At 40.3% G+C, this 43,964-nt stretch carries 44 protein-coding genes; 7 read left to right on the top strand and 37 right to left on the bottom strand.

Translation table 11 applies throughout. The features are described from left to right. Window positions 1-395: 395 nt before the first annotated feature. The 14 genes from ACFFK0_RS06630 to ACFFK0_RS06565 all read right to left on the bottom strand — a co-directional run bounded on the left by ACFFK0_RS06630 (window position 396) and on the right by ACFFK0_RS06565 (window position 16,303). The gene (locus tag ACFFK0_RS06630; protein ID WP_377469224.1) at window positions 396-971 is read right to left on the bottom strand and encodes a type II toxin-antitoxin system PemK/MazF family toxin; all 576 of its coding nucleotides are present in this window, start codon (window positions 969-971) and stop codon (window positions 396-398) included. A 530-nt stretch (window positions 972-1,501) separates the two neighbouring features. After that, entirely contained in the window at window positions 1,502-2,341 is an 840-nt protein-coding gene (locus ACFFK0_RS06625) for a hypothetical protein (protein WP_377469227.1), read from the bottom strand. Window positions 2,342-2,566: 225 nt separating this feature from the next. Continuing rightward, window positions 2,567-3,040, bottom strand: a complete 474-nt coding sequence (locus ACFFK0_RS06620) for a hypothetical protein (RefSeq protein WP_377469222.1) — start codon at window positions 3,038-3,040, stop codon at window positions 2,567-2,569. A gap of 291 nt (window positions 3,041-3,331) precedes the next feature. Next, a complete protein-coding gene (locus ACFFK0_RS06615; RefSeq protein ID WP_377469221.1) occupies window positions 3,332-4,537 on the bottom strand; it encodes a helix-turn-helix domain-containing protein in 1,206 nt (401 codons plus the stop codon). 23 nt (window positions 4,538-4,560) lie between these two features. Then, the gene (locus tag ACFFK0_RS06610) at window positions 4,561-5,304 is read right to left on the bottom strand and encodes a DUF5986 family protein (protein WP_377469219.1); all 744 of its coding nucleotides are present in this window, start codon (window positions 5,302-5,304) and stop codon (window positions 4,561-4,563) included. Window positions 5,305-5,541: 237 nt separating this feature from the next. Then, complete coding sequence (locus ACFFK0_RS06605) at window positions 5,542-7,392, bottom strand: TnsD family Tn7-like transposition protein (protein WP_377469218.1); 1,851 nt, start codon at window positions 7,390-7,392, stop codon at window positions 5,542-5,544. After that, window positions 7,389-9,008, bottom strand: a complete 1,620-nt coding sequence (locus ACFFK0_RS06600) for an ATP-binding protein (RefSeq protein WP_377469225.1) — start codon at window positions 9,006-9,008, stop codon at window positions 7,389-7,391. Before ACFFK0_RS06600 ends, ACFFK0_RS06605 begins: the two co-directional genes overlap by 4 nt. Then, window positions 9,001-11,154, bottom strand: coding sequence for a TnsB C-terminal domain-containing protein (locus ACFFK0_RS06595; RefSeq protein ID WP_377469217.1), 2,154 nt, complete (start codon window positions 11,152-11,154; stop codon window positions 9,001-9,003). Before ACFFK0_RS06595 ends, ACFFK0_RS06600 begins: the two co-directional genes overlap by 8 nt. Beyond that, on the bottom strand, window positions 11,138-11,983 hold the full coding sequence (locus ACFFK0_RS06590) for a TnsA endonuclease C-terminal domain-containing protein (RefSeq protein ID WP_377469216.1): 846 nt from the start codon (window positions 11,981-11,983) through the stop codon (window positions 11,138-11,140). Before ACFFK0_RS06590 ends, ACFFK0_RS06595 begins: the two co-directional genes overlap by 17 nt. A gap of 37 nt (window positions 11,984-12,020) precedes the next feature. Beyond that, on the bottom strand, window positions 12,021-12,902 hold the full coding sequence (locus ACFFK0_RS06585; RefSeq protein ID WP_377469215.1) for a tyrosine-type recombinase/integrase: 882 nt from the start codon (window positions 12,900-12,902) through the stop codon (window positions 12,021-12,023). Between the two features lie 341 nt (window positions 12,903-13,243). Then, window positions 13,244-13,648: a four helix bundle protein gene (locus tag ACFFK0_RS06580; RefSeq protein ID WP_377469213.1), complete on the bottom strand. Its 405-nt coding sequence runs from the start codon at window positions 13,646-13,648 to the stop codon at window positions 13,244-13,246. A gap of 643 nt (window positions 13,649-14,291) precedes the next feature. Next, complete coding sequence (locus ACFFK0_RS06575) at window positions 14,292-15,404, bottom strand: hypothetical protein (protein ID WP_377469212.1); 1,113 nt, start codon at window positions 15,402-15,404, stop codon at window positions 14,292-14,294. A gap of 156 nt (window positions 15,405-15,560) precedes the next feature. Further along, complete coding sequence (locus tag ACFFK0_RS06570; protein WP_377469210.1) at window positions 15,561-16,040, bottom strand: helix-turn-helix domain-containing protein; 480 nt, start codon at window positions 16,038-16,040, stop codon at window positions 15,561-15,563. Further along, window positions 16,037-16,303 carry a hypothetical protein gene (locus ACFFK0_RS06565; protein ID WP_377469209.1) on the bottom strand — a complete coding sequence of 89 codons (267 nt, stop codon included), beginning with the start codon at window positions 16,301-16,303 and terminating at the stop codon, window positions 16,037-16,039. Before ACFFK0_RS06565 ends, ACFFK0_RS06570 begins: the two co-directional genes overlap by 4 nt. A gap of 440 nt (window positions 16,304-16,743) precedes the next feature. Between ACFFK0_RS06565 and ACFFK0_RS06560 the strand changes: the two genes are divergently transcribed. Further along, on the top strand, window positions 16,744-17,010 hold the full coding sequence (locus ACFFK0_RS06560; protein ID WP_377469208.1) for a hypothetical protein: 267 nt from the start codon (window positions 16,744-16,746) through the stop codon (window positions 17,008-17,010). 152 nt (window positions 17,011-17,162) lie between these two features. On the opposite strand, the gene ACFFK0_RS06555 is transcribed toward ACFFK0_RS06560, so the two are convergent. The 6 genes from ACFFK0_RS06555 to ACFFK0_RS06530 all read right to left on the bottom strand — a co-directional run bounded on the left by ACFFK0_RS06555 (window position 17,163) and on the right by ACFFK0_RS06530 (window position 26,390). Next, a complete protein-coding gene (locus ACFFK0_RS06555) occupies window positions 17,163-20,156 on the bottom strand; it encodes a type I restriction endonuclease subunit R (RefSeq protein ID WP_377469207.1) in 2,994 nt (997 codons plus the stop codon). 23 nt (window positions 20,157-20,179) lie between these two features. Then, on the bottom strand, window positions 20,180-21,448 hold the full coding sequence (locus ACFFK0_RS06550) for a restriction endonuclease subunit S (protein WP_377469205.1): 1,269 nt from the start codon (window positions 21,446-21,448) through the stop codon (window positions 20,180-20,182). Further along, window positions 21,448-23,457: a type I restriction-modification system subunit M gene (locus tag ACFFK0_RS06545; RefSeq protein WP_377469204.1), complete on the bottom strand. Its 2,010-nt coding sequence runs from the start codon at window positions 23,455-23,457 to the stop codon at window positions 21,448-21,450. Before ACFFK0_RS06545 ends, ACFFK0_RS06550 begins: the two co-directional genes overlap by 1 nt. 237 nt (window positions 23,458-23,694) lie before the next feature. Then, the gene (locus ACFFK0_RS06540; protein WP_377469203.1) at window positions 23,695-23,943 is read right to left on the bottom strand and encodes a hypothetical protein; all 249 of its coding nucleotides are present in this window, start codon (window positions 23,941-23,943) and stop codon (window positions 23,695-23,697) included. 11 nt (window positions 23,944-23,954) lie between these two features. Then, window positions 23,955-24,368, bottom strand: a complete 414-nt coding sequence (locus ACFFK0_RS06535; protein WP_377469201.1) for a DUF6075 family protein — start codon at window positions 24,366-24,368, stop codon at window positions 23,955-23,957. A 240-nt stretch (window positions 24,369-24,608) separates the two neighbouring features. Next, window positions 24,609-26,390, bottom strand: a complete 1,782-nt coding sequence (locus ACFFK0_RS06530; RefSeq protein WP_377469200.1) for a helix-turn-helix domain-containing protein — start codon at window positions 26,388-26,390, stop codon at window positions 24,609-24,611. 355 nt (window positions 26,391-26,745) lie between these two features. On the opposite strand from ACFFK0_RS06530, the gene ACFFK0_RS06525 reads away from it, so the two are divergent. The 4 genes from ACFFK0_RS06525 to ACFFK0_RS06510 all read left to right on the top strand — a co-directional run bounded on the left by ACFFK0_RS06525 (window position 26,746) and on the right by ACFFK0_RS06510 (window position 29,153). Continuing rightward, complete coding sequence (locus tag ACFFK0_RS06525; protein WP_377469199.1) at window positions 26,746-27,060, top strand: hypothetical protein; 315 nt, start codon at window positions 26,746-26,748, stop codon at window positions 27,058-27,060. A gap of 303 nt (window positions 27,061-27,363) precedes the next feature. After that, the gene (locus ACFFK0_RS06520; RefSeq protein ID WP_377469198.1) at window positions 27,364-27,489 is read left to right on the top strand and encodes a hypothetical protein; all 126 of its coding nucleotides are present in this window, start codon (window positions 27,364-27,366) and stop codon (window positions 27,487-27,489) included. A gap of 28 nt (window positions 27,490-27,517) precedes the next feature. After that, entirely contained in the window at window positions 27,518-27,901 is a 384-nt protein-coding gene (locus ACFFK0_RS06515; protein ID WP_377469197.1) for a hypothetical protein, read from the top strand. Window positions 27,902-27,935: 34 nt separating this feature from the next. Further along, a complete protein-coding gene (locus ACFFK0_RS06510; RefSeq protein ID WP_377469196.1) occupies window positions 27,936-29,153 on the top strand; it encodes an IS256 family transposase in 1,218 nt (405 codons plus the stop codon). Between the two features lie 409 nt (window positions 29,154-29,562). Here the strand turns inward: ACFFK0_RS06510 and ACFFK0_RS06505 are convergent, their stop codons facing one another. The 16 genes from ACFFK0_RS06505 to ACFFK0_RS06430 all read right to left on the bottom strand — a co-directional run bounded on the left by ACFFK0_RS06505 (window position 29,563) and on the right by ACFFK0_RS06430 (window position 41,594). Then, the gene (locus tag ACFFK0_RS06505; protein WP_377469195.1) at window positions 29,563-29,811 is read right to left on the bottom strand and encodes a hypothetical protein; all 249 of its coding nucleotides are present in this window, start codon (window positions 29,809-29,811) and stop codon (window positions 29,563-29,565) included. A gap of 96 nt (window positions 29,812-29,907) precedes the next feature. After that, complete coding sequence (locus ACFFK0_RS06500) at window positions 29,908-30,321, bottom strand: hypothetical protein (protein ID WP_377469194.1); 414 nt, start codon at window positions 30,319-30,321, stop codon at window positions 29,908-29,910. Window positions 30,322-30,571: 250 nt separating this feature from the next. Next, complete coding sequence (locus ACFFK0_RS06495) at window positions 30,572-30,757, bottom strand: YgiT-type zinc finger protein (protein ID WP_377469193.1); 186 nt, start codon at window positions 30,755-30,757, stop codon at window positions 30,572-30,574. Window positions 30,758-30,886: 129 nt separating this feature from the next. After that, a complete protein-coding gene (locus tag ACFFK0_RS06490) occupies window positions 30,887-33,862 on the bottom strand; it encodes an Athe_2463 domain-containing protein (RefSeq protein ID WP_377469192.1) in 2,976 nt (991 codons plus the stop codon). Window positions 33,863-34,039: 177 nt separating this feature from the next. Beyond that, entirely contained in the window at window positions 34,040-35,047 is a 1,008-nt protein-coding gene (locus ACFFK0_RS06485; RefSeq protein ID WP_377469191.1) for a stalk domain-containing protein, read from the bottom strand. Window positions 35,048-35,313: 266 nt separating this feature from the next. Then, entirely contained in the window at window positions 35,314-35,742 is a 429-nt protein-coding gene (locus ACFFK0_RS06480; RefSeq protein ID WP_377469190.1) for a hypothetical protein, read from the bottom strand. Beyond that, window positions 35,700-36,095 (bottom strand): hypothetical protein, encoded by a 396-nt coding sequence (locus ACFFK0_RS06475; RefSeq protein ID WP_377469189.1) that lies wholly within the window; start codon window positions 36,093-36,095, stop codon window positions 35,700-35,702. Before ACFFK0_RS06475 ends, ACFFK0_RS06480 begins: the two co-directional genes overlap by 43 nt. A gap of 13 nt (window positions 36,096-36,108) precedes the next feature. After that, a complete protein-coding gene (locus tag ACFFK0_RS06470; RefSeq protein WP_377469187.1) occupies window positions 36,109-36,849 on the bottom strand; it encodes a hypothetical protein in 741 nt (246 codons plus the stop codon). Between the two features lie 241 nt (window positions 36,850-37,090). Continuing rightward, the gene (locus tag ACFFK0_RS06465; protein WP_377469186.1) at window positions 37,091-37,621 is read right to left on the bottom strand and encodes a hypothetical protein; all 531 of its coding nucleotides are present in this window, start codon (window positions 37,619-37,621) and stop codon (window positions 37,091-37,093) included. Between the two features lie 7 nt (window positions 37,622-37,628). Beyond that, window positions 37,629-37,901 (bottom strand): hypothetical protein, encoded by a 273-nt coding sequence (locus ACFFK0_RS06460; protein ID WP_377469184.1) that lies wholly within the window; start codon window positions 37,899-37,901, stop codon window positions 37,629-37,631. Between the two features lie 15 nt (window positions 37,902-37,916). Then, entirely contained in the window at window positions 37,917-38,105 is a 189-nt protein-coding gene (locus tag ACFFK0_RS06455) for a hypothetical protein (RefSeq protein WP_377469181.1), read from the bottom strand. Between the two features lie 314 nt (window positions 38,106-38,419). Beyond that, window positions 38,420-38,611, bottom strand: coding sequence for a hypothetical protein (locus tag ACFFK0_RS06450; RefSeq protein WP_377469179.1), 192 nt, complete (start codon window positions 38,609-38,611; stop codon window positions 38,420-38,422). Window positions 38,612-39,323: 712 nt separating this feature from the next. Next, entirely contained in the window at window positions 39,324-39,746 is a 423-nt protein-coding gene (locus ACFFK0_RS06445; protein WP_377469178.1) for a hypothetical protein, read from the bottom strand. A 16-nt stretch (window positions 39,747-39,762) separates the two neighbouring features. Further along, the gene (locus ACFFK0_RS06440) at window positions 39,763-40,284 is read right to left on the bottom strand and encodes an AbrB/MazE/SpoVT family DNA-binding domain-containing protein (RefSeq protein WP_377469177.1); all 522 of its coding nucleotides are present in this window, start codon (window positions 40,282-40,284) and stop codon (window positions 39,763-39,765) included. A 192-nt stretch (window positions 40,285-40,476) separates the two neighbouring features. Continuing rightward, on the bottom strand, window positions 40,477-41,163 hold the full coding sequence (locus tag ACFFK0_RS06435; RefSeq protein WP_377469176.1) for a C40 family peptidase: 687 nt from the start codon (window positions 41,161-41,163) through the stop codon (window positions 40,477-40,479). Window positions 41,164-41,336: 173 nt separating this feature from the next. Further along, window positions 41,337-41,594 carry a helix-turn-helix domain-containing protein gene (locus ACFFK0_RS06430; RefSeq protein ID WP_377469175.1) on the bottom strand — a complete coding sequence of 86 codons (258 nt, stop codon included), beginning with the start codon at window positions 41,592-41,594 and terminating at the stop codon, window positions 41,337-41,339. A 209-nt stretch (window positions 41,595-41,803) separates the two neighbouring features. On the opposite strand from ACFFK0_RS06430, the gene ACFFK0_RS06425 reads away from it, so the two are divergent. Both ACFFK0_RS06425 and ACFFK0_RS06420 read left to right on the top strand, forming a co-directional pair. Then, window positions 41,804-42,454: a GGDEF domain-containing protein gene (locus ACFFK0_RS06425; RefSeq protein ID WP_377469174.1), complete on the top strand. Its 651-nt coding sequence runs from the start codon at window positions 41,804-41,806 to the stop codon at window positions 42,452-42,454. A gap of 172 nt (window positions 42,455-42,626) precedes the next feature. After that, window positions 42,627-42,941 (top strand): hypothetical protein, encoded by a 315-nt coding sequence (locus tag ACFFK0_RS06420; RefSeq protein ID WP_377469173.1) that lies wholly within the window; start codon window positions 42,627-42,629, stop codon window positions 42,939-42,941. 89 nt (window positions 42,942-43,030) lie between these two features. Here ACFFK0_RS06420 and ACFFK0_RS06415 read toward each other — a convergent pair whose 3' ends face one another. Next, window positions 43,031-43,672 carry a hypothetical protein gene (locus tag ACFFK0_RS06415; RefSeq protein ID WP_377469172.1) on the bottom strand — a complete coding sequence of 214 codons (642 nt, stop codon included), beginning with the start codon at window positions 43,670-43,672 and terminating at the stop codon, window positions 43,031-43,033. Between the last annotated feature and the right edge of the window lie 292 nt (window positions 43,673-43,964).

Raw genomic sequence — 43,964 nt, 5'->3', positions numbered from 1 at the left:
CTTTTAATTGCTCAATACGAGTTTAAATTGCTGGTAAACGACTTTATTTGCTTGTTACATATTAGGATTAAGTTTTTATAGGGGACTGTGAAAATCCAAATAAACAATAAAGAGCCTCCCAAATAGGGAAGCCCTTCATTTGAGGCAAATGCCTCTCGACGAAGCTCGTTTAGAGCCAGTGCCGAACTTCGGCTCGATAATGGCCATTGCCATCTATACGATATTATATGTGCGGGTTTGAAAAAACATGCAAAAAATGCATTGGAGTCACGTAGTTAACGTGACTCCTCGAAAAGCTTTTACAAGCCAGTGTCCAAATGGACTCGATAATTCTTTTATTGACTCAAGAATACATCAACTATTTACGATTGTCAACAGTTAAGAACACTGACAAACTAAAGTTCTAACTGCTCCTTTATTTTATTACATATCTCTTCAAGTTTTACAGATTTAATTTGCCCAATTCTTCTCCCAAGTCTTGCCTTATCAATTGTCATAATATCAGCAAAGATAACTCTGGATGGGTCTTTATCCAAATGCCCAAATTCAAGATCTTCATTAGTAAGCTTCAGGTGAACTGATGGTTTAATTTTGTTCCCATCCCCCTCAATAGGAACAACATTCACCTTTTCAGAGTATATATTCCCTTTTGAGTTTTGAATAATGATTACAAGATGATTTCCACTAAGTTCACTACCTATATTTTCACCAATTTCAGCATTAAATATTTGCCCTCTTATTGGTCTGACAGGATGTTTTTTGGGGGTTCGCTCTTCTTCTTTTTGAAGTTTTTTGTTCTCAAGAGAATCAAAATGTAATTTTGCCCACAATGGAATACAGCGTAAAAGGGCTATCACTTTTGAAAAAACAGGTCTCCTAAGCAATGGATAAGCATTTTTTAGTTCTTGAGCCAAGATTTCCTCATGGCGTGTTTCCAACAAATGTTCTTCATCATATTTCCTTTTATCCATGAAATGAATCCTTTCGGTGTAATAGCATCATTTTCCATTGTTTACTATTCGATGGTTCTTGACTAAATCCTCTGTAATAAGTGAATAATATACATAATTCGACAAACATTTATCATCTTGGAACATCCAAATCTGCCGTTGCCAGGAATTTTCCTAAAAGACACGTTTCCAGAAAGCATCACTTCTTAAGTAATAAAACAAAGATTTCTTGGTTTCTAATGTATTACCATGTAAGCTCCAAGGTCGATACATTTCCCTATTTGCTCCAGATGCCGCCCTACATACTGGCTTCCGTCAGTCATATCGGTGATTAGATATTACCTGCAACTGACGAAAGCATTGTATGCTATAACTGATTGGAGCCTGGTTTGTTCACAATGGCATGATGCTTCTTAAAGGTTCAAACTGGGGAATTCTATTAGCATACCAACAAGAGAATCTTGGTGACTTGCTTCGAGTTTGATTTACTTAACCAACCGATACCAACTTCTTGTTGAATTTCCCCCAGTCCATTCGGCTGAATACAGCGTTTAGTTGGTGAGCTGAATTGAGTGATCAGAAATTTTGCTCATATATTCTTGCCAGTAATTCTCCTCGTCTCCTTCTATATTATGAAGCCAAAAATACATCATAATGACTTCAAGGCATTGCTTTTTCCCTTTTATAAAGGGTTTATCCGATATCCTTCTATAAAGTGAATTTAAGTTGAACAAATTGCTTTTCTGCTTATAATCATAATCATATTTCCAATAAGGACTATCACTCTTTTTTCTATGACTTACTGGCCAACTATCTTGGTTGTCCAAAAAACGGTGTACCCAATCACTACAAAATGCCAAAATATCAACTTTATACTGCTGCCACGTTTTTTCCACCCACTGATCCACTTCATCAGAGATTAGTATACGATTATCATTTGGTTGACTTTGAATTCTTTTATAATCCTTAATAAACAAAAACAGCATTTCCGTTTGATCCTTTAGAAACGGATTCTTTTTTATGAGTTGAGCATAGCATTCATATGACAAACTTCTAAATTCGCTGTCTGAACTGTAAAGATAAAAAAGCTCGTCCTTTTTGAGAAAGTTGACAATAGTCCGATCCAGCTTTTTATTGTACTCGTCGTAAATATGAACAAGCCATTCCTGAATCTCGTCTTCATAATGTGAAATGCTATTCTTATATTTTTCGAGCCGCTCATTATTTAAAACAGTTTGTTCATCCAACTTGGAAATATCTAAGTATTGATTGAAGTATTCAAACACATAGTTAACACATGTCTTCATGTTCTCCATACGATCTGCGAGACTGAACTCATTCAGTTGATCTTCTCTTTTCCTTCGGGCGATATATTCTTCAACTGTAAGCATGGTCATCTTTTTCACCTCTTTTGAAATTTAATTAGGTACATAAGGCCAACCAAAGGCTAAAATATGTAAAAGGCTCCGTTCATGAATGAACTGGAGCTTCTCATCGGTTTAATAATATCTTAATCAACCTTTATGTAGGCCAGTTTCTTTGTAGCTTAAAGAAGCTTGAACAAGAAAGTAGAGCCATTGTTGTTTTTAGTGTTACTTATAATTTTTTCTAAGCACCTACTTGCTTCCCCTTACAGTAAGCAACAATTGATCCAATCCAAATTTTAATGCTTCGATAAAAGTTTCCAATTCGGTATCCCCACCTAATGCAATTTCAATACTCTCCACTTCTTGCCAATGGCCGCTATTCACTCTCAGACGGAGATCTGTCGAGGCTTCATCTTTTATTGCAAAATAGGTACGTCCCCCGTGACCTGTATCTCCTCCCATATAACCTGTAGAGCCTACCGCAACTGACAATATATTAGCATTAGTGATTTCAATTTGCTTTGTTGTAATCGGGATCTGATCAATATAAATTGTCGATTTGGACTGTTCGCATAAGTGATATTCGTATTGCTCTTTAAGGGGCTGATCATCTTTAAAGTAATTTAGCAAAGCTTGAACTCCATCTAAGGTCAAATTCTCCAGACCAACAAGGCTATATCCTCTTGTCTGAGCCAGCTTTTGTAATTCTGAGATAATATTCATGTAAATATCCCCCTTGATATTGTGATGTATTATTTCACACGATACGTATACGGATCAATTCCCAACTCATCTAATATCCGATGTAAATTCTCACTGACATCTGAAGGGAAGGAAGGCATGTCTCTTTCATCCGAAATCGCTTTTTCGAGAGAGGTACTATAGCCAGTTCTTCGATTGACCAGAGTCCCACATCCCTTTCCATTCTCGATCCATACTGTTAGGTAGTAAACACCATTATCCCACTTTGTTTCTCGTCTCCTCATTAAGAACTCCCCCTTCTACCGTAAGTCTTTATGCGTGGTTCTCGGAATTCCTGAAGTGGAGTAAAACATCAACATTATCCTTTTTATCTTCACTTAACGTACCTTTTTCAAGGTTTAGCAAATACTCGACAATCTCCTGCGTGAGCGTTAAACCGCCAGCACCAATAATATCTTTTGGTTTCAATACATTAGCTTTTAGCAACATTTCCACTGCTTTACTTATTAACACAGGTTGAGGAACACTTAAAACATCATCCAACGGCTCTTTTTTCCTCATATTTTTTTGATTCATTTGCTTCATTAAGTAGGTATATTGATTATAATTTATTGCTCCCAAATGAAATGCTCTAACAATCATAGCTTGAATGGAGACTTTCCACTTTTTCTTCAATTCGATATAGAAGTTTAGATTGTTTGGGTAATGAAGATCTTTAAGGAAAGCGTCTTTTGGCAATAAAAAAGCTCCAGCAAATGTATCAGCTTGTTGCTCAATTAATCGGTGCTCTTCCAGGTAGATATCATTATAATCAGTATTCCAGTTGTGCAGTAGCATATGACCTAACTCATGAGCCGTATCAAACTGCCTTCTACATGCCGACTGTTTGCCATCACCAAGAACAATCACATATCGTTCCCTATTACTTATCATTTGCCTTTGGCTAAAAGCATCAATTTTATGAGTGTCCGTAGCCAAGGAGGTCATGATGATTCCGTTCTTCTCCAGCAAAAACACGATATTGGTAATTGGCTCCTCACCGATTCCCCAATATTTTCTTAAAGCCAACGCTATTTCTTCAATATCCTCACGTTCTAATTGATGTGGATTGTCCACTTTTGTGTCGTTAAGCTCAATCAAATCTTTAATACTCGGCAAATTTACTGGAGGAAAATCAATATACCTTTCGAGAAAATCACAGATCTTTGAAAAGTATCTTGTTTTTTCGATTTGGGACAAACGTTCTTTTTTGGATGTGGACACTAAAGATCGAAAGAAAGTGTTTCCAACTTGAACTTCCTCAATCGAGTCTGCTTCATAAAAATATTCTCTCGGGAATTTAAGTACATACATAAGCTTCATAAGCGTTTCTAAGGTTGGTTTACTTTTACCATTCTCAAACTGAGAAATCGCTTGCTTTGAAACCCCTGACAGTTCAGCCAAATCGGATATCGTAAACCCTGAAAATATTCTTGCTGACTTTAATCTGTTTTTATTAAAGGTATTTACGATGCCCATTACAAACCCCTCTTCAATTGATATTATTCTTCATCTTGATCCTTTTGTTTACGTTTAAGTTTAAGCAAATCACTAATGATCTGGTTTTGCATTTCATCAGAAAGCTCTTCATATTGTGATTCAACAGCAAATCCTACTGTTTCATCTTCATTGTCGTAAGAAACAATATACTGACTTAGATCTTCCTCAAATAGTGAAGGTAATGCTATATCAGGGTTCAAAACCCTTGCTTTAACAGAAACCACTTTGCCTCGAACAACATCATATGTAATTAGCTGAGTGACATCAACATCGATGTCTTTGATGACTTCCCTAACCTTTTGTTGAATCAAAAGCTCTTTATGTGAAACTATACCATCATCACCAAATGCTAACTGCCCCATTAGATTTGGGGAACTCTTTGCAAGCCCACGATTAATGTAAGCATAGGCATATAAATAGTGAATGGATAAGTTCGTGTCTTCTTTTTTCTCTAATTGTTCCTGGAAAATTGATTCACGTAATATGATATACAAACACTTATCCTTAGCTGAATACAAACGAATATGTTCGTATCCGTTCTCTGAATACGTATCAATACGGTATTTGTCCTCAAAATTATCATTTACAACCTGATTGACTTCATCTGAATTAGAGTTTCTGAATTTATTCTTAGTAATACCCTTGTCTGCATTCTTTTTTTCTGTATTAATTGCTGTACCTCTGACCAGACATTGAACCAATTTTTCCTTTTCTTCAAAGCAATGCAAGGTAAAAGTCGTAGACAAGGATATCATTCCCTTCATTTGGTATATAAATCATATTACTATTTTCCGTGTTTTTTGTCTACCATATCACTATTTTGATCGATTACGTCATTCGAATCCCTATTTTTATAAAACATCTCATCTATCACCGATGAATCTTGCTACTGTCTATATGATGTGGATACATAATGATCGAAATGGCAAGCTTTCCTCAAGAAATATGAAAAAGGGCGGCTCATTTACCCCACCTGCCCCATTTCAATCCTTACAAACCGATTCAATTTTAAGGTCTTGTCTACTTGTCAACTCTTCTATTATATCAGGTGGACAGTTCTCACTTCGGATGGTTGCTTTCCGCAAAACCCTCCAAATTGAAAGCTCCTGTCCCTCTTGTTCCAACTCTTTTATCGCCCATTTGATTTTTCGAATGCGAAACTGCTCTTCTGTCTCTGCCACCAGGTTAAGATACGCCTGAGTGTCAGGTAATCGATCTAAATGTTTCTCCAGCAGAGCCTTTTCTCCACAAATCGCTCCAATCTTGCTCATTGTCACTCGTCGCGGCTTACCAGCAGCATTCATGATTTTATTAGCAGCGATTTGCACCCTCTGCAAAATGTCCTTGTCTCTCTGGCTCCAATCCACTCGCTGATTTGGTGTCACGTTCTTTAATGCAGGAGAATTTTGCTCAAGCCAATTTCGGTCATTCCTGTACAGTCGTGCATATAAGCCAGGATTCAACTTCCGCAATTCTGTTTTGGACAACTCTTTATGCTCTTCTTGAAGCTGAAGCCAATTCGTGCGGTCAGTCGATCTTTGCTCACTTTGTTTATTTCCCTGCCCCTCTCCCCTCCCCTTTACTCCGTTCATCAGGCATTTCTTAACCGTTATTGGGTCAGCATGTAGCCTTCTCCCAATTTCCCGCAGTCCAAAGCCTTCAGCGGCTAACCGTTTACACTCTCGCTCCCATGCCTCACCAAACCGCTTGACTCTGGATTTTTTGAAAGGTTCGTCGCCAATCTTTCGAGTATAAATAAACCTGCAAGAACAAGCGAACGTTCCAATCAGTCTTTTTGTCTTGTTGCAGGTAGTTAACGTCATATCAGTCACAACCTTTTGCTTATAATGCTCCGCCGCTGGATTGAGACATAACCAAGGTGGATCACCAAATGGTTTGAATGATTCTATCCGATAGAAAATCTCCTCTAACGAAACATCAAGGAAATTCAGCAACAACAGATGTCGCAAAAAGGAAAAGCTTTTCCGATGAAATCGGGTTATACCCGATAACCAATGGTGATTACCCGTGAGGTCTGACTGTAAATGTTTTAGAAATTCAATACCATAAAACGAAACAAAATCCTGTTGAAGCCTTATTTGATCCACCCTACCATTTTGACTGGCGTAGCCCATGTTTTGAAGCTTACTAACATAAAACTGCCCGAACCATTCAAACGGTCGATTGGTAAATGTATTATTGAGCAGGATATTAATGTTCTTGTTAAGAAAACGATATTTCTCCAATAGTGCCAATGGCGTTTTGGTTATAACACTATCGACTTTGCAATTTTCCTCATTTGGCGGGATATATACATGCTTGTTCAATTGATTGGTTGGTACTTTGCTATCATGAAGCCATTCTTCATGCTTCATGCAGATATCCAACCCAGGAATCTGATGTATGCGATGCCAATAATATTCTCCATACATCGATTTATCCGAAAGATTACATTGGCGACAAAACCTTAAATGACTGTTTAATTTAATGGAGCTTGTCAAAATTCCCGCAGACGCATATATCCCCTTACCATCCATACTTTTCATTCCTTCATAAACCTTGTCCTTTTGCTGTGGTGACAAGAAGGCAGTTAAAAGGGGAAACATTGTATGCTGAGAAATCAGTTGGTCGGCGGTAATCGTTGAACCTGGCGGCAGATTTGACACCAGGTTGTCGATACCCGAAGGCAATAAAACACTTGCTGAAATCCCTTTGTGACCAAATGCATCCAACAGAAATGCTTTATGACTTAACGTGCCATTTCGAATGCGGCAACGTGCCAAAAGGGAGTAGAGCAATTCATCTTCATAGGCGGTGGGCAGAGTAGGAATCATCCAGCCACGCCTCTATCTGTACCATAATCTGATTTGATGTATCCCGCTTGTCTTAATGCGTCATACGCACTTATCCCCTTTTCTTTCCCTGCTTTTACAATTTCCCTCAGATCATTCCCCCTGTTAACCAGTTGCTTTTTTTCGCATTTTGACTTCTCTGAAATATGCAATTTGTATGCTTCTTGTACAATAAGGCTTATATCGGCTTGTTCAGGATTTTCCGACAAGACCTGTTCAACCATATTTCCCGCATTCTTTTCAGAAACCCCCAAAAACTTTAACCGCAAAATTGCATCCTCTTTCATCTTCAATAATTGCTGAATACGGGAGGTCGTTTCTTTTTTCATGAGAATGCCAATGTCCACCTTGATTTGTTCCTTGGCAACAAAGTCCGAAATGTCGGGAATCACGATATCTTCATATGCCGCTAATTTAGAGAGTTTTCCTGATTTCAATGCCTCCATCATCGGCTTGAGCAATTTGAACTGTTCTTCGGCTACTTTACGGATCAGTGAAGGGGTTAATTTTTCTTTGCCTGTCGAAATGCTCCTTAACTGAGCCATCGCAAAAATTTTGCAAGCCAAGTCAACAATACCCATTGAAGTCTCATACAGAGCGGCATTAAGCTCTTCATCCATTTCGATCACATATTTTGTCCATTGATATCGTCCAAGTCCCTGAACAAATAAATCCCACACAGCATCCTTTTGCAAGCGATCCATCAGCAAATCACCTTGAGCTGATGACCTGCGTGCTTGGCGGAATTCAGATTGAAGAATGCCTATTCCTTTCGGTGTCGAAATAAATATGATCGGAATACCGATTTCGTTGACCAGCGTTACAAAATAATTAAGCACTTTCTCCGCACCACTTCTTGAAGCCGTAAGATGTTGCACTTCGTCAAAAATAATAACGCCCAAATTGATTGAACGAGCTATTTGTCCCATGAGCGGAAGTAACACGTTAGTGCTAAGGCGAGACTTTTTCCCGTACTTCTCGAAATAATTGGAGCCAATCAGTTGATCCACCTTTGCCATGAAATCAAGCGACAGCGATTTCAATGACCCGTCGAACGGGGTCTCCAGCTTGATCCACGGGACTTGCATCATGCTCAGGTTTTTTCCTTGGTAACTGGAGTGAACAATCAATTGCGGAATCAGTCGCATGATCCGATTGACAGTAGTCGTTTTTCCCATTCCTGATAATCCTACGATTGACATGCCGAATGCCGTTGCATTTCGCACATAGTTTTGGAACGCCCCTCGCTCAATATCTCTCCAACCTTGTTGAAAGGATTGAGCATACTCTGGAGAAAACGGATTACGACCTACATAAGACTGCCGCAAGATTCGCGATATCCGTTGTTCCAACTCCAAATGTATAGGAAGAGCTTGAAAGTATTGAAAGATACGCTGAACCAGATGCATCCGATACGAAGCATCAAGATTCCGCTCCTCATCACCAATATAGGGATAATTACCGATCTTCTCGGCAACCTCAACTTTGTTGTAAATAGGAGGAAGTGCCTCAATAAGCGGATTATTTTGATACTCCAAAATTGGCTGTTCTCTATACTGAGCGGCAACCGCCAAAGTTCCATTCGAAAGCTTAATCATGGTTTCCACGCAAACCCTCCTTCTGCTTTTTTCTTAGCAATTGAATTTCATCAAACATGAAATCGTCCTCTTCGGACTCTTTTGGTTTGCTTGAATTCGGAAGCTCTTCACGACCCAATACGAACATTTCTGATTCTCTGTTCTTCTGCTTTTCAGCATCCCGATTCATTCGAATTCCTTTCAATTTGGCAGTTTTGGATTGAGCGGTCTGTTCTGCACGAGTTTTTCGGGTTGCATCCTGAACAATGGATTCAATCTCGGCGGCAAGCGAGATCCGATCTCCTAATTCTTTTTCTTCATATGTCGCGTGTTCTTTCTGTTCCCATTCCAATAAGTAATTCACATCATCCAAGGTTTGATCCTTGTAACGAGATTGCGATTCCAACAAGTAGCAAACTTCGAATTCCGTTCGGCTCAGACGCAAATATATATTCGAAACGTTCCGAGGATCGTAATTAACAGGAACCTCCCATAGCCCACTTGACCGAGCCTTTGTAAACCACCTCTGCTTGAGGGCAATTTCCGAACCATAATATATACCGTTAAAGCGGATTCCCCTTTGAGTCACCACTGCAAGGCCTTGGGGCATTAAGTTGAAACGAAGCACATTTGGTGGTACATGACGAAGTTTTCCAGAATGATTTTTCATACCGAATTCCCAAAGTCTAATGGGGATGGGCGGAACATTTTGAGCAATTTGCATGGCATCTCGTTCATAACCTGACAAATGGTGTTGATTATTGAAATAAAGCACCGTCTTTATGACGATTCGAGAATAATCAAATAAGGTCAATGTACTGTGCAGTCTGTAATCGGTTGCCCCGCGTTCTCTAAAGTCGCTCTGAATGCCGCCGCCTTTTATGAAGGGTGCGATTTGCGATTGAATCAGGTCAAATTGCTTCTCCACAACGGATTTAAGCTCAGGACGATAGCTGGCTGTATTTTTTACGGCTATATTTAGATTTTCAATGACAGATAGTGCTTTATCGGAGATCAATTCACCTCTATCACCGAGAATAGCGGTTGGAATTCCCCCTGGCCAATCTTCTTCCTTAATATCAATCCCATATCTGCGGCAGAAATCAACCTTCGATTTGAGAAACGCATTTTCCATTGCCATCATCGCTCCATTCCATGAGGCATTTTCCAAACCGATATACACGCCGACCACAAGCCTGGAGTACGCATCGCATATGAAATAGATCGTCGGGCGACCAATTATTTTCGAACGGTCGTAGGAGCTGACGAGGTAGATGTCTCCGATGGTTGCATCTATTTGGTACAACGAGCCTGGTCCCATCGCGTCCTGCTTCGTTGAACCTAAAACGGGGCGATACTGCTGTTCATATTTTTTCTTGCCTTCCCGAAGAATGATTTCTTTCTTCACATCCCGCCAGTTCTCGAACCAATAGCGAAACTGCCCAAAACTTGGTATTTCCGCACCGTTCTCAATGACGGGAATTTTTACGCCGTTTTCCATTCGGTATGCAGTCGCAAAATTCTCTCGTATCATTTGCTCGTAAGCATAGCGAAGAGAGGGGCGATTTTTTTGATAATAATGCTTGTCCAATGACCGCCTAAAAATCTGTTTGACCTCTTCATTGATATTCATTTCACTGTAAATCGAAGGGTTTTTCCGCTTCCTTCCCCTCTTGCTTCCCTGTCCATCCCCGCGTCGTTTCCCTTTGCCTCCACAGTTTGACTGATCGGGTAGTAAAGCATACCGTGTTAAACCCCGAATATAGTATTTTTTCACGTATTTGCTGACCGCTATCTCCGATAAACCAAATGCCTGCGATGCCTGCTTAATTATTTGTGACCGCTGTTTGGGAATAAAGATATTCGGTTCGAACCGATTCTGAATCATCCACTGTATGACATTCCATGCTCGATCCCAGCTTTCTTTTTCTGATTTTGATAATGATTCCTCATCAATAATTCGCATCCATGGATCTGTTTCTTCTATTATATATGTGCCAGAATTCAGACCTTCGAATATCTCCACGAGCGACATATAGGCTGGATAGTGATTTCGATTTATATCAACAATGAAGCTCGCTTGATTGCTTTCATCAAGCCAAACGATTCGTTCAATTTTTGTTGGATCTTCTCGATGTCGAAACAGAGTGTTAACCGCTACATACATTTCGACCAACTCCCACGCTTTCCCTCACAATGACTTCCATTTGCTCTGGTGTATGGTTTATATTGATTTCTTGATCCAGATTGATTTCGATTTGCTTGCTCGCAATGAGATAGCGAAACAAGAATACCCCCAAACCCTTTTCCTGTTTCATTTCGCGTTCAAATGCATCCAATAGTCCCCTTACAGGCTCCTTTGTTGAACGAAAAGCTTCTATTATATATGTGCTGTAGTATTGAGCTTCTTGTTCCGTCAAACCAGCATCTTCGATATATAATGCAGGAAGAACCCACTCAATGTTCCGCGACCGCTGATGCGGGATCTCTTCGGAAGTCACGACAGCCCAATCTATTTTTTGGCTTTCGAAAAACCGCCGCTGTATCTCTAAGCGTTCCAACGTATCCTTTTTCTCCAACTCATTCCGATCTTTTATAGATCGTGCATATGTGCGAAGTTGCCCATTTTCGTCCTTGGCAGTTATCAGAAATGTGGTGACAAGTACATGCGGAGTACCGTCCCGATTTTTCAATCTTTTCACCAATGATTCGTCAAGTTGATCCATGATATCTGCAATACTTAACAGCGGAAATTGCTCCTTAACGGAAACCACACGATCATCAAATTCCAGAAGGTAAAAGTACCTTGTTTGCGAGTCAGTGAGCAGGTGAATGGTTCGGTTAAGCTTCTTTGAATATAGCCGCGTAACCCTTCCTTTTGATGAAATGTCCGAGACTTTGAGCCAAGGCTTAAAATCTTCTTCACCTTGTCCTCTTCCTTCATCCAAAAATCTCTTCAATGTGGAATCCTTCCACTGCTGGCTTCTTCTTGCCAATACCATCGCCCCCTTTAACCGCAGTCATATCTTCTGGTCAAATTTGCAAACTATCTACTGCCCGTTGCTTATCTTCGGCAGTTGAAGATACATAAAATCGGTAAATAGTATCAACAGAGCTATGCCCCGACAGCAATGCAACAGTCTTCGGGTCACTTCCACTCTTAATGAGATCTGTGCAAAAAGTGTGTCGGCAAAGGTGTGGTGAAACCCTCTGTTCCAATTGAGCTTTTCTGCTATATTTGTCCAGAATTTTATTGACAGTTAATCTGGTGATTGGGCCACGTTGTCCGATTAGGAGTTTATTCGTTCCTCTTGGTCTGATTTCAAGATACTCCCTTAATGCGTTTACAGCGGCGGCATTTAAGTTGACTTTTCGAGACTTATTCCCTTTCCCGCTTCGAACCAGTATATAACTGTAGTTGTTCTTGCCATTCCTATCGGTTAAGTGGACATCATCAATTTCGATATTAACAAGTTCACTTACCCGAATACCCGTTCCGAATAAAAGGTAATAAATGCAAATGTCTCGTTTGTTGTTCTCCGCTTCAATGGTTCGTTTTAGCCGATACATATTTTGTTTGTCTACGGTTTGGATTTCGTGATTCAAATCAATGGCATGTTTCAACAGCACTTTCTTTAACTGAATTGGTTCTTTGCAAATTCCTTCCCGCACTAAAAATCTTTGATATGACACCACACTTTTCAACTTTCGATTAATGCTGGTCGGTTTAAGCTTTTTTTGGAGGTTCAAATATTGTCGGTACTCCCGCACGTCAGTTTCCGTAATGGATTCAGATTCAAAACCCAAGGAACCCTTTAACCAATTAAAGAATTGCCGAATATCATTGCCATACGCCTTAACCGTCAATATGCTTTTTCCGTCTGCTAATAGGGCTTTCTCAAATTTATCGATCATTCCGTATCCTCGCTTTCCTGAGTAATCTTTGCTCTTTGTCTCCCAGGCAACAAAAAAAGTGCTCCTTGCCAATAGTGAACGTGATTGCTTTTTTTGAAAGCAAAAACGTTTCTACGAGCAAAAAGCACTTTATATTCATGTAAACTTGGGTCAATATCTAATTATAGTGATTCGCCCACCGCATGACAAGGCCATTTTTGCTCGGAATATAACCTCTCCACATAACTGTTAGTTATGCTATCAGTTTCCTTCGCTTCGATCCCAAAAACCCACCTATTCGTCGATTTAGTTTTAAAAAAACTCGCAGCATAACTTTTTAAGCCGAATTTCATAATGCTTCCCTATCCCGCCCTCCTGTTTTCCCCTATTTCCGATTTCACCTTTTTGACCATTGCGACCAACATTTTTCGAATTTCTATTGCTTCATTATCCAGACGCTCGAAGGTCTGCTGGTCAATCAGTTTAGCGTTACGGGCTTCCTCTAACCACATTTGAGTTTCCGAGCATGAGCCGAGTGCATTATTAATGAACGAAACTTCCTTTTGTAAATATAATTGCCCGTTCCCCTCCGCGAGATTTGCCGCGACTGAAGTTGAAGCCCTCAAAATCTGATTGCCGATTACTTTCCTGTCCTCCCAATCCCAAGCCTTAACGATCTCTCTGATTTTCCCGATCCATTCCATAGCTTTTTGATATACCGTCAGCCTTCGAAAATCCCGAACTTGTGGCTCACGCATTGCTTCCATTTACAACATCCCCTTCATCCTGTAATCCCTGTCTCAATGTTACCCTGTTTTGCAATAGTCATGTTGCAAGTTTTGGTCGAACCACGTTCGAGCAAGGATATGAATGTGAAGCATTTCACGTTCAACTTTCGGAATACATAGTCCTTTATATTAGCGATCAAAAGTTATGTAGCGTGATCCGACAAATCAGTATCCTTTAGCAATCTTCAAAATCGAATGGCTTTGCAACTTGAAAAGCATTTTTGCAGGATCTTTTCATTGCCATCAGGAAAAGCATCATTGCAAAAACAATGGTATGGGAATTCACTTTACGCCTTCGCTTTAAACCCTTTCCACAATATCATACAAGTCTGCAATTTTTGTAAATAAATGGTTGCATATATTAAATGTCTTAAATATAGCTCAAAATCTAATGGAGCAATTTGCATTTTTACAAACTTGCTCGGTGCGTGCCTTCGCACGCTTAGCAAAAACTATGGAATTCACTGAACGCCTACGCGTAAAAGTTTTTTGCAGTATCACTCAGTTTTTTGGCAGAAATCGGGTGATTATGCAATTTCACCGAGCAATCAGTACACGTTTTTAGTGCGTTAAACCAAGAAAGTAAGTCGCCATTAAAAAAGCGAAGCATCGCATCTTCGCTTCAAAACGGTATGTAGTCGTAATCATCATCAGACAGCGGCAAATCATCGTCGGTCTGTATGTCATGATTATCTTCTGCGGCGGCGATATCAGCTTTTTTTACAACGTAATCACTGAGAAATACGTCTTTGGCTTTTGCTTCACCAAATATCTTGATAACCTTCTCTTTTGAGATAAGGCTTCCCCAAACTCCAGCGGCTTGAAGCTTTTTCACAATCTCTTCGGCAGATTCCAACGTTTCATTGTCGTACTTCGGAACTCGGTAAAAGGTGATTCTTTTGCCGCCTTTGTACCCTCTATTTGACCGATACTCCAAGATTTGATTCGAGATTTCGAGCAACTGACGTGGAAGCTTATGGTGCGGAATCTTTACAAGCATACCGATGAGCGTGAGCATGTTGATCGACCTTGTGACTGTCGATTGACTGATCCCTAATTTTTCTTTTATGCGATTAGTAGAAGTAAAGAAAACATGTTCGTACTGGTAGCTGAAACTTCGAAACAATCCTTCTTCATTGTGAGTGTTAAAATACTCTAAAATCGCTCGATACTTCTGGATGAATTGATACAGTTCAGGATACTCCTGTGCCAACTCGCCTCTTCCGCCGCGAACATACTCCAGATTGTTTTGATACTTTTCCCATTGTTGAATCTTCCACTCATCCCTCAAACCCTCAAGCCCTAATATTTTTGCCAGCTTGTTTCGTGCATTTTGAAAAGCATTCCCAGTCTCTTGATCGCCACAAAAAAGAATTTCAATCACATCGAAAATATTAAGTCCAATAGTGCTGCCAAATCTTGTCTTCGAAAAATAGCGGTAAACCCCATTTTCATCCTTTGAGATCCACGCATCGTTGCCGAGTATAAATTCACAACAGTACCATTCCCGCTCTTCCATATCGAGATTGATAAATAATTCGCTAAATATGTTTCTCGTCTGAACATATCGATCAAATTCTTGCGTTGTCCTGATTTCTTTGATCCTCGTCCCTGTATTTGTTTTGAGTTGGAAGCGATGGATTCGGCCAGTCTGAATCAAGTATTGTCTTAGTATTTTCTTTTCATAGGTTTGCGGCTTTACGTTGCCGCCGTTGAAGATGCTGTATATGTCCATCTTGCGGAACTCCTGCGATTATAATTGCTGTTATCACAATGATAATCGTTTTTGATGGAACAATAAACAAGTTATGTATCGAGCGGCTTTCAATATGGTTTGCTTGTAAACTGAAATGGACGAAGGAGCAAAAAACTCGCTCCTCCTCCCGTCCCCCTATTTTATTGCCTCTTTTAGCTGATCGATCAATTCCGACAGCTCATACAACTCCCGCATTTTACTCCTCGGCGACCACTCTGCATCTGCGATATATTCGACAATCTGAATGAGCAATTGCTTCGCTTCCATGCTGATCGCTCTTCCGCCAACATAATATTGGTTTTGGATCAATACATCCGAAAGCATTGCTTTCCCCTCTTCGTTGGTATCCTCAGCAGAGGTTTTGATAACCGTCGAGATCAATACCGAATCGGGTATTCGCAATGCTTTTGACAGGTGTAGAAGTTTTTCGAGTGTCGGACTTGTACGTTTGCCGCTCTCCAGACGATGAATATACGATTGGCTGACCCCACTTGCAGCTTCCAAATCTTTCAGTGTGAAGTTTCTGAGCTTCCTGTAATGCTTGAGCAGCAAAGCAAAATCTCCTTGTCCCTTATCCTCCCCGCTCCAACTATCCATGACTGCTCTCTTGTTCATTTTGCCCCTCCTCGCTTATATTTCTCAAAATACGAGAATCCTGGTTGCATAGTTTTTGTATTATAAGCAGAACGGCACTCAAGCATAATTGACCGTAGCGAATCCCCTGTTGTAACCGACAAGTTCATTTGAGCATTTTTCGCTAAATAAGAGTGAGCATTTTCTGGAAATACGCCGTGGCTTGACATGGAGCCTCTATGGGCATGGATTTCTTGCAAAAGCGGCAAACCGCAAGGGTTTTGCATGCCATGAAAGGCTACCATGCCCACCTCTCCATGTAAAGCCACTGGAAATTTTCGTTCAACGTTATTTAGCAATAGTTGCTCAACCTTATTCAGCGGTTACACCTGTCCCTTCCACCCCCTCAATGCTGTTGCCTTTATAACAAAAAAAAAAATTTAAAAAGGCATCGTCCATTAAAACGGAAGCGATGCCCTTGCTTTCATTTTTTGTTCTGATGCAACTATTCACAGGTTATCCACATCTTCTTTTGTGAATTTTGTGGATAACGAAATATCTACTCTCCAATAACATTGCTTTCCTGATATGAAGTCAGTAAAATACAGAGAAGAACGCAATACATGAAGGTGAGAACCATGGTGCTACATTTTAATCTCTCTTCCATCATGCTTAGCCTGTAAAAGTTAGAACCATCCCTTGGAGCTTTTGCAGGCTAAGCCTTTCCCAAGGGAGCGTGATGGAATTGAAACCAAAAAGAACAAATCGTAGTCGTGCATTTTACCGCCATCATCGGGAGCGGGTTATCAACCGTAAGAAAAAGGTTGTAAAGCAAGGCTTTTGGCATGTGAAGGATGAGCAATTCGGGCGTTTGGCAAAAGGAAAAATCCACTGTTCCTGCTGGTGGTGCAGTGAAAAAACGCATCGTTTAGGATTTCCTAAGTCAGAAAAAGCAAGAATCGAAGGGCTTATGATGCAGGTAACGGAATATTGCGAGAACAACAAACTCTAAAGTATTGTAGGACATCCTTTGATTGGGATGTCCTTTCATTTTAAAAACTCAAACAAAGATCCCTGTAATTCATTGCTGTTTCTCAGCTTTGAGTATAAGAGAAAAAAACCGCCAGAATCGAACGTTTCGAGTTCAGCGGCGGAGTTTTCTTTTTAAGCACCTTTATTGCTTAGACCTTTATAAATTTCTTCAAACATGAAATCCATTACCGTAGCCTTAAAATCGTTGTCCTCCAATATTTTCATGAAAAACTTCTCGTTCTGTCCCATTCTGCCGATCACGATATCTAAGAACGCTTTTTCGTAACTGAATTTGAAGTTTTCTTTGGTGTTGTTTTTCGCTTTCTGAGCCAGATCTTCGTTGTTAATAATGTCTTCCACGATCTGTTCATAGGATAAGCGATCTGTTTCAGTGAAGTCTGTTCCAAATCGATCATTGAGTCGGTTAATGATTGAAGAAAGCTTATCCTTCTCCTCTTCTTTACCTCCACCACCACCATGAGTTGTTGGTTTAAGTTCCGCCCCACCCTGTACTTGTAGCGAAATACTACCTTCAAATACCATCGTATTTCGGTAATACTCCAGAGCAACCTCATCTGCCAGATAAACCGATTCAGAGCCATGTTTGGGCAACTTCTTCAAGAGATAATTCAGATAGACATATAATTTATGTAGATCAACATCGACAAACGGACCAATTTGCAAAATAAATGAGTAGGTACGGATAAATTTTCCTGCTGTGCTCTTGAAATCCTCTTGCTGTTCTTTAGGCAAGTCATTCTTATAGCGTTCCACAGCCTTATCAAGAATAGCATTAAGCTTTTCCTGTGTTTTCGGCGTTTTCTTTTTGCCACTGAACTCCAGCTTACAGACTTCCATGATCTCTTCTTCTGTATATACCTGACAAGCATCCAATTCCCGCTGTAAATCATATAGCAGATTCGGATTGGTTACTTCCTCAAGCCCTGTGACCTCATAGTACGGTTGGAATGCCTCTTTAATATCTTCGGCTTCATTGACGAAATCGAGAACGAAGGTGTCGTTTTTGCCTTTGCAGGTTCGGTTCAACCTGGAGAGAGTCTGTACCGCTTTGATTCCATCCAGCTTCTTATCCACATACATCGTATGAAGGAGTGGCTCATCAAAACCCGTCTGGTACTTCTCCGCCACTAACAAAACCTTATATTCATCGGTATGGAACTTGTCAGGCAATTCTTTCTCACCGAAACCATTCATGAGTGGCTCGGTATAGGAAACTCCCTTATCCTCGACCGTTCCCGAAAAAGCAACAACTGCTTTCATATCATCATAGCCTTTGTCGCTTATGTATTTGTCGAAAGCCTGCTTGTATTTGACCGCATGCAATCGGCTACCTGTTACGACCATCGCTTTGGCTCTTCCACCGATCTTGTGTCTTGTCACTCGTCTAAAATGCTCAATCATGATTTCCGTTTTCTGAGCGATATTATGCGGATGAAGAGACACATATTTGGCGATTTCCCTGGATGCCTTCTTGCTGGAAACTTCAGGGTCATCCTCGATCATTTTCGCTACTTTATAATAGGTCTTGTAGGTCGTGTAGTTCTTCAGTACATCCAGGATAAAACCTTCCTCGATGGCTTGCCGCATGGAATAAACATGAAACGCATGTGGTTTTCCATCCTCACCCATACGTCCGAACTTCTCCAATGTTTTTGCTTTTGGCGTGGCAGTGAAGGCAAAGAAAGAGATATTATCCTGCTTGCCGCTTTTTGCAATTGTCTCGACGATCTTCTCGTCAATATCCTCCACGTTTTCCTCTGCTGTGCGGTCAGCTTCCAAAGCTTCCTCAAGTGTTTTATCTGACAAGATACTTGTCATAGCTGTTGCGGATTTGCCGCCTTGTGAGCTATGTGCCTCGTCGATAATGATGGCATACTTGCCTCTTGCGAACTCCCCGACTTTCTCCATGATAAATGGAAACTTTTGAAGAGTCGTAATGATAATTCGGGTGTTGTTCAAAAGCTCCTGGGCAAGTTGAGTCGAATCCTTATCAATCTTGGCAACCATGCCTGCTTTATGCTCCAATTGATAAACCGCATCTTGCAATTGTTTGTCGAGAACCCTGCGATCCGTAATGACTATGACACTATTGAAGATGGCATTATCCTCACTGTCATGGATCTTTGCCAATCGATGAGCGAGCCATGAGATACTGTTGGTTTTCCCGCTCCCTGCGGAATGTTGAACCAGATAGTTTGTCCCAACTCCAAATTGCTTAACATCGCTTTCGATTTTTCTCACGACATCCAATTGATGATAGCGGGGAAAAATGACCGTTTCCTTCTTGTCGATGATTTCACCCGTGCTATCCAAAATGTCTTCCTGTTTGACAAACACAAAGCGGAAAAGGATATCAATCAGGCTGTTTTTCTGCAAGATCTCTTTCCAGAGGTATGCAGTTTTATAATCATCTAATACTGGTGGATTGCCTTTGCCTCCATTATTGCCCTTGTTAAAGGGGAGAAAGAATGTCCTTTCCTTCTCCAATCGCGTTGTCATGTAAACCTCATCAGGGTCAACAGCAAAGAATACAATGGCACGTTTCTTAAACTGGAATAACAGCTCCTTCGGGTCACGATCATTCATATACTGCCGCTTGGCATCATCCGCCGTTTGGTTTGTGAGTGGATTTTTCAGTTCCAGTACGGCAATAGGAAGCCCATTGAGCGATACCAGCATATCTATGCTATTGTTATTCTGACTGCTGTAATACACCTGTCGGCTAATGGTGAAAATGTTCTTCGTATACATTTCCAACAGCGTCTGGTTCATATAGCTGACAGGCTGGTTGTAGGCGAGTTTGAGTGTCACACCGTAATCCTTAATCCCGTGTCGGATACAATCAATCATCCCACGGCTGTTCAATTCTTTACTAAGCCGCTCCAGAATTTTCTCTCTTGTTTGCTCCTTATACACTTTACGGAGCCGTTCCATTTCTTTGGGCTGAGTGCTTTCCAGGAATTCGAACAGCATCTCAACATCGAGGGCATGCTTCTTGAAATCCTCCAAAGCAGTTCCCTCGATGCGTCTGCTTCGGTAGCCTGTATGCAAGAGCCATTCTTCTATATTGGTTTCCAGCCCTTTTTCAGTATAGTCGATTGCCATCGTATCACCCCTTTACGATTGATTTAGGCTGTTTCAGTTTTTTCCACCGCTACATCCCTAACATCGATTTTTCCTGTTACAGCTTCAAAGATGAGGGATTGACGATATTCCTTGAGTTTATCTATTAGCTCTATATTTCTTTGAATCACTTCATCAATATCATTTATTTTAGATGATACTGTACGTGCAATTTCAAATTGCTCTTCAACAGGTGGAATCATAACTGGAAATTCCTTAAATACATCTGTTTGTAATCTCCAACGTCCAAACTTCGATACTCCCTGTCCATGCCCATAAAAAATTTTTTCAAAATAACACTTTTGAAAGTAGTACAAAAAATACTGATGACATTCATCAGGATTATTTTGTGTAAATACTCTATAGTCAGGACTTGTGACCCCAATGAAGGGGGAGCAATCTACAAATCCTGTAAGTAGATCCATTGAGTTCATAACAAAATCATTTTTATTCACAAGTTGATAATTCGAGTAGCTCTCAGCATGCTGTCCAGAAAAATCTTCTAAATCTTTAATTTTTAGTCCTCTTTGAGTCAAAGATAAGACTGTTGGATCATCTTGTGGAACGATGCGTTTTTGTATAGTAAACTTATGTTTAATTTTTTTAATTTCCCAATGTTCTGGAATCGTGCCAATCCATTCCACACCAGAATCCTTCATCTTCACATTAGGGTTTAATCCCTTTGTAATTGCTTCTGTGATAATTGCCTGCCGCTGTTCGTCCAATAAGGAAATTAGCTTTTCCTTGTCTGTGATATGAGAATCGATTTCTGCTGTTCTCTGGTCAAGAAAGTTTGTTATTGCATTTTGTTCACTTAAAGAGGGAAGAGATACAACAAAACCAGTTAACATGGGTCGTCTTAATGAATCAACTGTTGACTTTGCATTCCATTTCAATACTTCGAATGCTAAATTCGACTTTAGGTAATAAAATAAAAATTTTGCAGTACAACGCCTGAATTTGGTGAAAATATACACCCTCTGGTGACTTGCAAACTTCCCCTTATAATAGTGGAATACCTTTCCAACCCCTGCTCCATCACCTGCGGTCATAACAGCTTCATCATCATGTGTGTATTCATCTATTCGTTCTACAACCTGTGATCTAACGAAGAAAGGGTACTGACCTTCCTCAGTATTGTCTTGAGTATCTTTACTGCCAGTTTCTATACGACACAGATATCGTAGATTTGATAGATTCCAGTATGCTGGTACTTCCCCGATCCATTCAACAACACTATCCTTATACTCCTCATATCTCTTGTACTGCACCATCAACCCAACACCTTCTTCAACTTGTCCAGTATGTTTGCTTCCAATTCCTTGATTTCACTCAAGATTTCATCCGAGCTACGAAGCGGTGTATATTTATAAAAATGTCTCGTAAATGGAATCTCATATCCGATTTTGGTCTTGCTTTCATCAATCCACGCATCAGGTACATGCGGCTTCACTTCCCGCTCGAAGTATTCGTGAATATCCTCTTTGAGCGGAACGTTCTCCGTATCTCGTAGATCCGTATCTGGCTCAGGATTGCCTTTACTGTCTCTGCAAATATCAGCAGTCTCGTCTTTTTCGGAAAGAGCAGAGAGGATTGCTTTCATGAGCGGTGCAGGAATGGTAAGGTCATGGTCCTTACATGCTTTCTTGATCAATTTCGTAAAGGTTTCTCTGTTCTTGTATAGTTTATTGTCATTCAAGGAATACAGAGCATTAATGATTTGCTGTTGCAGCTTCTTCCCCGCTTCAATTTCATCTAATCCCGCTTGCCCTTTTTTCTTTGATGTTGCCAAATTGTTAAATGCCGTTTGGTTGTATAGCTCCTTGACCCGTTCTTCGCTGATCTGGAAGTTTAATCGCAGTGGACGCTCAATTGTGATCTTCCTATACCCAAAATCTTCATTATCGAAGAGCTTGCAATGCTCCCCTTCTTTGAAGCTCCCGTAGATACGAACAATCTCATCAATATGTTCAGGGGATAGCTCGTTGCGTTTATTTCCAAGGCTCTTTTTCATCTTTTGATAGAAGGATGCCCCGTTTACAAGCTGGATTTTGCCTTTTCTGAGCGGATCTTTATTATTGGTTAAAATCCAGACATACGTTGAAATACCTGTGTTGTAGAACAACTGGTCGGGCATGGCGACAATGGCTTCGACCAAATCGTTTTCGATGAGATAGCGGCGGATTTCACTTTCACCACTCCCCGCATCACCTGTAAACAATGGGCTACCGTTCATGATAATGGCGATTCGGCTTCCTTTTGGATTCTCAGGTGTGACGGGTTTCATTTTGGATACCAAGTGTTGTAAGAACAATAATTGACCATCGCTGATTCGAGGCAATCCAGCTCCAAATCGCCCTTGGAATCCTTTGTTTTCATGCTCTTCCTTCACTGCATTTTCCACTGGTTTCCATTCAACACCATAGGGGGGGTTCGTAATCATGTAGTCAAACTTCATTTGAGGAAATGCATCCTGAGAAAGCGTATTGCCAAAAGCGATATTTTTCGCTTCCTCCCCTTTGATCAAAATATCCGCTTTACAGATTGCATAGGACTCTTCATTGAACTCTTGTCCGAAAAACTCAAAGTGAGCAGATGGGTTCAATTCCTTCAAATATTCCTGTGCAACTGAACCCATACCGCCTGTACCTGCACAGCAATCGTAAAGAGTCTGTGTAATACCTGGTTTTGTGAGAACTTCAGCATCTTCAATGAAGAGCAAGCTCACCATCAGGCGAATAACTTCTCTTGGCGTATAGTGGTCACCAGCTTCTCCATGTTCAGAAAATCTGCGGATCAGCTCCTCGAAGATGTAGCCCATTTCCACGTTGCTGACAGTTTCAGGGTGCAAATCAATTTCACTAAAGCGTTTTACAACAAGATAGAGCAAATTATTGCGATCCATTTTCTCGATATGCTTGTCAAATTCAAAGTATTCGATGATATTCCTTGCTGTTTTGGAGAAACCGTTTATGTAATCACGAAGGTTGTCTGCAATATTGTCCGAATCGTTCAGAAGCTTCGTGAAATCATATTTGCTAACGTTGCTAAAATTCTGCTTTGCTACTCGGTTCAGGATTTCGTCCCTGGACTCCTGCGGCAAATGCTTGAATTTCTCGTATTGAGACAAAACCTCTTCTTTCGTCTCCTCTAAAACACAATCGAATCTTCTCAATACTGCCATCGGTAGAACGACCTTGCCATATTCTTCTTTCTTGTACGGTCCCCGCAAAATCTCGGCAATCGTCCATAAAAAGTTAACTTTTTCTTGGAAATTTTGCATATTGTGTTCTCCTTTTTATCTATTTAAACCTCTTCGGGAAATGAGGTTAGTAGTCCTATTGCACCATTCCCATTGTATCAAAAACTGAGCAAATTTTCCCGTCATAAATGGGATAGAGATTGATTCGTATCCAATTTTGATTCATCACCAAATCGACGTTGAATATGTTTTTCTATTGTCTTACAATTTACTTTGACGACTTCTAACTGTAGTACAACAGAAAGGGATTAGGAAACCCTAACCCCCATTTGTATATTTTTTATAGATCGTAACCCAATTTCCATCCCCATACTGAAAACTAACATCATTATATCCGTTTTCTTTCAGATGCTCTTGGATGGCTTGTTCCCACTCTACTCCGTCGATTTCAAAGTTTACATCTTTGAGATTTAACGTAACGGAATCACTTCCGTATTCCTCAGCTTCTACAACTTCGTCGCTCAAAAACTTCAGCACCAATGATACATATTTCTGTTGTTCATCCATACCAGTTCTCCTCACCATTTTTTATGTTGATTATCCCTGTCCGATAAAAATGCAACCAATGTTTCATCCATAATTTCAACTGGAATTTGAAAGCGATATTTGATTGCACTTAAAGCAAGTATACTGTTGCGGCGGTCAAGTGTATTGAACAGGAAACGAATCTCGCACTCTGCACCCGATCCGTACAAATGAAATGCTAAATCAATCAAGCTACGAATACCGCTGGTTAGGAAAGGTTGCTCGTAAACCTCCAGCCTAATAGCATGTTCCTCAAAATCGTAGAGGAGATCGATATTCTTGTATAACAATTCGTTGCCTGAAAAAATGTAAAAGAGCGAACGTCTTTCGATATCCTTGATGTGAGTATTGTCCCTTTCACACAATTCGTTAAAACGCCTTTCGTGTTCTCTCGAAAAAAAGTACATGCAATTACCTCCTTGTTTTTTGTTCTTATCTCCTTATATGCATTGCAACACAATATAAAAACAAATGTTCGCCTGCTTGAAAGTTTGTATTGCTGTTTCAAGAGTTGTTTACTAATTCGCATCCTCTCGCTTCTCTCCCTCACTGTTATTATTAATAGTATGAATAGTTGACCCTTAAAATCGAAAACCCCTGATGTTTCAAGGGTTTTCGACGATCAAGAGTATATGAATAGCTGACCTTTAATAATTCAAACTGTAAGCCGAGTGCTTAATACCATCTTTTTCTGTTGTTCTCTTGGTAATGAATCCTTTTCGTTGCAGGCTGTCAGTCATTTTGGAAATCGAACTCTGACCCTTTTTCCCAGTCTCTTCTGCAAGATATTTCTGACTTGTCCAGCATTCCTTTTCACCAACGATTTTGCTCAAAAAGCTGTAGAGCTTTATTTCTCCGTCCGTTAGTACATTTAACATCAATCTCGCTACAGCATTATCCAACATGGTGAACCCCTTGACAGAACTAAAATAAGGATTCAAATAATATGCATAATCCTCGCCTTTTCTTCTGCATGCCCTACGCTTGCTGACAAAATTCATTGCGACTAAAGGTTTCATGTTACGCTTAAAGGTGCTCTCAGAAATCTGAGCATAATTCTGAATCTCCGCCTTATTAAAGGACTTGACCCCATCGAGACTCTCAGCAAGTTTCATCGCCAAATAAATCCGAACCGCACCATCAGGCAAAGTGGCATATTCCTCGAAAAAAGTGTTTGGGATAATGATTTTGTTCTTTTTCGTATATTTGTTGAACTCCAGATACCCGTAAGCTTTCTGAAGTTCTTCCGTATACTTCCCGAATTTCCCCTTGAAGCCCTTTGCATAAATTCGATCAACTTCACTGCGTACAAAGTCGGCATCTAAGCTTGGCGAGCATCGCTCTCCCCAAAGTGCCAATATTTCTTTGATTGTCTGAATGCTTAACCCCAAAGTGTTTCGCAGAAACGGAATGATGAACATCATCACCTTATTCCGAAGCCCTTCTTGGCTTCCCCCTAACATTTTTTGAATAGGCAATGGAAGTCGCTCGAAGTCAAGCATGCTATAAACGTCCTTCAATGTTTCAACCTTAATCTGCTTGACCTCTTCGATTTCCCGTTTGACTTTCTCCTTTTCAGCTTTTCTTTCACTGTTGCTAATGGGTGCAGTGGAAATTGCCTTCAAATCGATCTCGGTCAAAGGATTAGTTTGCTTGATGGTATCGGGCAAGCTGTTCAACTTCTCAAAGATTTCGGTTACATGATATCTCCGCTCCGTCCAGAAATGATCTGTGGTCGCAATAATTAGAGGATTTACTGGATCGTAATATTTCGTCTTTTTGTCTAAAGCCTTACTGTTGAACGAATACGGCATTCTGAGAACCCTTGCGGCATCAACAATTGCAGAGTCCACCTTAAAGCCTTTCGCCAGCATCAGTGTCGTGAACTTCTTCAAAATTTCCTTATCCGATACTCGATGATTGAGCAAAATAATGCTCTGCCAGCCATGCCCTGAGAATACATCAATTGTTTCAATGCCTATGTCTAACAACCGCTGTTTTTCTCGTTGAAATTCCTCGGATGGTAGACCATCAAAGTCGGCGGCTAAAATGCTCGTAAACAAAGCATTTTCAATGTTGACTTTTCCTTTCTGCTTCTTATTACCGTCCTTATCGTAAACTACCATCGAGTAGTCAAAAGCAAATGCAGAATAATAGAGATCGACCCCTTTTCCGTTTATCGCACCGAGGAATTTCTTCAATTCGGCAACATCTTTATCTCCAAGATGCCACGAACCAAAGCTACGCAAATAATCTTTGAGGTTCGGATCACGTTTGATCGGTCTAAGCTCAACTCGACCTTCATTCCAGTGCGTGTCGGTCAATTGGGGATGTACTGCCTTCAAAAATCGAATCTGTTTCTCGGTTTGCATTTCAATCTGCTTCTCGTTGAAAATTGGAACACGATTAAATACTTTGATTTCTTTCATAAAAAATAGCCTCCTTTTTTCGGAGGCTTGCCGACTTGCCTATTTCTCTCTCTCATTCACTCATTTATTTATCAGACATTCTCAAACGGTTTGAGAATTATATTTTCTCTTTATCCGTAGTATAATCTTTTCAAAAGATATCTTGTGAATGGAGAGGGAGAGCTTGCATTGATCACAAACTTGGCGGGGCGTGTCAGTAAGCCTCTCTTTTTTTGTTTTCTTGTTGTTATAGTTGGAGGCTACCAATTTGATAACTTTAAGCAGGTCTGATGGAAGAGTATAATGGGGAGGAGGGAAAAATGGGGATCTCGTTGCTTTGTCTGTTTCAAACTGAACAAAAGAGAGCGTGAATAAAATGAATAGAAAACTGAATCAAGCCGACTTGTGGCTTATTGATGAAATAACAAACGAATTGCAAAGACGCTTTAGGATCAGTCTCGATAAAGCTAAAGAATGTGTCCGAAATTCAAATTTGATTCCGATGCTCTACTCAGATCAAGAGTTTGTTCATCATGAGGACTTGCATTTATGGATACGGGTTATTGCCCAACAAAATAAGCTGATTGATCCTGACAAGATACGCCTGGCACTTCTTGCTGGCGGATCCGTCAAAACCAAACATCATATCGATGCACAATTGATATGCAGAGAAGTACGAGGAAAAGAATAAGGAATAGTGGTATAGCCGATGTATCGGCTTTTTTTATTTTCAATGGAGTTTCCTTGGTAACTCTATTGGGTTTTATTTGTTTTATTGGCATATTTTTGTTGATAGACCTTTGTGTAATCTATATAATAAGAACATGCGTTTGATGCGAATAAAGAGAGTCTGTTATTTAATCATAAGAAACTGCTTATGATATGACAGACATATATAAAACAGGTTGGAAGCAAAGAGAGTGATCAAAATCCAAAATTGAAAGGAGATTGCCTATCAATTCAACAATAAGCAGGTCTATTAGGAGGCGTTGCCATGCAAGGTGGGAAGAAACCAGACAAACGAGAGAAGGCAATTGAGCTTGCCAGACTCGCTGGTTCCGCAAAATTAGTAGAAAAGAAAGTCGATCTCATTGAAATCATGAGAGAGGAAGGAAAGTAGAACGATTAAAATCAGGAGGTCATGCTATATGACAAAACAATTGCAGTACAAAAACATCACATTCTCACTGTCGCAAGCCGAGGAAATCGGCAACCATGATATGAGCTTCGGAATTTACATCAACGGTGAACTGGTTGGCTCTACAATCTATGGCATACCCGAATGGGAAAAAATCTTTAGCAGTGAGGAAGAAAAGGACGCTTTTATGTATGCGGCAGACATTGAGGCACATAAGGAAGAAGCGAGAATGAAGTTTGAGCATGAGTTCGGGCTTGCAGTCGAACAGGCGGATCAACTTGAACTGTCAAATGACGAAATTGCCGAGATTATGGAAGAGAGATGGTCAATTCCCCACCAAGTTATGTCGGCAATACTTCCGACAAGCAGTGAGAGCGTAAAAAGTTTTGTGTAAATGGTTAAACTTCCCATTAAGGAGATGATCATTTATGCAAGACAAGAGAGACATGACCATCAAGGAGTTAGCGAAGGATTGCCGAACCATCGAGGACGTGCACATCATGCTAAAAGATTTGTTCCGTGACACCATCCAGCAGTTGTTTGAAGCAGAAATGGATGACCATTTGGGCTATGCCAAGCATAGTGCCGATGGCGATCATTCAGGAAATAGTCGGAATGGGTATAGCAAAAAGACGCTGAAAACAAAGTTCGGCCATACAGAAATTCGTGTCCCCCGTGATCGCAACGGCGAATTTGAACCTCACATTGTGAAGAAGCATGAAACAACCACAAATGGCTTGGAGGAGCAAATCATCGCACTCTACGCCAAAGGTATGTCTACTCGCGATATTGAAGAACACATGAAGGATCTGTATGGGATCGACGTGTCTCCTACGATGGTCAGTAAAGTAACCGACAAGATTATGCCGATGGTGGCAGAATGGCAATGCAGACCACTTGATCGAGTCTATCCCATCGTGTTTCTTGATGCCATCCACTTTAAGGTTCGGCAAGAAAATCGGATTGTCAACAAAGCAGCTTACAGTGTTTTGGGTATTACCATGTCAGGTCATAAGGACATATTGGGCATTTGGATTGGCGAGCACGAGAGTGCAAGCTTCTGGCTCAATGTGTGTACAGAGCTGAAAAGCCGTGGGGTTGAAGATATTCTGATCGCCTGCAAGGATGGACTGGCTGGTTTTTCCGAGGCGATCAACGCTGCCTTTCCGAGAACCCAAATTCAACTGTGCGTCATTCACCAGATTCGCAACTCGATGAAATATGTACCGTTCAAGGAAGAAAAGGCTGTCTTGGCAGATTTAAAGAAAGTCTATCAAGCCCTTACACTGGAAGAGGCTGAATCAGCATTTGTTGCATTCAAAGACAAGTGGGGCAAGAAGTACCCCATCATTATTCGGTCCTGGGAAAATAATTGGCTCGAACTGACCGCCTATTTTAGCTATCCCCCAGAGATACGCAAGATGATCTATACGACGAATATCATCGAGGGCTATCATCGGCAACTCCGTAAGGTCACAAAGACAAAAACGGCTTATCCATCCGATGATGCTCTGCGGAAAATCATCTTTCTGGCTACCATGGAAGCATCGAAGAAATGGACGATGCCCCTTCGGAGTTGGAAAGAATGTATATCACAACTGGCCATCCATTTTGGAGATCGATTGCAAGAGGAGCTATCCGCATAACCCAGCTGTTGAGTCGGCTTGACATGGAGCCTCTGCGGGCATGATTTCTTGCGATGGAGCGATGCCTCTAAACCATGCATCGCAAGGCAACCGAGCCTATCATGCCCGCCCCTCCATGTAAAGCCGTTGACGTAATCATTCACCTATTAAAAACCCATTTACACAAAAAAATTTACATTCCCCAAGCAGTGAATATTTGAACTGAGAAACGCGTATAAGATAACACAATCTGCCATCTCCATCCTTATTAACGACCCGTTTATCGGGTCTTTTTTATCTTCATTTTCAAAACAAAAAGACCAGAGCAATTGTTCCCCTGGTCTTTTCCCCTTGCCTTATTCACCTGATTTTTTACATTTTCAGCCTATTGATCTCCAATTCATTCTTCGAAACTTTCATGAATGTAAATTCAACATCTTTTCGTATGACATCCAATTTTTCTATCCAAGAGTTTCAGCATACCTGTTACCTCTTCGCTTTGCGAAGCCTCCACCCTGCTAACGGTTTCCTCGACCCTTTTCAGTCTTTCGTTCATGGCTGAAACATCTTGCTTCAAACCCTCCATATCGTTTTTCAATCCAGAGACATCGTCTCGGATAGGCTTTAATTCCTCAGAAATAATCGTGCGTAGCAATGTTGCCATTTGCCCCATTTCCATACCGATCATCCTCCTCTGTTTTGATTTTACCAAATTGCCGAAAATCAATGATATCGGGAATGCAAAAAGCCAGTATTTAGCTGGCTCTTTGGGTAGCTACCATGCCTTTTTAAAAGCTTGTACAAACGAAACGATTTGGATTGCCTTCCACTTGTTAAGTCCATAGCGGACGGATTCCCAACCGATGCATATCACTGTCGCTCCCCCCAAAGCGAACAGCACGGCCATTAATATCTTCATCACCATAACCTTGAATAGCATCATTATCACAATGCAACTGACCAATAAAAAGGTAATGGACACTTTACGAAACTTCAATACCTTAAAGAGAAAAAGTATGCCTGTACTCCAATTCATTTTTATTCTGATTGCTCCGAAAAATGGTGCAATCAACACAATCGCCAACAATAGGTATGGTACAAATTCCAACGCAAAAGATACAATGCCTCCTGCAAAAAATGAGAGAATCATCAGACCCACAACATAAGAAACCATCTTCTTGATCATCATTAAAACCAATCCCCTTCTTAATTTTTCCTCTGCCTAAAGTCCTACCTTGTCCAAAATAAATGCTTACATTCGCCTGCTTTGATTTGTAGTTTGCAATATTATAGATTTGCTTTGCAGTTATAATAACAATCGAGGAAAAGTTGAGGAGGGAAGGGTGGATGAAGTTAAAAAAGCAACGGGATTGGCGTCAAAAATAAAAAAAGAGCGAGAATTGGGATCACGCTCGTTGTTACAGTTCATTATTTAATTCCTAAGCTTTTTCGAGTTCCTCTATCGTTCGCATTGTCTGTGCATCATAGTATTCTTCTCCGCATTGAGAGCACTTTGCACCATCAGCTTGTATGCTTTTGATTTTATTGGATCTTACGGGGATCTCCAGTCTGGCAGGAGGTACTGTCAGGCATCCACAAAATACACATTGGCTAATTTTTAGCACTACTCTCACCACCAGTATTTCGATTTGAAGCTAAGTTTAGCAGAAAACCTTGCTTCGTGATACTGTCGATGTGAAATAAAAAGGGTCAGGAGTATTAGCCCCTAATCCCTTTCAACTATTTCTATAATTTTACTGAGTTAGGTGACTCTTGATGTCATCGGTGTCAGCTCCACGCACTCGAATATTGACGATTTTGTAATCGCAAAGAAACTTTGAGGTCTGGGGCTTGTCATACGAGCCATAGAAGTAAGGATACGTATCGATTCTGATCGGGTAATCGCCATCTTTTGCCGTAACATTGGTATAAATTTCCCTTGTTTGCTTCATGTTGAAGGCATTGTGGTATGGCATTTCGTAAGTTTGAGTCAAGTTGTCCCAACGTCCCGATTCTGAAGTTGAATTCAGATTGTACTTTACTGGCTGTCCAGATTTATCGTTGAATGGCATTGCGACTTGGATGCTATTTGGAGCATCAACAGGGCTACCATGTCTCGGATTTACGGTTTTACCACTACAATCTCTATGCCAAGGTTTAGGTGATGCGGTAAATGTATTTGTCCTATAAGTAACAATGTATTTGATTTCGAACCCATAACCTGCTTTTACTTCTCCAGGTCTACCATTTGCGATATCCACCCATCCCACATTAGGATCGCCTGGATTTGCTCCATCACGAATCGCTTGGTCTTTCGTCAGTTTGCTTCTAAACATAACCGCAGAAATCGTATACCGTTCGTAATAATCAATGGTTTCTGTCCAAGAGACATCGCTGGTTGTTACGCAATAACTATGCTGGTGGCATCCGCTCTTGGTACAATGCGTCCAATAAACACGATATCCATGCCATTCACGCAAGTAGTGCGTGGTTGACCAAGTGTTCTCATTGTTCAAAATCAAGCACTGGCTTGCAGGTTGATTTGGGTGAACCATAACAGAGTTGAATGCAATATTATCAGCATAAGGATCTGAACCATCCTTCAAGAATTCGAACCACTTTCTTGGAGGCGGGTTAACCTCAACGGAGAATGCATTTTCTCCACCACTCAGGTTAACAGCAGGTACAGTAATCGTTGGCACTGTATATATACGATTCGCAGGTATGCTTATAGTGTCACTCCATATCACTTGACCGCCTTTTTTGATGACAATTTCAATGTCTTTGTCTTGGTTTTCGACATTGTGGTTCATCACGTCAAAATTAAAGGACACTGTTTCTGTTGTAGAGTTTTGTCCCACAGGTAGCATAAATGCTGGCGGTGTAATTTTGAAGTTGTTTACGCTAATATTGATTTCAGATGCCCACAGTTTTTTGTAAGGACCATCGTTTTCAAAAATTTGACTTTGCCCATTGTCACGGTGCAACTGAGCAAGTTGCCATGTTGCTTCAACCATTGGTGTGGAAGGTGTTATTGCGTTTGGGACATCAATCTGAACGACTTGACCTTCTTTTGTGATCATTTCTTTTGTCTTTACTTGATTATAGTATTTTGTGATAGTGCCTTTGTCTGATACGGCAACATCCACGGAAGCATAAGGGTTTTTCGGGTCATTCGAATCTCCAACTTTCGCATCTCCTGCAAACTTCTTAACAAAGAAACGCAGGCTATACGTTTGATAGGGAACAACATCCTCGACTTGCTTTCCATTCTGATCAATTAGAATTGCATCTTTGGTTACTCCTATATCTTCTGGCTTGATTTTCAGTCTGATCTCTGCAAAATCATCGTCCTGATAGATGTTTTCGCCAGCGAGATAGAATCCGTAGTCAATTCCAGCCTCAAACGTTATTTCTTTTTTCGCATTCGTTGGCACTGTAAACTCCCATTGAACCTCTTTACCATCTCTATCTTTTTGTTTGCTAAAATCAACAGATTTTCCATATTGGATCGTCGTTACCTGATTTGTCGGATACACGTTTTCGTTTGGCGAAACTGTATAGTTGTAGGTGTAAACATCATCATCAACTTTGTATGCCTGATATAGTCGAATGGGCTGGTGTTTGGTATCCTTTCCGTTTAAACCTGGTATGATCATGTTTTTCACTTTTGCCGTAATCGTGTACGTTTTACCCGCCTCAACATATGGTCCCACGGTATTGAGCTTTTTCTCGGTGTTAGTATCATTAGACTCGTCAATTGTTTGTTGTGCAATGAGTTTTCCTGTTTGCTTCTCATGAATTTGATAGTCGATAAGCCGCAAATTACTTTGTGGGGGAGTCGCCATGATGAAACTTGCATAATAGACTCTTCCACTTGCGGTTTTATGCCATCCCGTAACAATCCCCGTTGATTCGTCAGGATTGTTATGGAGTGTAAAGTATTTTGCCCAATACTCTGCGTTCTGCTTGAGAGTCAGTGATTTTATAACAAACGAGGGGTTCTGCTTAAAAAAATACTTCTCAAACCAGGAAACTTTCTGTTCCCGCATCGAAGGATCGTCGTAAGGCGAAGGACTGGTGAAATGATTCCACGGCTCTTCAATCCAATTTTTAAGCTCTGGTCTCCAGTCATCCTTAGTCTCGACTGGGTAATCTGGCGGGAAGAACGGATTCTGGATTCCGACACCTGAGCTTCCCACGCCGATAAAACGCCATTCGTACTTCTTGTCGAAATACTTGCTCCCAGTTAGCGTTGTTGTACCAGTATTATCGCCACGGTACATGTCTTTTGACTGATATCCTGGTTCTATCGAACCAAGCTTCAAGTTTTGATTCCAGTCGGGATCAACAAGTTTCCAGTAGTCTCTATCTGGTAGCTGGACACGATTTTCGATCATAATAGACAAGTCCATGTTTGCATTGTTACGCTGAGTCTTCTTCGGCTCAATCGGAGAGTAAACAAGGAACTGATTCTCATGAAGTCTTTGCCAAAACTTCCTATCACCATATTCCCTATACTGTATAGTTCCTGGCTTAAAGGTGATGTATGTCGGCGACTGCGAAGTGTCTCGAACTTGGTTTCCATTCCCATCATCCCAATGTCGCTCAACCTTAGATCCCAGATCAATCGTATCTGCCTCTGATTTTAAATTGCTGTAAGCAAATATGCTCACACAGAGTCCTGTAATAACCATCAATCCAAAAAAAATTTTTTTGTTTTTTTCCATCTCTCATCCTCCCTCTTTTTTCTGTTTTGATTATGTTTGAATTCACCTTTCATGAATACATAGTTTTGGTCGTATAACGTCCGATGAAAAGCTTATATATTTTAGATATTTCCAATGATTTGATAAGCTTTTTGAGTTTTTTTGCACAAAAAAAGAAGAGGCTTTCGCCTCGTCTCGTTATTTCTTCGAAATGAATATGGTAATCGCTTCTCCAGTTTTTTTGATCAGAACCTTACGACCATCGAACACAAATTCCTTGTTTAAAAACTCCTTAGTATCTAAGTTTCCAGTTAACCCCTTATCGACGATGTTGAATAGTTTATCGTGGTCTTTTGAAAAATAGAACTTAAAGACTTCGCGTCCGATATACGGCGTTCTATTGTGAACACTCTCCTCTGTCTTGCTTCCGTACCACGTATAAATGACAATGTGGGTTGTTCCATCATCATAGGCGGAAACCATCAAGTCAGATAACTCAATTCTATTGGAACCAGAATGGGGAATGAAGAACGCCCCTTTGACTAAACCCAATTCAGATTCGAGAATTTTATAGTTTTTATACTTGTCGCCTGTATCCTCAGATTTGATCAGAGGCGGAACCCAATTCGACGCTGGATAGGGCAGATCAAGCTTGCCACCTTTCAAAACGGGCGTAGCCGCTTCTTTCTTTTTGTTTTTCTCGGTCGATTCCTGAATCATAATGATTTTTTCTGAACCCCTGTTCTTCACCTGAACGCTGTAGCCAAAGGCATTTTTGAATGCTTCAACTGGCACAAACAGCTTACCAGCGGTACTCGTCGCTCTTGCCGACGAAGGGACGATTACATTATCGATTTTTTTTGTTGATAGAATCACGTCTTTGTCATTGATCGTGGCAACAGTCTTGTTTACTGTTACCTTGATAACTGTTTGGTCTTTTTTCGTGATAATTGCCGTCTGAGTATCTTCATCCCATTGGATGGATTCGCCCATAGATTTGACAATCGGAGCGAGCTGTACATTGATGATGCCATCCTCCTCGAATACGGAAACATCGTCAAGCAATTTACCGTTTGTTACGACAGAGTATGCTTTTTCGGTTTGCGAGACGGCGGAATGTCCCGCTGCCATAACTGCGGGAACACTTGCTGATAGTATAACTGCCGCCGCCAAGAATGCTGTTGCTATTTTTGATGAATTTATCATTTGAAACACTCCTTCATTTTTTCTTTTTTCGATTGTATATTGACTCTTCATGATAGCGAATAGCTTGCTGGTCGAACCACGTTCGAGCTAACCTCACACATCCTTCATAGAATGTATGAAAGATATGCATAAAAGTTATGAAAGACTTGCATAACTTTTATGAAGGTTATACATAAGCGTTATGCATAACCTTCATAAAGAATTATGCATAAGTTATGCAATTGTTATGAAACTCTTTCATAACATTGTGTGAAGTCTTTCATAAGTCATTCCTGAATCGCTTGATCGAAGACACCCCTCTTCTTTCGAGCGTACATCATAAACGATTTCAAGTTCTTCATTAAAAGCTTCCTATCATTGCTTTTTGCCTCAGATGTCTTCATCTCTGGCGTAATCGATAAACAAGAAACAAGATGTTCCTTGATTTTATCCCCTGCTGTATCTTCGGTTAAGGCACAAATAATGATGTTTAATACTGAATCAAGACCAAGCTCATGCTTTCTGTCGTAATAGCTATGGAAGGTCTCTTTATCTTTTAAAAGATGAAGTGTTACCAAGTGGTGTTTTTGATGATGATTGTCTATATCCCGAATAAGATCCTCAAACGTTACACCATCTCCAAAAAGATGCTTGTGCAACTCTTGGGTATAATTCAAGAACAGCTCATGATCGAATTCGATGTCAAACATCTGCATCGGTCAATAAACCTCCTCAAAGGCTCGATATCAATATTTTGCAGAGATAATGCCTGGACAATTGTTTCAAGCACATATTTCAGCGTGACGACCCACACTTTGTTTTGGCGATAAAACCAATTATCGCTCTTGTCCATATTGTCAGTGATCAGAAGATATTGATAATTTATATCCGAATCTTCTTTATAGGCTCGAAAAGCTTCGACAACCGAGTTTGAATATGGCATATCCTTAAAAACGTCTCTAACACGCTTGTTTTCGTACCAGATCTCCAGTCCTTTAACCTTATGTCCGAGGCATTCAAAACGAATCTGATGCCCCTCAACCTTAAACCCTGTTTTTCGCCTGAACATTTTTGCACCCCCTTTATTTCCTGGCATGCCGCCGCATCGGAGTGACAGGAAAGGCAATGACATTTGATTGACCTTGATCATCCTGAACAGGAGGAGCAGAGGGTTGAGACGTTTCGGAGCTTTGCTTTGTTTCTTGCCGTACTACAACTGGTTTAGGCATCGAAATATATTTGTGTGCAAGTTCAGATTCCCGTTCGCTCAACACCCTTTTCATTGCGGCTTCTACACTCCAGCCTTCCAGGATGAGAATCATCGTTCGATTGCTGAATAACTGAATGCTAATAAAACGCTCCTTGTAATACAGCAAATAAAGGAAAAGGCCAAACACTGTCACTCCCGCTGTAGCCCCGTCCATACTTAGAAAGTTCCGCTTCATATGCTCAAGGAGCGAAGGTACTTCATCAGCATCAAACGTGAAATACTGAATAAGGAAATTCCCCACAAGCAGGAAAGAACGAAACAATGCACTAAACCAAATGCCTGTATATGTCACGCTCAGAACAGAACCCTTCGTCTTTGTTCGATAATGCTTGCGGTAATAAGCCTTAATGGTTCCATTTAGCATCAGTGGTCTGATGACTAAGAAATATAAGACAGCAAGCAAGATAATCGTTGCATCAAAGGTTGCCAAAAAAACAGGGTATTCCCTTGTAATAAACAACCAGAGGTAGAAAGGGATATGGATGAGAAGGAAGAACCGCAGATATTCTTTCCGAAATAGAAGTTTCAACTCTGGATGTCGCATGCCTGTCATTCTCTCTCACCCTCCCCCACGCCGTCTTTTTTCCCTCAAAATTGATAGTCTAATTTTTCCAACACCCTCTCTCCACGATTTTTATCGCTCGTTCCAAATCCTCAAGTTCCTTTTTATACATTTCTCCAATCGGAATTCTTGAATGAATCCGATTTGGACTTTTCGATTTTTTGTTTCGATTGATCTTCCTCGGCATAAGATCATCTCCTGCAAAAATTAATAACAACAGGCTTCGCTTCGTCTAATCAATGAAGGCTCGGAATGCTCCCGCAATTGTTTGCTTCGAGTTTGACCGAACCAATCTTTCGAGGTATTGCATAAAATCGCCATAGCACTCCATCAATATTTTGCCTTCGCAGAGAAACGCAAGCAACGATACCTTTACACCTATGCTTTTCCACGACAGAACTGTAAAATTCTGAAGAACATCACTTTCCTGGAAAAAGCGAAACTGTTTCTCCTTCGCCAATTCAATGATAGTCGCCAAAGACTTCTTCTTAGAAATTTCTGATAAGACGGTGGAGAATTCATCCTGGTATGCTGCATTGTAAAGTGAAAACTGATGTTCCATGAAATCATGTAGCTGTTCGAGCACGATTTCTTCTTTGATAACAAAGCGGACATGTTCATTCGTTTCTTCAGGATTAAAAATCGATATGTCGATTTCTTTGTTCAATTCTTCGCACAGTTGCTCGGTTGTTATTATGTCAGCAAATTCTCGCTTTCTGATGACTATCTGATAGCAGATGCCTGCCTGCAAGTATTGACCCATTTTAACCTCACCCTTCGTTATCATCTTTAATCGTATTTTGAAGGAGCTGGAGCAATATTACTTTTGATTCGTCAGGAAGTAGCTCGTTGACAAAGTATTCAAGACCCATGGAATATATCAGACAGATCGCGAGCCGATCACGTTCGTATACTTCTGTAGAGAAGGGTATTCCTTCCCATAATTCCCACTTGTGCTCTTCGCTCGTATGCTCGTCCCACTCTTTGCAATTTAGCAATTGTCCCTCTTTTTTCGGAACAAGATAGCTCTTTTTAAGCATCATTCCAGCCCCCTCAGTTTATAAAACTTTTTCAATTATCCGCTCGATTTCAACGATGTTTTCTAACCTCGTTCCCAAAATTGCCATTCCATTATGGATAATCGTAAACTGTTCACCATCCACGATCGCTTCAACTTTATCCTCAATTGCTTGCTCAATCTCTCGCTTCAATCCATCTGTAACATTAATTTTGTATGTAATCATCATGCTTATCTCTCCCCTTTCCTCACCACCTCAATTGCTCTTCCTCAAGAATGCACATCAGCTCTTCCCTCGAATGCGGAGGAAGTGCATGAACGAAGCGTTGCAGTCCAAAATGAGCCGCAAGTATCAAAATGCAATTCTGCATTTGTTCGTCAGACCAAAAAAGGTCTTCACCCGTGTATTCGAAACAGCTTGGAAGCGATTCGAATATCTCAGCAGGGATCGGTTGTCCGAATCTTCGCGGTATGAAGTTGTTCTTTTGATCGCTTGCATTGTTTGCAATCATACTGCTCCAAACCTCCATCTTTTTTGACTACTTAACGTTTGGCATTTTGCTTTAATTTCTTTATGGCGAGTCCATGTTTTGTAGTCATGACGAGGAGATCGTCGCCGATTTCGATGTTTGCTTGTCTCAGAACCCTCATCGGAACAACAAGTAGGCACTCATTCTCGTTGTCCACGATTGGAATGAATCGATGATAATGGTCGATTTTTTGGGGTTGATCCATGCTGATTCTCCTTTCAAATTAAGAATTGCATAGCCTTTTCCTCGATTAAAACATCTTCGTTTTGACGTAATAAGCAAGAATGATACCAACAGCAACCATTATCAGATCGGCAACCACTTCGATTATGATGTTTTGGACAAACTGCTTTTTCAGAATTGCTTTCATTGTTCTTCAGCTCCTCTATTTAGGGAATAGTTTGACAGGGGGCATGTCCCATAAATATCTAATTCAATACAGTTAGGATTGTAACTGGTAGGAAAAAAGTAAAAGCACCCATTCTCTTTTATCGAGATTGAGTGCTTTTCCGCTTCCGTATACTTTTGTGGCTCGTTATTCGTGAGTTTTGAATCACAAAGCTCAGTCCTTTCCTTTCGGTTTTATCCACTTTATTGCAATGATAATCAATACTATAACAGTTGTCAAACAAATTCGAATTCTGTTATATAACAAACTCTATTGAACCATTAATCAATTTCAACCTTTTCCCATTTACCCGATTCCCCTAAACAACCCTACCGCATTTCATATGCAATCGATCAAAAGCATAATCGTAAATATCCAATACAAACTCCGCTTATCTTGTTTTTCCATGTTAACAGCACTTAGCTTCTTATTGAATAGATATGCAAGATACGGGATGAGTATATATGAAAAAACAGCGATTACGATCATCAGCCATCACTCAGCCATCACCTTTCACCCTTTAGTTCTGTCATTTCCTTGTCTCCTCCAGAACAACAAATCTTCCCTCATGCCATAGATAAATCAGTGAGAAGTTACCATTGTCGTCGATGATAAGATGTTCGTCGTCATACTTGTCGTGGAAAATTCTATACAGTTGAAATGGTGTGACTTCACATCCATCAATAGCATCATCAAATGTAGCTAACCAATGTGTCGCTTCTTCAACACATTGAACTTCCTTACAAATATACCCTTTCGGCTCAATCCTGAATTGTTTGAGTTCTTCTTTACTTAGCGGACCTTCAATCCCGTTTTCTTCCATGTACTTCGCAATTCTTCTAATGGCGTATTTGGGTAAACATTTGGGGCTTGGAACCGCATAAATTCCTTTTGGAAAATCATCATCAAACTCGATCAATTCCTTCAACAGCTTCTCTTCTTCCTTGTCCATGATAGCCCTCCTCGCCCTAATCCCGCTTGCCTTTTGTGATAAGCCCTGAGTCCCGCAGTTTCTTCATCAAAATGCAGACATATCCTTGCGAGATGCCCAAGATTTTTGCCAATTCTGCCTGGGATGCTTTTGGATTTGCCATGATTGCCGCATGTAGTTGATTCATCACAGTGTCAGACTTGTTTTCTTTACGTCGTTTCCGCTTCTTTGTGTCTATCTCTACATCAGAGACAGTTGCCGCTACTTCTTCGTAGACACGATCCTCCTCCCCGTTATCCGCCTTCGTAGAAGGTCCTAATTCTGAGATGCATGTATGGCACACCAAGTATTTTTTGAAAAAAATTAAATCATTGCTATATTTGCCACAGAAAATACAAGAGCTACCTTGGTATTTTTTCAGAACCATAATCTCTTCCTCTTCATCGATAAATATCTCCAGTGAATCCTTAATCTTAACGTCTAACATGTCTCGAAGTTCAATTGGTAACACAACCCGACCAAGTTCATCTACTTTTCTGACAATACCTGTGCTCTTCAAGTTAATCCTCCTATTTCATAATCCCTGATATTACCACTATTTTACTTATCGTATTTCCAATACTCAATAATAAAATCAAGGATCTGTTTATATGATGAATAGCCAGAAAAACAGAGAAAAACCACCCGATTAGGTGGTTTCACTCACTATATTGATCTTTCTTCTCCCGACAGCACACATAAAGCTATAAACCTATTTTTTGTGCCACTCCCACTTTCTCCAGACAACGTTATATCCATATGTTTTAGCAAATGTGTCTTTTAACATCCAAAGAAAATTATCAGCATTCTCAAAATTTCCCGTTATACATCCAGATGCAAACTGATGACAATTATCAAGGATTAAATTATATTCTCGTTTCCCACCAAGAATATTAACGGCTCTGTCTCCAGCATTACTCAGACCTATTGGATTTCCATCGTTATCACAAGGAACCCAAACATCGGTATCTAAGGTTGTAATATGACTCGTAAATTCTTTAAGGCTAACCTTCTTTATATTACCTTTTCCATCTAAATCAATAATTCTGTTTCCACCAACATAAATCCCAGAGTGTTCCATGGAGCCAAAACCAAGTTCACAATACACAAGGGCTCCATATGCAGGAGTAAAGTTTTTTACTATTTTTTTATCGTTATCTAATATCTCCTTCAATGAAGGTTGCTTGCCATATATAAGATCATCTTTTGCTTCTTGTACTCCATTAACAACTTTCACTACATTTCCTAATGTTGGGGAAATTTTGGTCGCAACTTTTTCAACAGCTTTTCTTGTTCGTCTTTCAGCTTCTCTTTCAAATGGGTCTTTACCTCTTATTCCTCCGCTACCACCAAAGAAACCTCCGCCATTAAAAAGCCCTCCTCCGCCAAAAATACCCATGTTATACACCACCTATTTGTTATCATAGTAGTACCATAGTATGATATTATCGGTTGTTTGGGAATACTTTGATTTCTTTTGAATTTCCTCCAATTATCAAAATGGCGATTGTATTCAGACCAAAAACAAAAGACCAGAGGGATCTCTCCTCTGATCTACAATGTAACCAAGATTTAGTCATCAGTTAATTCATGAGTTGCTTCACGCTTCCGTTCATACTCTTCTTCCACTTCTCTTATCAAATCAGATGGCTTAATATGAAGTGCATAACATAAAGCAAATACTGTGTTTATGGTCGGCTTCCTGATTCCACGTTCTATTTCCGACAAAAAACTTCGATCTATCTCTGCATTTAATGCTAAGTCTTCCTGGGACAATTTACTTTCTTTTCTATGCTTGCGAAGTATCTCACCAAAAATGTTCTCAATCAAGGTTTTACTCCTTTTTGAGAACATTAGAAGACAAACAGGCGATACACTCTATAGGCTATAGCCAACAAAATTCGATTATCTCATGAATTCCCCAACTTTTTGTGCTATTATGCTTTATAATAATACTGAAATATACTTCCTCTGTAAAATGATGGTATAATTCCAATGGTATTGATAGTTCTTTATGACTATTTTAGGCGGGATTCAACATGAAATATAAGGGTAGAATCTTTATAACTATTTTTGCTTTTTTATTGCATTCGATGTATATCGTCTATTATTTTTATCGAGATGGAAAGATTGAACCATTCGACGTATATACTTATCCTCTCTTGATATTTGGAGGATATTGGACTGGCAAACAGTATGATAAGGTCAAATTTTATTCTGAGAAAGATGAGTTAACAGGGCTGTATAATCGCAGATTCGTGATAAAAAGTTTCGAAAAGATCGCATCATTAGCTGAACGAGCAAAAAGTAAACTCTTTTTATTGGTTATTGATTGTGACAACTTCAAGCATATAAATGACAAGTACGGTCATCATAAAGGTGATTTGATTCTAACCCAGATTGCTGAAACACTAATTAGATCAACACGAAAAAGTGATATCGCTGCTCGCTGGGGAGGGGACGAATTCCTGGTAATAGGTCATTACAAAGATGAGGCTGGACTACAAACTTTTCTCAAGAGACTGCACAATGATCTGGAGAATCTTTCGAAGCAAGTCAACGTAGGCGTTAGTGTTTCCATCGGATCATCAATCTTTCCTGATGTCAGTAGAGATTTAGACGAGTTGATCAAATCAGCCGACCAGAATATGTACATGGATAAGGAACAGAGAAAAACGGGGGTCAGGTGAGAAATAGTTCGCTTGGCCTTTTCTATTTATCCGCCACATAGGAGGGGTGGATGATGGATCAAATTAAGAATCATAACCGATGTGGTCTAAAGCCAATCGACAAGACAGGGATAACAGGGCTGACGAGAGGAAGTCCGAATTTTTCGAAATAATTCTTAAAGGAGATAGATTCATGGGGATTGGAGAATTTGTATTTTCGGTAGTACCTAAGCTCAGCAGACTTTTCTCGCATAAATTGCCGCCATATCTATGTTTTGAGGGAATATGGTATTCTTATCGTACTATGGAATTCTTAGATAAAGAAGCAGTGATTGTTTACGAGAATAAAAATATTAGCAGAAAATTGCACTTCCAGATTTGTAACCCCATCTACATAAAACCAGAAGTGGTGGAGGTACGTTTTCAAAGACGGGGACAAAGCAAGGTTGTTTATGCATCATCCTGGAGTCCAGAACAAAAGATCGATTTCTTTTACGAGAATCTATAGCATGGAAGGTCTGCATAAATCATCATTCTTAGAATCAAAAAGGATCGAATATCGGCATTTATCCGATTTTCCGATCCTCTTCATATCATCTAAGCTTTCGCTAAGGCTTGTACAACTTGTTCAAAATCGTCGCCAGTTAGTATTTTTTTGGCCATCGTCTTCATAAGCTTAGTCACCATATCCCTTTTCCCCTTATCAACCAATTGATTTGCGATCTGGATTGACTGCACTGTTCTCTGGAAACGTGAAATATTAGTCTGCATAAAAGGTAGCATTATGAGCTTGGACAATTCCTCGTCCGTCAGCTCGCCTTTCTGTTCCACTTTTTTGGTCAATTCCTCTGTAAGCTGATCCCCATTCTGCTTGCTAAGCCAAACAGCTTCCGTGACCTTATACTTGATTGCTCCAAGATCCCTGCTGAGTTCTGCCTTGTTTATTGCTGATCCCAAAACAACGATCGTGTTGATTAATTTCCCGTGCTTCTCTCCGATCTTTAGATCGTACCACATCAAGTCAACGAACAATTGATCCAAATCATCTGGACTCGCAGATGACTGATATTCAATGTGCAACAATGTGTCATCCTCCAGACGGAACAACTCCTGGATGATGAGTTTCTCTCCACTGATGGTCAGAATTTCGGTGGGGATGTGCTCTACGATTGTTGGCAATTGAATGCCAAATGCGTTGAGAAATTGATTTCCAAAAACCCGAACAACTGAACTATTCATATTTATGCCCTCTCCCTTATTGATTCTGGATTAATTTTTACCGTTTTGAAAGTCCTGGACTAATAAACTGGAAACAAAAGCATGCCTCCTCCTGTTTTTTATCAACTTCTTTGTTGTATGCGGAAGTGAGGAAAAATAAAGATTTGAATCAGCCGATAGTTTATGGCGTTGCAACCCTAACGACATTAAAAAATGCCCAAGCGTGGTTGCCTGAGCATTCTTAATCCGTTTTAATTAGGGCTTGCTGAAAAATCAAAAAATCCTTATCTCACAAGGGTTTAGAGGCACTTTT

Origin of the sequence: Paenibacillus chartarius (assembly GCF_042432825.1) — a bacterium.
Lineage (GTDB): Bacteria > Bacillota > Bacilli > Paenibacillales > NBRC-103111 > Gordoniibacillus > Gordoniibacillus chartarius.
Note: the sequence above shows the minus strand (reverse complement) of the source record. Positions and strands in the feature narration are given on the sequence as shown.

Excerpts from the sequence above, each read along its gene's own strand:
- ACFFK0_RS06630 (WP_377469224.1), bottom strand. The coding sequence starts at position 971 with ATGGATAAAAGGAAATATGATGAAGAACATTTGTTGGAAACACGCCAT.
- ACFFK0_RS06625 (WP_377469227.1), bottom strand. The coding sequence starts at position 2,341 with ATGCTTACAGTTGAAGAATATATCGCCCGAAGGAAAAGAGAAGATCAA.
- ACFFK0_RS06620 (WP_377469222.1), bottom strand. The coding sequence starts at position 3,040 with ATGAATATTATCTCAGAATTACAAAAGCTGGCTCAGACAAGAGGATAT.
- ACFFK0_RS06615 (WP_377469221.1), bottom strand. The coding sequence starts at position 4,537 with ATGGGCATCGTAAATACCTTTAATAAAAACAGATTAAAGTCAGCAAGA.
- ACFFK0_RS06605 (WP_377469218.1), bottom strand. The coding sequence starts at position 7,392 with ATGATTCCTACTCTGCCCACCGCCTATGAAGATGAATTGCTCTACTCC.
- ACFFK0_RS06600 (WP_377469225.1), bottom strand. The coding sequence starts at position 9,008 with ATGATTAAGCTTTCGAATGGAACTTTGGCGGTTGCCGCTCAGTATAGA.
- ACFFK0_RS06595 (WP_377469217.1), bottom strand. The coding sequence starts at position 11,154 with ATGTATGTAGCGGTTAACACTCTGTTTCGACATCGAGAAGATCCAACA.
- ACFFK0_RS06585 (WP_377469215.1), bottom strand. The coding sequence starts at position 12,902 with ATGATCGATAAATTTGAGAAAGCCCTATTAGCAGACGGAAAAAGCATA.
- ACFFK0_RS06580 (WP_377469213.1), bottom strand. The coding sequence starts at position 13,648 with ATGGAAGCAATGCGTGAGCCACAAGTTCGGGATTTTCGAAGGCTGACG.
- ACFFK0_RS06575 (WP_377469212.1), bottom strand. The coding sequence starts at position 15,404 with ATGGACATATACAGCATCTTCAACGGCGGCAACGTAAAGCCGCAAACC.
- ACFFK0_RS06570 (WP_377469210.1), bottom strand. The coding sequence starts at position 16,040 with ATGAACAAGAGAGCAGTCATGGATAGTTGGAGCGGGGAGGATAAGGGA.
- ACFFK0_RS06565 (WP_377469209.1), bottom strand. The coding sequence starts at position 16,303 with ATGGTAGCCTTTCATGGCATGCAAAACCCTTGCGGTTTGCCGCTTTTG.
- ACFFK0_RS06555 (WP_377469207.1), bottom strand. The coding sequence starts at position 20,156 with ATGGCAATCGACTATACTGAAAAAGGGCTGGAAACCAATATAGAAGAA.
- ACFFK0_RS06550 (WP_377469205.1), bottom strand. The coding sequence starts at position 21,448 with ATGGTGCAGTACAAGAGATATGAGGAGTATAAGGATAGTGTTGTTGAA.
- ACFFK0_RS06545 (WP_377469204.1), bottom strand. The coding sequence starts at position 23,457 with ATGCAAAATTTCCAAGAAAAAGTTAACTTTTTATGGACGATTGCCGAG.
- ACFFK0_RS06540 (WP_377469203.1), bottom strand. The coding sequence starts at position 23,943 with ATGGATGAACAACAGAAATATGTATCATTGGTGCTGAAGTTTTTGAGC.
- ACFFK0_RS06535 (WP_377469201.1), bottom strand. The coding sequence starts at position 24,368 with ATGTACTTTTTTTCGAGAGAACACGAAAGGCGTTTTAACGAATTGTGT.
- ACFFK0_RS06530 (WP_377469200.1), bottom strand. The coding sequence starts at position 26,390 with ATGAAAGAAATCAAAGTATTTAATCGTGTTCCAATTTTCAACGAGAAG.
- ACFFK0_RS06525 (WP_377469199.1), top strand. The coding sequence starts at position 26,746 with ATGAATAGAAAACTGAATCAAGCCGACTTGTGGCTTATTGATGAAATA.
- ACFFK0_RS06520 (WP_377469198.1), top strand. The coding sequence starts at position 27,364 with ATGCAAGGTGGGAAGAAACCAGACAAACGAGAGAAGGCAATTGAGCTT.
- ACFFK0_RS06515 (WP_377469197.1), top strand. The coding sequence starts at position 27,518 with ATGACAAAACAATTGCAGTACAAAAACATCACATTCTCACTGTCGCAA.
- ACFFK0_RS06510 (WP_377469196.1), top strand. The coding sequence starts at position 27,936 with ATGCAAGACAAGAGAGACATGACCATCAAGGAGTTAGCGAAGGATTGC.
- ACFFK0_RS06505 (WP_377469195.1), bottom strand. The coding sequence starts at position 29,811 with ATGGAAATGGGGCAAATGGCAACATTGCTACGCACGATTATTTCTGAG.
- ACFFK0_RS06500 (WP_377469194.1), bottom strand. The coding sequence starts at position 30,321 with ATGATGATCAAGAAGATGGTTTCTTATGTTGTGGGTCTGATGATTCTC.
- ACFFK0_RS06490 (WP_377469192.1), bottom strand. The coding sequence starts at position 33,862 with ATGGAAAAAAACAAAAAAATTTTTTTTGGATTGATGGTTATTACAGGA.
- ACFFK0_RS06485 (WP_377469191.1), bottom strand. The coding sequence starts at position 35,047 with ATGATAAATTCATCAAAAATAGCAACAGCATTCTTGGCGGCGGCAGTT.
- ACFFK0_RS06480 (WP_377469190.1), bottom strand. The coding sequence starts at position 35,742 with ATGCAGATGTTTGACATCGAATTCGATCATGAGCTGTTCTTGAATTAT.
- ACFFK0_RS06475 (WP_377469189.1), bottom strand. The coding sequence starts at position 36,095 with ATGTTCAGGCGAAAAACAGGGTTTAAGGTTGAGGGGCATCAGATTCGT.
- ACFFK0_RS06470 (WP_377469187.1), bottom strand. The coding sequence starts at position 36,849 with ATGACAGGCATGCGACATCCAGAGTTGAAACTTCTATTTCGGAAAGAA.
- ACFFK0_RS06465 (WP_377469186.1), bottom strand. The coding sequence starts at position 37,621 with ATGGGTCAATACTTGCAGGCAGGCATCTGCTATCAGATAGTCATCAGA.
- ACFFK0_RS06460 (WP_377469184.1), bottom strand. The coding sequence starts at position 37,901 with ATGATGCTTAAAAAGAGCTATCTTGTTCCGAAAAAAGAGGGACAATTG.
- ACFFK0_RS06455 (WP_377469181.1), bottom strand. The coding sequence starts at position 38,105 with ATGATGATTACATACAAAATTAATGTTACAGATGGATTGAAGCGAGAG.
- ACFFK0_RS06450 (WP_377469179.1), bottom strand. The coding sequence starts at position 38,611 with ATGGATCAACCCCAAAAAATCGACCATTATCATCGATTCATTCCAATC.
- ACFFK0_RS06445 (WP_377469178.1), bottom strand. The coding sequence starts at position 39,746 with ATGGACAAGGAAGAAGAGAAGCTGTTGAAGGAATTGATCGAGTTTGAT.
- ACFFK0_RS06435 (WP_377469176.1), bottom strand. The coding sequence starts at position 41,163 with ATGGGTATTTTTGGCGGAGGAGGGCTTTTTAATGGCGGAGGTTTCTTT.
- ACFFK0_RS06425 (WP_377469174.1), top strand. The coding sequence starts at position 41,804 with ATGAAATATAAGGGTAGAATCTTTATAACTATTTTTGCTTTTTTATTG.
- ACFFK0_RS06420 (WP_377469173.1), top strand. The coding sequence starts at position 42,627 with ATGGGGATTGGAGAATTTGTATTTTCGGTAGTACCTAAGCTCAGCAGA.
- ACFFK0_RS06415 (WP_377469172.1), bottom strand. The coding sequence starts at position 43,672 with ATGAATAGTTCAGTTGTTCGGGTTTTTGGAAATCAATTTCTCAACGCA.